Annotated in this window: 59 protein-coding genes and 1 tRNA gene (2 of these 60 cut by a window edge); 45 read left to right on the top strand and 15 right to left on the bottom strand. The window is 54.7% G+C overall.

Features of this window, described 5'->3' with window-relative positions:
• A protein-coding gene (locus tag ASB66_RS19505; protein WP_060718563.1) for a hypothetical protein crosses the window boundary here: on the bottom strand, positions 1–104 show its beginning. It extends 256 nt beyond the left edge of the window; 104 of the gene's 360 nt are visible here — the first part of the coding sequence; its start codon is at positions 102–104; the stop codon falls past the left edge of the window.
• A 64-nt stretch (positions 105–168) separates the two neighbouring features.
• On the opposite strand from ASB66_RS19505, the gene ASB66_RS19500 reads away from it, so the two are divergent.
• The 5 genes from ASB66_RS19500 (at position 169) to ASB66_RS19480 (ending at position 5,179) form a co-directional block, all read left to right on the top strand.
• A complete protein-coding gene (locus ASB66_RS19500) occupies positions 169–1,743 on the top strand; it encodes a recombinase family protein (RefSeq protein ID WP_060718867.1) in 1,575 nt (524 codons plus the stop codon).
• Complete coding sequence (locus tag ASB66_RS19495; protein ID WP_060718564.1) at positions 1,743–2,636, top strand: plasmid partitioning protein RepB C-terminal domain-containing protein; 894 nt, start codon at positions 1,743–1,745, stop codon at positions 2,634–2,636. Before ASB66_RS19500 ends, ASB66_RS19495 begins: the two co-directional genes overlap by 1 nt.
• The gene (locus ASB66_RS19490) at positions 2,633–3,511 is read left to right on the top strand and encodes a plasmid partitioning protein RepB C-terminal domain-containing protein (RefSeq protein ID WP_060718565.1); all 879 of its coding nucleotides are present in this window, start codon (positions 2,633–2,635) and stop codon (positions 3,509–3,511) included. Before ASB66_RS19495 ends, ASB66_RS19490 begins: the two co-directional genes overlap by 4 nt.
• 160 nt (positions 3,512–3,671) lie before the next feature.
• Positions 3,672–4,421 (top strand): helix-turn-helix transcriptional regulator, encoded by a 750-nt coding sequence (locus ASB66_RS19485; RefSeq protein WP_060718566.1) that lies wholly within the window; start codon positions 3,672–3,674, stop codon positions 4,419–4,421.
• Positions 4,422–4,492: 71 nt separating this feature from the next.
• Positions 4,493–5,179: an acyl-homoserine-lactone synthase gene (locus tag ASB66_RS19480; protein WP_081089082.1), complete on the top strand. Its 687-nt coding sequence runs from the start codon at positions 4,493–4,495 to the stop codon at positions 5,177–5,179.
• A 942-nt stretch (positions 5,180–6,121) separates the two neighbouring features.
• Here the strand turns inward: ASB66_RS19480 and ASB66_RS19465 are convergent.
• Positions 6,122–6,652: a PIN domain-containing protein gene (locus tag ASB66_RS19465; protein ID WP_060718569.1), complete on the bottom strand. Its 531-nt coding sequence runs from the start codon at positions 6,650–6,652 to the stop codon at positions 6,122–6,124.
• 376 nt (positions 6,653–7,028) lie between these two features.
• Here ASB66_RS19465 and ASB66_RS26100 point away from each other — a divergent pair, with 376 nt between their 5' ends.
• The 10 genes from ASB66_RS26100 (at position 7,029) to ASB66_RS19410 (ending at position 16,245) form a co-directional block, all read left to right on the top strand.
• Positions 7,029–7,229 carry a hypothetical protein gene (locus ASB66_RS26100; RefSeq protein WP_147274060.1) on the top strand — a complete coding sequence of 67 codons (201 nt, stop codon included), beginning with the start codon at positions 7,029–7,031 and terminating at the stop codon, positions 7,227–7,229.
• A gap of 457 nt (positions 7,230–7,686) precedes the next feature.
• Positions 7,687–8,955 carry a hypothetical protein gene (locus tag ASB66_RS19450; protein ID WP_234613132.1) on the top strand — a complete coding sequence of 423 codons (1,269 nt, stop codon included), beginning with the start codon at positions 7,687–7,689 and terminating at the stop codon, positions 8,953–8,955.
• Between the two features lie 51 nt (positions 8,956–9,006).
• Positions 9,007–9,429 carry a PIN domain-containing protein gene (locus ASB66_RS19445; protein ID WP_060718571.1) on the top strand — a complete coding sequence of 141 codons (423 nt, stop codon included), beginning with the start codon at positions 9,007–9,009 and terminating at the stop codon, positions 9,427–9,429.
• A gap of 16 nt (positions 9,430–9,445) precedes the next feature.
• Positions 9,446–9,823, top strand: coding sequence for a hypothetical protein (locus tag ASB66_RS19440; protein ID WP_156544706.1), 378 nt, complete (start codon positions 9,446–9,448; stop codon positions 9,821–9,823).
• A 597-nt stretch (positions 9,824–10,420) separates the two neighbouring features.
• On the top strand, positions 10,421–11,350 hold the full coding sequence (locus tag ASB66_RS19435; protein ID WP_060718573.1) for a hypothetical protein: 930 nt from the start codon (positions 10,421–10,423) through the stop codon (positions 11,348–11,350).
• A gap of 346 nt (positions 11,351–11,696) precedes the next feature.
• Positions 11,697–12,137, top strand: a complete 441-nt coding sequence (locus ASB66_RS19430) for a plasmid mobilization protein (RefSeq protein ID WP_060718574.1) — start codon at positions 11,697–11,699, stop codon at positions 12,135–12,137.
• On the top strand, positions 12,134–14,851 hold the full coding sequence (locus ASB66_RS19425) for an AAA family ATPase (protein ID WP_060718575.1): 2,718 nt from the start codon (positions 12,134–12,136) through the stop codon (positions 14,849–14,851). Before ASB66_RS19430 ends, ASB66_RS19425 begins: the two co-directional genes overlap by 4 nt.
• A gap of 246 nt (positions 14,852–15,097) precedes the next feature.
• On the top strand, positions 15,098–15,310 hold the full coding sequence (locus ASB66_RS19420; RefSeq protein ID WP_060718576.1) for a hypothetical protein: 213 nt from the start codon (positions 15,098–15,100) through the stop codon (positions 15,308–15,310).
• Complete coding sequence (locus ASB66_RS19415; protein ID WP_060718577.1) at positions 15,303–15,587, top strand: hypothetical protein; 285 nt, start codon at positions 15,303–15,305, stop codon at positions 15,585–15,587. The genes ASB66_RS19420 and ASB66_RS19415 overlap by 8 nt, the downstream gene beginning before the upstream one ends.
• Positions 15,588–15,600: 13 nt before the next feature.
• Positions 15,601–16,245, top strand: coding sequence for a hypothetical protein (locus ASB66_RS19410; protein WP_147274059.1), 645 nt, complete (start codon positions 15,601–15,603; stop codon positions 16,243–16,245).
• Positions 16,246–16,863: 618 nt separating this feature from the next.
• Here the strand turns inward: ASB66_RS19410 and ASB66_RS19405 are convergent.
• Positions 16,864–17,598, bottom strand: a complete 735-nt coding sequence (locus ASB66_RS19405; RefSeq protein ID WP_060718579.1) for a hypothetical protein — start codon at positions 17,596–17,598, stop codon at positions 16,864–16,866.
• A complete protein-coding gene (locus tag ASB66_RS19400) occupies positions 17,598–17,942 on the bottom strand; it encodes a hypothetical protein (protein ID WP_060718580.1) in 345 nt (114 codons plus the stop codon). Before ASB66_RS19400 ends, ASB66_RS19405 begins: the two co-directional genes overlap by 1 nt.
• Before the next feature lie 188 nt (positions 17,943–18,130).
• On the opposite strand from ASB66_RS19400, the gene ASB66_RS19395 reads away from it, so the two are divergent.
• The 3 genes from ASB66_RS19395 (at position 18,131) to ASB66_RS19385 (ending at position 19,236) form a co-directional block, all read left to right on the top strand.
• Positions 18,131–18,691 (top strand): recombinase family protein, encoded by a 561-nt coding sequence (locus tag ASB66_RS19395; protein ID WP_060718581.1) that lies wholly within the window; start codon positions 18,131–18,133, stop codon positions 18,689–18,691.
• A 70-nt stretch (positions 18,692–18,761) separates the two neighbouring features.
• Positions 18,762–18,971: a hypothetical protein gene (locus ASB66_RS19390; RefSeq protein WP_060718582.1), complete on the top strand. Its 210-nt coding sequence runs from the start codon at positions 18,762–18,764 to the stop codon at positions 18,969–18,971.
• On the top strand, positions 18,961–19,236 hold the full coding sequence (locus ASB66_RS19385) for a type II toxin-antitoxin system RelE/ParE family toxin (RefSeq protein WP_060718583.1): 276 nt from the start codon (positions 18,961–18,963) through the stop codon (positions 19,234–19,236). The genes ASB66_RS19390 and ASB66_RS19385 overlap by 11 nt, the downstream gene beginning before the upstream one ends.
• Positions 19,237–20,054: 818 nt before the next feature.
• Here the strand turns inward: ASB66_RS19385 and ASB66_RS19380 are convergent.
• Positions 20,055–20,969, bottom strand: a complete 915-nt coding sequence (locus ASB66_RS19380; protein ID WP_060718584.1) for an ArdC family protein — start codon at positions 20,967–20,969, stop codon at positions 20,055–20,057.
• 565 nt (positions 20,970–21,534) lie between these two features.
• Between ASB66_RS19380 and ASB66_RS19375 the strand changes: the two genes are divergently transcribed.
• From ASB66_RS19375 to ASB66_RS19355, 5 genes are all read left to right on the top strand, one after another.
• Entirely contained in the window at positions 21,535–22,116 is a 582-nt protein-coding gene (locus tag ASB66_RS19375) for a hypothetical protein (RefSeq protein ID WP_060718585.1), read from the top strand.
• Positions 22,109–23,026, top strand: a complete 918-nt coding sequence (locus ASB66_RS19370; RefSeq protein WP_060718586.1) for a Kiwa anti-phage protein KwaB-like domain-containing protein — start codon at positions 22,109–22,111, stop codon at positions 23,024–23,026. The genes ASB66_RS19375 and ASB66_RS19370 overlap by 8 nt, the downstream gene beginning before the upstream one ends.
• 5 nt (positions 23,027–23,031) lie before the next feature.
• Positions 23,032–23,658 carry a hypothetical protein gene (locus ASB66_RS19365; RefSeq protein ID WP_197433248.1) on the top strand — a complete coding sequence of 209 codons (627 nt, stop codon included), beginning with the start codon at positions 23,032–23,034 and terminating at the stop codon, positions 23,656–23,658.
• Positions 23,659–23,729: 71 nt separating this feature from the next.
• A complete protein-coding gene (locus tag ASB66_RS19360; RefSeq protein WP_060718587.1) occupies positions 23,730–27,548 on the top strand; it encodes a hypothetical protein in 3,819 nt (1,272 codons plus the stop codon).
• Between the two features lie 92 nt (positions 27,549–27,640).
• Positions 27,641–30,907, top strand: coding sequence for an NERD domain-containing protein (locus ASB66_RS19355; RefSeq protein WP_158544227.1), 3,267 nt, complete (start codon positions 27,641–27,643; stop codon positions 30,905–30,907).
• A gap of 204 nt (positions 30,908–31,111) precedes the next feature.
• On the opposite strand, the gene ASB66_RS19350 is transcribed toward ASB66_RS19355, so the two are convergent.
• From ASB66_RS19350 to ASB66_RS19340, 3 genes are read right to left on the bottom strand one after another with little or no spacing between them, the layout of a single operon-like run.
• Positions 31,112–31,927, bottom strand: coding sequence for an ankyrin repeat domain-containing protein (locus tag ASB66_RS19350; protein ID WP_060718589.1), 816 nt, complete (start codon positions 31,925–31,927; stop codon positions 31,112–31,114).
• A complete protein-coding gene (locus tag ASB66_RS19345; protein WP_147274058.1) occupies positions 31,924–32,958 on the bottom strand; it encodes a hypothetical protein in 1,035 nt (344 codons plus the stop codon). The genes ASB66_RS19350 and ASB66_RS19345 overlap by 4 nt, the downstream gene beginning before the upstream one ends.
• A gap of 31 nt (positions 32,959–32,989) precedes the next feature.
• Entirely contained in the window at positions 32,990–33,415 is a 426-nt protein-coding gene (locus tag ASB66_RS19340; RefSeq protein WP_060718591.1) for a hypothetical protein, read from the bottom strand.
• Between the two features lie 167 nt (positions 33,416–33,582).
• Here ASB66_RS19340 and ASB66_RS19335 point away from each other — a divergent pair, with 167 nt between their 5' ends.
• The 7 genes from ASB66_RS19335 (at position 33,583) to ASB66_RS19305 (ending at position 38,219) form a co-directional block, all read left to right on the top strand.
• Complete coding sequence (locus tag ASB66_RS19335; protein ID WP_060718592.1) at positions 33,583–34,044, top strand: hypothetical protein; 462 nt, start codon at positions 33,583–33,585, stop codon at positions 34,042–34,044.
• A 131-nt stretch (positions 34,045–34,175) separates the two neighbouring features.
• Complete coding sequence (locus ASB66_RS19330; protein WP_060718593.1) at positions 34,176–34,538, top strand: hypothetical protein; 363 nt, start codon at positions 34,176–34,178, stop codon at positions 34,536–34,538.
• Entirely contained in the window at positions 34,538–35,515 is a 978-nt protein-coding gene (locus ASB66_RS19325; RefSeq protein ID WP_060718594.1) for a hypothetical protein, read from the top strand. Before ASB66_RS19330 ends, ASB66_RS19325 begins: the two co-directional genes overlap by 1 nt.
• Positions 35,516–35,532: 17 nt before the next feature.
• Positions 35,533–36,222 carry a hypothetical protein gene (locus ASB66_RS19320; RefSeq protein WP_060718595.1) on the top strand — a complete coding sequence of 230 codons (690 nt, stop codon included), beginning with the start codon at positions 35,533–35,535 and terminating at the stop codon, positions 36,220–36,222.
• A gap of 13 nt (positions 36,223–36,235) precedes the next feature.
• Positions 36,236–36,544, top strand: a complete 309-nt coding sequence (locus ASB66_RS19315) for a hypothetical protein (RefSeq protein ID WP_060718596.1) — start codon at positions 36,236–36,238, stop codon at positions 36,542–36,544.
• A gap of 32 nt (positions 36,545–36,576) precedes the next feature.
• Positions 36,577–37,974 carry a type IV secretory system conjugative DNA transfer family protein gene (locus ASB66_RS19310; RefSeq protein WP_060718597.1) on the top strand — a complete coding sequence of 466 codons (1,398 nt, stop codon included), beginning with the start codon at positions 36,577–36,579 and terminating at the stop codon, positions 37,972–37,974.
• Positions 37,974–38,219, top strand: coding sequence for a hypothetical protein (locus ASB66_RS19305; protein ID WP_147274057.1), 246 nt, complete (start codon positions 37,974–37,976; stop codon positions 38,217–38,219). Before ASB66_RS19310 ends, ASB66_RS19305 begins: the two co-directional genes overlap by 1 nt.
• Here the strand turns inward: ASB66_RS19305 and ASB66_RS19300 are convergent.
• Entirely contained in the window at positions 38,213–38,479 is a 267-nt protein-coding gene (locus tag ASB66_RS19300) for a hypothetical protein (protein WP_060718599.1), read from the bottom strand. The genes ASB66_RS19305 and ASB66_RS19300 overlap by 7 nt on opposite strands.
• Positions 38,480–38,541: 62 nt before the next feature.
• Between ASB66_RS19300 and ASB66_RS19295 the strand changes: the two genes are divergently transcribed.
• From ASB66_RS19295 to ASB66_RS27155, 4 genes are all read left to right on the top strand, one after another.
• Positions 38,542–39,042, top strand: a complete 501-nt coding sequence (locus tag ASB66_RS19295) for a hypothetical protein (RefSeq protein ID WP_060718600.1) — start codon at positions 38,542–38,544, stop codon at positions 39,040–39,042.
• A 15-nt stretch (positions 39,043–39,057) separates the two neighbouring features.
• Positions 39,058–39,675, top strand: coding sequence for a hypothetical protein (locus tag ASB66_RS19290; RefSeq protein WP_060718601.1), 618 nt, complete (start codon positions 39,058–39,060; stop codon positions 39,673–39,675).
• A 110-nt stretch (positions 39,676–39,785) separates the two neighbouring features.
• On the top strand, positions 39,786–40,052 hold the full coding sequence (locus tag ASB66_RS19285; protein WP_060718602.1) for a hypothetical protein: 267 nt from the start codon (positions 39,786–39,788) through the stop codon (positions 40,050–40,052).
• The gene (locus ASB66_RS27155; RefSeq protein ID WP_081089100.1) at positions 40,049–41,608 is read left to right on the top strand and encodes a recombinase family protein; all 1,560 of its coding nucleotides are present in this window, start codon (positions 40,049–40,051) and stop codon (positions 41,606–41,608) included. The genes ASB66_RS19285 and ASB66_RS27155 overlap by 4 nt, the downstream gene beginning before the upstream one ends.
• Here ASB66_RS27155 and ASB66_RS19275 read toward each other — a convergent pair.
• Positions 41,563–41,647, bottom strand: a tRNA-Leu gene (locus ASB66_RS19275). The two genes, ASB66_RS27155 and ASB66_RS19275, sit on opposite strands and share 46 nt — an antisense overlap.
• A 238-nt stretch (positions 41,648–41,885) precedes the next feature.
• Here ASB66_RS19275 and ASB66_RS19270 point away from each other — a divergent pair.
• Together ASB66_RS19270 and ASB66_RS19265 are read left to right on the top strand one after the other, a co-directional pair.
• A complete protein-coding gene (locus tag ASB66_RS19270; RefSeq protein ID WP_060718603.1) occupies positions 41,886–42,476 on the top strand; it encodes a YqaA family protein in 591 nt (196 codons plus the stop codon).
• A gap of 23 nt (positions 42,477–42,499) precedes the next feature.
• Positions 42,500–43,012, top strand: a complete 513-nt coding sequence (locus ASB66_RS19265; protein ID WP_060718604.1) for a disulfide bond formation protein B — start codon at positions 42,500–42,502, stop codon at positions 43,010–43,012.
• A gap of 3 nt (positions 43,013–43,015) precedes the next feature.
• Here the strand turns inward: ASB66_RS19265 and ASB66_RS19260 are convergent, their stop codons facing one another.
• Complete coding sequence (locus ASB66_RS19260; RefSeq protein ID WP_015917300.1) at positions 43,016–43,573, bottom strand: HNH endonuclease; 558 nt, start codon at positions 43,571–43,573, stop codon at positions 43,016–43,018.
• Positions 43,574–43,671: 98 nt separating this feature from the next.
• Positions 43,672–44,316, bottom strand: coding sequence for a DNA-3-methyladenine glycosylase family protein (locus ASB66_RS19255; RefSeq protein ID WP_060718870.1), 645 nt, complete (start codon positions 44,314–44,316; stop codon positions 43,672–43,674).
• A gap of 47 nt (positions 44,317–44,363) precedes the next feature.
• On the opposite strand from ASB66_RS19255, the gene gluQRS reads away from it, so the two are divergent.
• Positions 44,364–45,266: a tRNA glutamyl-Q(34) synthetase GluQRS gene (gene gluQRS, locus ASB66_RS19250; RefSeq protein ID WP_060718605.1), complete on the top strand. Its 903-nt coding sequence runs from the start codon at positions 44,364–44,366 to the stop codon at positions 45,264–45,266.
• Here the strand turns inward: gluQRS and ASB66_RS19245 are convergent.
• The gene (locus ASB66_RS19245) at positions 45,225–46,121 is read right to left on the bottom strand and encodes a YihY/virulence factor BrkB family protein (protein ID WP_060718606.1); all 897 of its coding nucleotides are present in this window, start codon (positions 46,119–46,121) and stop codon (positions 45,225–45,227) included. The two genes, gluQRS and ASB66_RS19245, sit on opposite strands and share 42 nt — an antisense overlap.
• A 109-nt stretch (positions 46,122–46,230) precedes the next feature.
• Between ASB66_RS19245 and ASB66_RS19240 the strand changes: the two genes are divergently transcribed.
• The 5 genes from ASB66_RS19240 to ASB66_RS19220 all read left to right on the top strand — a co-directional run bounded on the left by ASB66_RS19240 (position 46,231) and on the right by ASB66_RS19220 (position 50,105).
• Positions 46,231–47,064, top strand: coding sequence for an SDR family oxidoreductase (locus ASB66_RS19240; RefSeq protein WP_060718607.1), 834 nt, complete (start codon positions 46,231–46,233; stop codon positions 47,062–47,064).
• Positions 47,065–47,100: 36 nt separating this feature from the next.
• Positions 47,101–47,298, top strand: a complete 198-nt coding sequence (locus tag ASB66_RS19235) for a twin transmembrane helix small protein (RefSeq protein ID WP_015917305.1) — start codon at positions 47,101–47,103, stop codon at positions 47,296–47,298.
• A gap of 124 nt (positions 47,299–47,422) precedes the next feature.
• Complete coding sequence (locus ASB66_RS19230) at positions 47,423–48,001, top strand: cob(I)yrinic acid a,c-diamide adenosyltransferase (protein ID WP_060718608.1); 579 nt, start codon at positions 47,423–47,425, stop codon at positions 47,999–48,001.
• Positions 48,002–48,401: 400 nt separating this feature from the next.
• Entirely contained in the window at positions 48,402–49,151 is a 750-nt protein-coding gene (locus tag ASB66_RS19225) for an electron transfer flavoprotein subunit beta/FixA family protein (RefSeq protein WP_060718609.1), read from the top strand.
• 24 nt (positions 49,152–49,175) lie between these two features.
• The gene (locus tag ASB66_RS19220; RefSeq protein WP_060718610.1) at positions 49,176–50,105 is read left to right on the top strand and encodes an electron transfer flavoprotein subunit alpha/FixB family protein; all 930 of its coding nucleotides are present in this window, start codon (positions 49,176–49,178) and stop codon (positions 50,103–50,105) included.
• A 92-nt stretch (positions 50,106–50,197) separates the two neighbouring features.
• Here ASB66_RS19220 and ASB66_RS19215 read toward each other — a convergent pair whose 3' ends face one another.
• A complete protein-coding gene (locus tag ASB66_RS19215) occupies positions 50,198–52,645 on the bottom strand; it encodes a methyl-accepting chemotaxis protein (protein ID WP_060718611.1) in 2,448 nt (815 codons plus the stop codon).
• Between the two features lie 428 nt (positions 52,646–53,073).
• Between ASB66_RS19215 and ASB66_RS19210 the strand changes: the two genes are divergently transcribed.
• Complete coding sequence (locus ASB66_RS19210; protein WP_060718612.1) at positions 53,074–53,946, top strand: 3-hydroxybutyryl-CoA dehydrogenase; 873 nt, start codon at positions 53,074–53,076, stop codon at positions 53,944–53,946.
• Positions 53,947–53,986: 40 nt separating this feature from the next.
• Here ASB66_RS19210 and tlpA read toward each other — a convergent pair whose 3' ends face one another.
• Positions 53,987–54,649 carry a thiol:disulfide interchange protein TlpA gene (gene tlpA / locus ASB66_RS19205; RefSeq protein WP_060718613.1) on the bottom strand — a complete coding sequence of 221 codons (663 nt, stop codon included), beginning with the start codon at positions 54,647–54,649 and terminating at the stop codon, positions 53,987–53,989.
• A gap of 24 nt (positions 54,650–54,673) precedes the next feature.
• Here tlpA and argH point away from each other — a divergent pair, with 24 nt between their 5' ends.
• Both argH and lptM read left to right on the top strand, forming a co-directional pair.
• A complete protein-coding gene (gene argH / locus ASB66_RS19200; RefSeq protein ID WP_060718614.1) occupies positions 54,674–56,077 on the top strand; it encodes an argininosuccinate lyase in 1,404 nt (467 codons plus the stop codon).
• A 94-nt stretch (positions 56,078–56,171) separates the two neighbouring features.
• A protein-coding gene (lptM, locus tag ASB66_RS19195) for an LPS translocon maturation chaperone LptM (protein WP_060718615.1) crosses the window boundary here: on the top strand, positions 56,172–56,250 show its start. It continues 113 nt past the right edge of the window; 79 of the gene's 192 nt are visible here — the first part of the coding sequence; the start codon lies at positions 56,172–56,174; the stop codon falls past the right edge of the window.

The following is a 56,250-nucleotide window of genomic DNA, read 5'->3' as shown; positions in this document are numbered from 1 at the left end:
CTCTTTCCCAGTTCGCCTTTCAAAGCGGTAGCGATGCAGGCGGCGTACATCCGCTGCATTTTAGCATGGGCTCGGTGCACCGGGGTGCCTGTAATCGGAACCATGTTGCACCTCCTTTCGAGATATAACGGTCACCAACGTGGCCAAAGGATGAACTGTTGATGCATGATGGTTATCGATTGGAACAAAAGCGGCGGAGAAAATAGCCCACCGGGCCGACCTAAAATTCCGGTCGCAACATATGTTCGGATGTCAACCGAACATCAGAAATATTCGACTGACAACCAGATCACTTCCATCCGCCGGTACGCCGAGAAAAACGGCTACGAGATTGTTCGCCAGTATGCGGACGAAGGAAAAAGTGGTCTTCGGCTAGTCGGGAGAGATGCAATTCAGCAGTTGCTGTCAGATGTCGACGAAGGGCGCGCCCCTTTTCAAGCTATTCTTGTCTATGACGTGAGCCGCTGGGGCAGATTTCAGGACCCAGATGAAGCCGCTGAAGTAGAGCTACGTTGCAAACGCAAAGGCATCCACGTCCATTATTGCGCCGAGCAGTTCGAAAACGACGGAAGCATCGGCTCATCAATTATAAAGACCGTAAAACGAGCTATGGCTGGCGAGTACAGCCGTGAACTATCGGTCAAGGTGTTTAACGGTCAGGCGAACTTGATCCGCCTCGGGTATCGCCAGGGAGGAGCCCCCGGCTTCGGTCTTCGTCGTCAACTCATCGATCAACATGGAAACCCCAAAGGGGAACTCTCAAGAGGCGAGCATAAAAGTATCGCTACTGACCGCGTGGTTCTCGTCCCTGGGCCGCAGCCGGAAATTTTGATTGTTCAGCAAATATACCAACTCTTTGTAACAGAGCGACGAACCGAGACAGAAATTGCTTCGTACCTCAACAGTCAGGGCATTCTGACCGATCTCAGACGACCATGGACGAGAGGAACAGTGCATCAGATTCTGATCAATGAGAAATACATAGGAAATAATGTTTGGGGTCGTACTTCTTTCAAGCTCAAACAAAATCATGTTAGAAATGATGAACGCGACTGGGTGCGATCTGATGGGGCTTTTCCTGGCATCGTCTCTCACGAACTATTTCAGCGAGCGCGATCCATCATCGCAGTCAGGGACGAGCGGCTCTCTGACGAAGTGATGCTTGCGAAGCTCGCAGACATCTTCGCTAAGCAGGGATATCTCTCTGGATTAATTATTGACGAGGCAGAGGAGTGTCCGTCGAGTAGCTCCTATTCCTCTCGTTTTGGAAGCCTTTTAAGGGCGTATGCTCTTGTCGGCTTCGTTCCAGATCACGATTATCGGTATCTAGAAATCAACCGCGCTTTGCGCCGGATGCACCCAACGTTCATTTCACAAATCATGGACGGAATTCGTGCCGTCGGAGGTGCCGTCAGGCAATCAGCTGAAAACGATCTTCTCACCATCAACGATGAGTTTAATGCATCTGTCGTGGTTTCACGGTGCATCGAGACGCAGGCAGGTGGACTTCGGTGGAAGGTTCGACTGGATACTGCTCTAACACCTGACATTACGGTCGTAGTGCGGATGGCTCAAGGAAATTCCGCCCCGCTAGACTACTACCTTCTTCCCTTGCTGGACATGCACGATGCAGTGCTGCGGCTATGCGAATTCAACGAACTTTCATTCGACGCTTATCGCGTCAAATCCTTGACTAGCTTTTATGGCCTAGCCGCTAGAAGGTCATTGTCGGAGATGAGGTAATGGTTGCTATTCCCGCACAGAAGGTTGAAATGATCCCCATCAGCCGGATCACCGTTGTAAATCCACGCCTTAGAAACAAGAAGCAGTTCAAAGAAATCATCGATAATATCGGGCAGATTGGACTTAAACGCCCGATCACCGTTACCCGCCGTATGGAGGCCAGCGGGCCATATTACGACCTCGTTTGCGGCCAGGGTCGCCTTGAAGCGTTTAAGGCCTTAGGACAAGAAACGGTCCCTGCACTGGTGGTGAGCGCAAACGCCGAAGATTGCCTGATTGCAAGCTTGGTGGAAAATTGCGCCAGACGCCAACATCGGTCCGTCGATCTCCTCCGAGATATAGGAGAGATGAAAAAGCGAGGCCATACCGTCGCCAAGATAGCCCTGATGACTGATTTATCGACCGAGTACGTCTACGCCGTCATTCGGCTCTTGGAGCAAGGAGAAGAGAGATTGTTGCGGGCGGTAGAGGTCGGGCAAATTCCCTTCAGCGTCGCCCTTGATATTGCCGAGGCGGAAGATCACGACATTCAAGCCGCTTTGCAATCCGCATACGAACGGAAGCTGCTTCGAGGCAAGAAACTGATGACCGCCAAGCGACTGGTGGAGCAGAGACGCCAGCAAGGTAAAGGTTTGAGGATTAATGGCATTACAAAGCCAAGACCGATGTCATCGGAACGGCTTCTTCAAACGTTTCAAGACGACGTCGATAGAAAACGTATCCTGATCCGCAGGGCTGAAGCGGCGAAGGCAAGGCTGACTTTCGTAACTCAGGCCATTGATAAATTGCTGCGCGACGACCGTTTCTCAGCGTTGCTCCTTGAAGAAGGCCTGACGTCGCTTCCTGACGAGCTGGCATCCAGGCTCAACAGTAAGACAGGAGGGAAACGATGAATTCCAGCGCGGTACGCCTTTCTTTTGAAGACACTAGCCTTCGTATTCCCATCGTCGAGATACAGCCGCTAAAGCAACTCAGCCCATCGATACTCAAATCAGTGAAATATGCGAAGATAGCGGCCTCTATTGCGGAAATTGGAATCATTGAGCCTCCAATCGTGATCCGTGATCGACGTAATCCAGACAAGTTTCACTTGCTGGATGGGCATATTCGAATTGAGGTTCTTTCAAAACGCGGTGAAAAAGAGGTTGTGTGCCTGGTAGCTACAGAAGATGAAGCTTACACATACAATCGACGAATAAGCCGTCTGGCAACGATTCAAGAACATAAGATGATCTTGAATGCCATAGAGAAAGGTGTGCCTGAAGAACGGCTGGCTCGCGCCCTGAATGTCAATATCAACAGTATTCGTCATAAACGAAACCTTCTTGAGGGCATGTGTCCCGAAGCAGTTGATCTGCTCAAAGAAAAACATGTGCCTCTCAATACAATTGCCGAGTTGAAGAAAATGAAGCCGATGCGCCAAATCGAGGCTTCTCAGTTGATGATTGCCATGAACAAATATTCAATCACATATGCTCAGTCTCTTGTTACGGCCACCCCAGATTCCATGCTCATCCGGCCAAAGAAGAAGATACAGGGCTTAAATGAGGAACAGATTGCCCGTTTGGAGCAGGAGGCGGCATCTCTTGAACGAGAATTCAAGGCAATCGAGAGCGACTATGGAAAGGATCACCTCGACCTAGTTCTTTCGATTGGTTATTTGTCACGAGTAATGAGCAACGCTCGCGTTGTGCGATTTCTTGCTCAATTTTATCCTGACATTCTTTCGGAATTCCAGAAACTTACGGAGCTTCGCAAAGCCGCGTAAGCTGAATTTTCCCTACCGCTTCAAGATCAAATTTTAGCAAAAATACAAAACCCTCAAATTTGCTGTGGATACTATAAAATATCTTGACTATATCGTATAGGTTGTGGCCGGTTGATTAAATTGGCCAATTGGCCGCCGGTATAATCGCGAGGGTTTTTTTATGAATTTTAACGGCAACGCGCAGGCCGCCAATCTCATGTTTGATTTTATTACTTCAATAAATCATTCAAACAATCATAGTGAACTAATGTCTAAAATAAATAGTGTTGCAACCGCATTTGGATTTGAAAATTTCGCTATTTCAGGTATTCCTCTTCCAAACGAGAACATCGATCCATATGTCCTTTTGAATGGTTGGCCTGAAGAGTGGTTCGACCGGTACGTAGTGGAGAAATATGTCCACGTCGATCCTGTCATATACAGAGCAAAAACTTCTGACGATGCCTTCATTTGGTCAGAAGTGCTTGAAAGCCGCCCCCTCAACCCAAAAGCCAGGAGGCTCATGAACGAAGCCTCCGAATTTCGGATGCGCGATGGATTTTGCGTGCCATTGCATTTGACCGGAGGGTTTCAAGCTCTTGTGACGTTTGCTGGTAGCGGGAAAATCGACTTATCCCCGGAGCTGCGCGGCGTCTTACAGATTATCGCAATATATGCCCATAATCGAATTCGGCTATTATTGCCCACCAGAAAATCACATAAAACATCATCGATAACGAACGTCACCCTACACGAACGCGACGTAATTCAATGGTGCGCTGAAGGCAAAACAAACTGGGAGATCGGTGTAATCCTCGGACGTTCTGAAAAGACCGTCCAACATGAGCTTCACAACGCACAGCGTAAGCTGAACTGCGTAAACCGCGCCCAACTCGTTGCCGAAGCAATTCGTGTTGGAATTATCCGTTAAAAATAGGCAGTTCTGCCTATCGTCAGGCCTTCTAACTTCTGGAATTGTGGCTGACATAACAGGGGGCCACGATGCTGAGATATTTTTCTGGGGTACAAATTCAATTCGAAGATTTAGCCGAAGATGTATGGCGTTTTCGACATAAGCATTTCGTCGAGCGATTTGGATGGAACGCATTGAGAAGACCTGACGGCATGGAGCGCGATCAGTTTGATCACGATGACGCCGTTCATCTTGTGCTTTGCAAAAACGAAGAGGTCGTTGGGTACAGCCGACTGCTGCCAACGATGAAGCCTCATTTGCTGTCACACGTATATCCTGAGATCGCTTCTGGGAACCCCTATCCTGTCGGAGAGTCCGTGTACGAGTGGACACGATGCGTGGCAGAGCAAAATGTTACGATAGACGGAATTTCTGCGTCCAATATCCTTCTCACAGGAGTATTGGAGTTTTGCCTGGCGTCCGGAATAGAAGCGCTGATCGTTGAGACCCATCCAAAGCTAATGCATTTGCTGATTTCTACCGGATGGAACGTTCAGCCATTGGCCGCTCCGTCAGTATACGCCGAAAGCCTAGTCGTCCCAATTTGTGCGACGCCTCTTGTTTCCGCGCTGCGCACGCATCATCAGTTATACGGCATCGAAGGCAGTCTACTTGACCGCAGTCCCCAGAGGACAAGCGAAACCGGCGATTTGTCTCGCCGCTATCCGCTTCAGTCTATCGGTTCAGTAAAAGAAAGCATTCTCTCTTATGCGTGATTTAGATGAGCAAAAAACTACTATAATAGAGGTTGCAAGTGAAATTAATTATCTAATATCTCTGATCTCCGAGGACCGGAGCGACACTAATTTCACTTTTATCCTGTATTTGCTTTCGATGGTGAAGGAGGAAGCATACATAATGCTTCATTCAAAGACTATTGAGCTTCAGCATTAGACTATATGGACCATGGCGGGCTTGCACGAGATCAAATTTGTTAGTCACTCAACCACAGCTGGCTCGTCTTGCCCAGCGTGGCCGCGTTTCTCGGCCTCATGGCATAATGGCTCCCGATGGGCTCCGTAAAATGTTTGTGGTTGAAACGGTCCGCTCATTGAATAGGGCCGTTCACTGCCTCCAAAATGCCAATGGTCGACCTAGTATCCACCTGGCCTTGCCGTGGCGCTTCTGTTGCCGCATCTGTTGCCAGCGGCATCGTATTGCCAGTTGTATTGGCAGTTGCCACGGTACCCTCGTGAAGGGGGAGCATATGCGCCACCGCAATTATTGTTCGCACACACGGCGACCGCTGTCCCGATAAGCGCTACCGCGACTATTGCGGTGGCGGCGGCATCCTGCTTCTGAACGATCTCAGGGCAGTCATACGCCTGGACACTTCGTCGGCTGAGTTCCATCAGGATATCCTGTTGGAACCGGGGATTTTGGCTCTGCAAGTAGGTCCGGCAAAGTGTGGGTTTATCGATTGATTTCGGATTGGCTTTAAACGCTTCTTGGGAAGTCGTGCACGCCGACAACGCGCAAGACAACAACAGGACCCCAAGGGTCCGCGATCTAAAAACAGTCAATGTTACCCCCTGTATGCCCCGCACATAAACAAGCACGGATGCAATTAGGAGTCGAGAGTATTCGGAATATTCCCCTCAGCGATTATCGCGACGAGCAGAGAAATATTACCAAATGTAAGCGGACGTTTTATGCGCTTACCTTGGCGAGCAAGCTCCGGTGGGCGGTGCTTCCGATTGTTTAAGAACGGATTGTGCGTACCATCTGTTCTCCAGGGGATTAAAGACCCCAGGCAGCTGATAACAGCTATCGATGAGTAGGAAGTCTCTCACATTGAACGTCGCGATAGGTATCTGGCTGACGATGGATGCCGCTGCGATATGGAGGTCTTGACCGTTTCTTGGCTTCTTGGCCTCAGGTCTTGCGATCATCAGATTTTTAAGCCGAGGCTCAGCAGCCAGTATGCCCCAAACTTCTGCTACGTTCTTGCATGTTTCGATGATTGGCAGCCCTGCAGACAAAAGGGCTTGATACCAAGCCGTTAATCTGACGGCCTTTGCCGGGGCACGAGCGCAAAGTTCAGTTATCCCTAACTGAAACTCCATGAGAGCCGCCACAGGGATGGAAAGATTAGGCGCGGTTTCAATAAATTGAACCACGGATGGATTCGGCCTGCTCCTGCTAGTCTCGCTCAACACGCAGGTGTCGAGCAAAAATCCATTCGTCATCGGCTTCCACTCGGTGGCAACTGATCACGGAAACTGAGGGAATATGTTTAACAAAGTGTAACCGGCCATCAAGATCGCGGCGTTAACCGGCGACAAACGCCTCACAGAACTTAACCAAAGCCTAACAAAAAACTAACTGGGACGCGACTAAACGGCAGAATCTGCCTATCTCGACCCATGATTGAAGAGCCCTTTTCATCGCCTCAAAATAGGTATATTTAAGAATGAAGTAACTTCGAATAATCTAATTCGAAGGTCGCATTAATAGCGGCAGGTGGAGGTCTAACTGATATCAGATGCTGAGCTGCTTGAACTTCACCTTGAAGGTTTTCCAAAAGGAAATAATCTTAAATGACCGGTCACTAGGATAGCGGTGTTGACAGAAATTAATTCGACGAAAATCCTTACGATCAAAGATGGTGATGAGGAGCTTAAACGCTTCTTTGAAATGGTCCGAACTGCCGGGAAAATTATCGTTCGAAATGGCGACGACCATTTTGTCGTTGAACTTCGTCCGCAGAAAATCTCGGACCAAGCTCGGGAAATCCTTAAAGGTGGCGGTCCTCTGGGAGACTAGGCCTTACGTTCAACATCTCTCAATCTGTTCCAGCAAATCGACCATCAAGCGGTATTTGGTCGGAGGCGTTCGCCAGCCTTTTCACATATGGCTTCCGACAATGTCGGCTTACAGGTCAATCTCGACGACTGTGAGTGCCGCGTCTGATAGCATCTGCTTCGCCAAAGCTGTGCTCGACACACATATGCTTGGAGGCAATGGAAACACTCCCACGAGAGGAAAGCCTAACGGGGCGTGAACTGAAGATCGGTTACAAAGCCCCAGGATGAGCGGTCGCTTATCGGCTAGCGTCGCGATTTTTGAAATAAATATAAATAGAATATATTAAAATTATTAATATCTAGATTAGAAACTGCTGTAAATTATATTGTGAATAACTCGACCATCATGCACATTTCCAATGCGTTTCCGCTAATATACTACTGATGTATGGGTTAGAGTTGGGAGACATGGATCAATGCGCGGTCGTCGAAGTGGAACAGTGGAGCATCTCTTCAACAAGGGTGATTGGTTCACGACCCAAGAGCAATGGAAAAAGCAACTCTCGGAATCCATTGAGCGGATGAATGGCGATGAATTGCTCAATACGTCGACCACTGACCTTGCGAGATACTACGCCAACGATATGACCTTCGAGGTGCCGAAGATTTACCCTGACAATATTGTTGTCGATCAGCGTGAGACGCAGGTCGACATTAGCCGAGACCATAACAGGTATATACGTGATCGGTCCCAGGCATTCTACATCGCGGGTACAGCGGTCGATGTGGAAATTCCGTTCACCGGCAATAAGATCGGCTTTGATAGCCAGCCTTCGACCCGAAATTTTAACAATCCCATGGCTGCCGTCGGCGAGGGGGTCGTTTCATTTTCGATCACGGGGATCGATTTAACTGCAGAACGGGTGAGGCAGGAAATCGACCGCGTCGTCAGCTCTATCAACGAGCATCTCGGATGGCTAGCGAACGATGCGAAATCTTACAACACGAGCCTGGAAGGCCTCGCAACACAGGCGATTGAGCGCCGCAAAGAGAAACTTCTCAAGGACAAGTCGCTCGTCGCAGGCCTGGGATTTAAGATGAAGGAGCGCCCCGGCGCGGGTCAGACGTTCGCCGCATCGTCAGTGCGCCGCGTCATCCGGCCAAACGTCCCCAAGCCCGTGGCTTCTCGTGAACCGTTCAAACCAGAGCCTATCCTCACCGGTGACGACTACGACCATATTCTCTCGGTCCTGGAGAATATGGTCGGGGTTATGGAGCAAAGCCCGGGTGCATTTCGTGAAATAGATGAGGAGAGTTTACGGACCCATTTCCTGGTTCAGCTCAATGGCCAATACGCTGGCGACGCGACGGCAGAAACCTTTAATTACGAGGGCAAGTCCGACATCCTGATCAAGGTTGACGGAAGGAACATCTTTGTTGCTGAGTGCAAGTTCTGGACTGGCGAAAAGGGATATCTCTCAACCTTGGACCAGGTCCTTTCCTATTTGAGTTGGCGGGACACGAAGGCAGCCGTTCTTGTGTTCAACCGGAACAAAGATTTCAGCGGGGTTCTTGCTAAGATCGAGGAATCTACGCCAAGCCACCCAAACTTTAAGAAAATGACCAGAAGGCGCTCGGAGACCAGTTGGACCTATCTGTTCGGTCACAGGGATGATGCGAATAGGGAGATCACGATTACAGTTCAGGCGTATAACGTTCCCGAAAGGATTAAGCCCCGTCTGTAAATACCTTTTGGCCCCAATTGCTAAGATTGTCGGTATCGTCTGAGAGAGAGAATGTACTGGAACACCGGATACGCTGGTTCATCAACAATCACATACATGTTCGTGGATGCAGCATCGCTGACGGGCTACACGAGGAACCTGTCACGCCGTTTTTTTCTTGAACAGCACTTCGAGTTCGACCTTAAAAACATGGCCATCGGATACAATCGCCTATTCTACTACGACGCCCTGCCAATCAGGGAGCGCGACGAGGCCGAATCCGTCTACCTGGAGCGAACTAAAGACCAACGTACCCTGCTGGAGCGGGCGGCCGCTGTTGATGGTGTTCATGTTTATGAGGGCGATGCTCATCGCCGGAAAAACAAGGGCCAGGGTAGATTGGAGCAGAAGAAAGTGGATGTCATGATCGCAGTCGACATGCTGACCCACACCTTCCGGCACAATATGCAACCAGGCATCACTACTTACCGGTGATAATGACTTCAAACCTTTGATCGACGCACTGGTTCGAGAGGGGATGCCGGTCACGCTTTGGTTCCCCCCAGGCGAAACGAATCCGGAGCTTGTGAATGCTGCTGACAGCCGTCGACCGCTGGACTTGCAGATTCTTTATAATTGGATGACCGATGAAAGTAGGGCTCGGTTTCGCATTCCGCTGCTGCAGAACAAACACCCTTCTGAGGAAGAGGGTGATCTTCTCAACGAGTGGCAGCAGGACAAGGTACGTTTTCAACTCCGCCAAAATGGTGAAACCTACATCGTCTTGCGAGATGGTGACGAACTTAACCGGCTTCACATCACGCACAAGAACTTTGAGCTGCTGACTTTCCAATGCAAGTCGATGGGATACAACATTCCCCAGTTGTAGAGCAGATTAGCGTGCTAACAAACGCATGCTGGTCGGAAGCTCACCGTGCGTCCAGCAACATTAATTGGAAGTTGGCCAAAACTATCGGATCGGGTGGCACACAGCAGCGTTCACAGCGACAAACCAAAGGGCCATAGTCACTGGGGCTCTCAAAGGTTTGGGTTTGGGAAGTAAGGTGTCTGCCGACCTAAACGTTGGACATGATTTCGTTCGGGGCCAGCGATAACGGCACTTTTGACCACGGGCAGGTGCTATAGGGACAAACCTAACGGACCGCACCAAAAAAGACAACCGATCCGGGAGCTGAAGCAGTGTCGACCGATGCTGCCGGTAGGAATTGAAGCCATGACCTCGCCCAAACCATGGTCACCGCCAAAGGTTTGGTGGGTATCGATATGCTCCAGTTCGCTCCAATTTCTCACCAAGCGAGCCCGCATGATAAGCAGCAGCTATCACTCATTCCGTTGCAGCATCGGCGTGCAACTTTCTAGTTACACGCTCCTTGCCTCCGTGGGGCACCTGATACGCAGAACGTCACGCGAGTTTGTCGCTTGCAGTGATCGGCGAAACCTTTGGAAAAAAGCCAGAGGACACCCAATGGACTACCTACCACACCCCGTACGCATCCTTTTCATCTCGGCAGCGGGATACGAACGCTCCGCTCAAACAAAAGCTGCCATTGAGAAAAACATCCAATTGTCCGATCCCAAGCTGGCCCGCCAGCGCAGCGTTATGGCTCGCTGGGTCCAGACCGCTGAGGTGTCGGGCGCAACCGACGAACAAATCGCGGACATGAAGGGCCGGATAAATGTCTTTGAAATGATAGCAGAGCCCGTTTTATACGGCGACGAGTGCTCAATCTTCGACGTATCGGCTTTGCTCCCGAAGCTAGCTAAGAACGACATCTCGGCGTTCAGCCTGCGCAATCTGGTGCTTCCTGGTGATGAAACAATCTACATTCATTTTGGTCGCGAAGAAGCGCTCATCGTAAATCACGATCAGGACCTCTATTTCGAGGGTGCTTACGTCACACAGGTTTACGATGAGATCGACGACGACGAAGTCAGCACATTCCGAATTGCGCTCGTACTCAGTGATCCAGAATTTGGAGCGCTCGCCTTCGACCGGCCAATCGGCCAAACGCTTAAGCGAAATTCGGACTTCGTTCGGTTCGAGGTCAAGCCCACCAACAGCGTGCGACAAGGTTTCGCCAGCCTGGCACAAAACGGCTTGGCGGAAGAAAGTCAGGTTTTGACTGCGCCTTTGAAGGTTTACCGCGCCGCTTACGATCTCCTAGTCAGATCGATGATTTACCTCGGCCAAGAGGGACGGGACTTGGAGCTGGGTTACTTCGACGGGGCTCCGGAAAGGCAGTTGCGGAAGGCGTTGAACGGCGACGACGATGCCGCAAGCTACCTTTTGGAAAACGGCTTTCCTGCCGTTCAGTTTGTCGGTCGCAACATCGGGCCGCTTCTGGACCTTTCCGAGCCTGATTGGGGGGCTGAATCAGTTGGCTTTACGATTTAGACGATTTTGCAGTTTCAAGTCACGAATGCGGCCGGGGAAAGTTGTTACGGGGCATCCGCCCCCTAAGACCGGCTCCAGGGAAATTCGTTAGGGGCCGCACCAACTCTCTAGGATTTCAATACACCAAAGATATTGATGGTGCAGTTGACGGGACCAACCTAGAAACCGCACCAGTCTTTTCGGTCTTGGAAGAACTAGAGAATTGGGCGAGCCAACTCAAGGCTTCCCCGGAAATTACTGACAGGCTTCGAGAGTTCGAGGCTGCGGTGCGGGGCGACGAACCCGCAAAACCCGCCAGTTTAGCCTCTTGCAACCGTAGAGGCCCGCACCGGTCAGGGCCGTCCCAATGAGCGGCGGTAAGCGCGACGATAAAGCGGCCAAGCCGCTAAAGGCGGAGTTTTCGCAATCCGTGCGTCCGGCAACTTCGCCCCGCCGAAAGACTATTCCGGTCACTATCCGGCTGACTGAGGCTGAACGCGCCCAACTGGAAGAGATGGCTGACGCCATGACGCTCAGCACCTATATCCGGGCCTGTCTGTTCGCAAAGGAGGAGAAACGCCGCAAGCGCCGTCCAGGCTCGGCGGTCGCCGACAAAAAGGCGATAGCCGAAGCGCTTGCCCTGCTTGGGCAGTCGCGAATGGCGAGCAACCTCAACCAACTGGCCCACCAGGCCAATATCGGTGCTTTGGTCATCGAGGATCGCGAACGGGCGAAGATCGAAGAGGCTTATGGCTACATCCTGTCACTGCGCACACTGCTGATGGCCGCGTTGGGGCAAGAACGATGATCCTCGAAGGCAATGAGCGGGGATTTGGAGCCGAATTGGCGCGGCACCTCTTGAACACGCGCGACAATGATCATGTGACTGTTCATGCCGTCGAAGGCTTTATTGCTGATGATCTGGCGGGAGCCTTCGCGGAAAGCGAGGCAATCGCGCAAGGGACACAGTGCCGAAAATACCTGTTTTCCGTTTCCCTAAACCCGCCGCCGGGCGCGAAGGTTACGGTGGAAGAATTCGAGGACGCCATTGGCCGGATCGAAGCGAAGCTCGGCCTTGCCGGTCAGCCGCGTGCGATCATTTTCCATGAGAAACATGGTCGCCGCCATGCCCACTGTGTCTGGTCGCGCATCGATCCCGCCCACATGCGGGCGATCAACATGGCGCATAGCAAGCGCAAACTTATGGACATCTCGATCACCCTCTATCGTGATCATGGCTGGTCGATGCCCGAAGGGTTTCTGGATCATGCCCGGCGTGATCCGCTCAACTATTCCCGTGCTGAGGCTGGACAGGCAAAACGAGCGGCACACGATCCGGCTGCCATCAAAGCCCTGTTCAAGAAATGCTGGGAGCAATCCGATTCACGCGCGGGCTTCGCGGCAGCGCTTTGGACTGAGGGATATTGCCTCGCGCATGGCGACCAACGCGGTTTCGTGGCGGTCGATGCCGATGGCAAGATTTGGTCCTTATCCCGCTGGTGCGGGGTCAAGCCCAAGGACTTGCGTGCCCGGCTCGGCGAACCCAATGATTTGCCCTCGGTGGAAGATGCGGTAAAGCTGTTCGAAGGGCTGCCCCTGGCGGACCCGAAAACCAAGGTCATCCCCACCAGCCGCGAGTTCGCGGAAAGTCTCCAGCGCCTGGTCGAAAGCCAGCGGCAAGAACGGGATGCACTCATTGCGGCTCAGGAGCGCCGCCTTGTTGCTGAAACTCTTGCCCGCAAAGCGCGGATGCCGCGCGGCCTCAGAGCCGCCTGGGCACGATTGAATGGCAGCTATGAACGGTTACTGGGCGAGTTGGCGCGTGAGGCTGCCGCTTGTGCTACGCGCGACCGCGCCGAGCGGCAGGAATTGATCGACCGACATCTGGCCGATCGCCGGTTGCTGGAGAGCCGTAAAAACGCGCTCGATCTTTCCAAGGCACTGGATGAGATTTTCCTGGAGGCCGTGCGGCCCGACAGACGGCAAAGGCTCCTCCTGCCGAACGACGCCGCACCGTTCACGCGGGCGCAACTGGCTGAGAAGCCCGACCTTATCCTGATGCATCTGTCACACAAGAAGGCATCCTTCCGCGATCTCGACATCAAGCGAGCGCTAACGGAATTCATCGACGATCCCCTGCTGTTGCGTTCTGCGATCGACACGGCATTGGTCTCGCCGGAACTGGTCCGATTGGAGAACGGTGATTTCACCACCCGCGACTACCGCGACACCGGGCAGAAGCTGGAAACCGATGCGAAAGCGATGGCGGCATCCGGCGGCTTTGCTGTCGGCGCACATCACATCGAACAATCCATGCAGGAACAGGACAAGCGATTGCAGGATCGCTTTGGCGCTCTTCTGAGCGACGAACAACGCACGGCGCTACGGCAGATTCTCGGCGACGATAAGTTTTCCTGCGTGGTCGGCCTTGCCGGATCAGGCAAGAGCGTGATGCTGGAAACCGCGCACAATGCCTGGACGCGCCAAGGCATACGAGTGCATGGGGCCGCACTGTCAGGCAAGGCGGCGGAAGGATTGCGCAACGCATCTGGTATTGAAAGCCGCACGCTGGCTTCGCTGGAAACCAGTTGGAAAAATGGATACGAGCCAATTGCCAAGGGTGATGTTCTGGTGATCGATGAAGCCGGGATGGTCGGCACGCGGCAGATGATGCGCATCACGACCAAGCTGCGGAAAGTTGGCGCCAAGCTGGTGCTGATCGGCGACCCCGGACAATTACAGCCAATCGAGGCCGGGGCACCCTTCCGCGATCTGATAGAGAGTCATGGTGCCGCAAGGCTCGAACAGATACATCGGCAAAAAGAGGCGTGGCAGAGACATGCCTCCCGCGATCTTGCCGAAGGACGAATTCAGGAAGCGCTCAAAGCCTATGATGCCGATGCCTGCGTCCATCGAAGCGCGGGCCAAGAAGCCGCACTTACCGCGTTGCTGGAGGACTATATCAAGGATCGGGAAATGGGTGGCCCGTCGTCAACACAACTGGCCTTTGCGCATCGGCGCAAGGATGTGTTTGCGCTCAATCAGGCAATACGGCGTGCCTTGCGTCTGTCAGCCGACATGGAACGGGACACGATCTTTGCCACCGAAACCGGTCCTCGTGCCTTCGCTCCGGGAGATCGCATCGTGTTCACCCGCAACGATAAAGAACTCGACGTCAAGAACGGCATGCTTGGTACGGTGGAAACGGCGGATGCCAACCACATCGCCGTGCGCCTCGATGGTGATACCACGCGCCGCGTCACGATCGACCCTGACCGCTATCGCCATTTCGATCACGGCTATGCTGTGACCATTCACAAGTCACAAGGTGCGACAGTTGACCACTCTTACGTCCTTGCATCACGCAGCATGGATGAACCATTGACCTACGTCGCCATGACACGGCATCGGGACACCTTGCGCCTCTATCTCAACCAGGAAGACCAACCGGACTGGTCAACGTTAGCGAATACCGAGCCGCGCCCCCGGATCATCCGGGCGCGCAGGTTTGAGCAATCTTAACGAGGAAAACGCCTCCATCTAACGCCGATGATATGTTGCCAGGTTGACCCCATGCTCACTTGAACGATCGTAAATCTTGAAACCAAATCGAGTGTTGTGACTAGATTGTTTGCAGATTTTGTGCCGTGCGTACTGAATACAAATAATTCCGCCGACAGATATTTACGACAACTGGGTGACGCACGTATATAGTGTGTGATGAGGAAAAAATGCTCTCATACCAAATGGGGGTACGGAGGGAAATGAATGAAGCTTGAAGAAGTTGTCGAAATGATCGAGGAAGTGAAGAAGAAACTGAACTTCGACAAGCGCGTTTCCCAAAATTCGCTTCTGGCCAAAGCCATTGAGAGAGATGAGATAAAAAGAATTCAGCGGAAGAATCTTGAAAATAGATTCCGCAACAGAGGAAATCCTGAAGTTATCAGGCGCATTGTGGAAAGTGGTATTCTCGATGAGTGATACAATTCGCTACGAGTATCCGAAGAAATCGGTGAGTCGGCGGCGTTCAATTTTCAGGCGACGTACTGAGAAAGACGTGACTCAGTTACTGGAGATTGTTTTGCCCCGCCTCGCACAGCAAAAGGTTGATCGGGAAAAGATTAAGGGATTGGCCCGTTCTATTTCTCGCGAAATCGAACAAGTCGTCACCGACCGTGAAGATAACTTTTTTGCGGCAAGTCGGGAGCAGCCTTTCTCTGACGCAGAATTAGTTTCGAAGATTGTGGCTACACTTTAAAAGACGAAACATCATGGGAATACCGTTCTGGGTTCGTCGTCGTTATTTGCGGTACCTGCCGAGTTGGTCCCAACTTCGGCGTACTCGCACAACCGGCGTCCCATTTGCTGTTTCTGCAATGGTAATCGTCGTGCCATTGTATCAGACTGTGGCTCGCTTTGTTGAGAGATACACGGCTGTTGAACTCCCAACGCCCACAAATATGCTCTTACTTTATATTGCAGGATTGTGTTTTTTAATCGCGAATATAATTTTCGATCTTAGAACGCCTCGGATTGTGCGGGAGTATCCCAACCGGCATGCGTTCGTTGGGGCGTGCGTTGCTGATGCGTTTTTGAAAATTCAATATCTTGCGGAGCACAATCGCGCCTCAAGCGGATATGCGAAGGCTATTGCAAGCAACATTGAATGGACTCAGGAGCAGAATAAAGAAAAAATCAGAATAAAGATTGAAAACTTATTCGAAAGTGCAAATGCGGATTTTTGGATTACAGAACTTGAAAAGCACTGGAACACCAGAAACCACGTCGGAAGGGATAGTTGTCGAAACACGCGCGCTGTTATATGGCTACTTTATATCGTAGCCTCAACAATACTTTTCGGCTTAACCTTCTTGGATGCGCCTATTAGGGTTGCGTGGGCCCAGTTCGGGACCTGAGTTTGCGCGTGTGCGCAGTAGCCTGGATTTCCATCACCACCTCATCGGCGTAAACTTCCGCGATGATCTTATCGACAAGATCATGTCGAGACGGGTGAGAAACATCTAGAATTTCTTTAACGGCGCTACGCAATTCAGCCGCGAGCGTCCCTTTATCTAAATCTGCCACACATCTCTCTCGCGTTAAGGGTCCTTCCACACCGACAAGCGCACCGGCATACCGCTGAAATAAAATACTACGGTAGCGCGAAAACCCGCAAGAATATTCTTGCCATGGTTAATGCACCATTTATGCCTGATTTGGCTTCAGGAATGCAACCAAAAATCCCTTTGCAAGCAATCTTATCCAGCCATAATCATTCAATAGTGCCACAGAAGACACTTCAACGCCGCGTCGACTATAAACAATTGGTAGAATTTATCGGCACGCTGCTCTTAGTGCGGACAGTTATTTCAAGCCAACCATAATATCTCTGTGCAATTTGGCATAATAGACAGAATCATAGCTCACCCCAATTGCCGGTTGAGATGAACAAAAACCCCATTTTTTGGTTGTCGTCATCAAGCTTGCAGGAGTGACGCCTTGAGTACTCTGCCTAGTCAACTCGACAACGGGGCCTAAAGCGCTGGCATGTCCAGCTTTCCGACGGGGCGGAAGGTTGTTTCCGGTTTCGGTGTGGCTGGCAGCTCGGCATCCTGTCTCGGACCGTCTCTATCCATCTTCGCCCTAACGGCATCTGGGGCCTCTTCGGCCAGTTTTGCTTTGAGCTCTTCGAGGCGCTCGCGGCTCATGCCGCCATCCTCTTTGGCATTCTGCGTCTCTGCGCGAATGTCGTCTTGCAGTTTCTGGAACTCAAGAATGTCCTCGCGCTGCTTCACCAAGTCGGATTCGCGCTCAAATGGGTTCTGATATTTCTCCCAATCGGGGCGCCAATCCTCGATCATGTCGGGATCAAAGTCTTTCACCTCGACGCCGCGTTCATCGAATACGCGCGTGCCGTCTTCTGTCTTGAAAACGCGGCGACCGTCAGGAAGCACATAGGCTTGATCAAGCAGAACCTTCAGTTCCTCACGAACTGCGGTTAATCGCTCTTCATTGTCCATCAGAGCTTCAACGGTTGCAGCATCGTAAGCATCGAGTTCCACTTCGAATGCGGCAATCTCTGTTTCCGTTGCCATGACGACGGCCACCATATCGAGCATTGCCTCTTCTTCGGCATTGTGTTCCCGTTCGGCCTTCTTATCCTTTTCGTCTTTTTGCTTAATTTGATCGAGACGCAGTTCGTCATCACGCCGCCACTCGGCACGTTTGGCAAATTCCTCGCGATATGAGCGAAGCGGCGTCATTTCCATCAGGCCCCGCACTCCTTCTCCGCCATAGCCGCCATCACAGCGCCTGCCGTATAGTCAGGAAATTTCTTGAAAGTTTCGAGTATTTCTTCCGTGCGGCTTTTGGTTTCATAAAACCAGGTGTAGATACATTTCATGCCCTTGGTGTCGTCGGCGTCTTTCTTGTAACGGGCATAGGCCAGTCCCTCGACAATGCCTGATATAAAGGGATAGCGGTCGGCTTCCGCCATTTTCGTGACAACGATGCCAGCCGTGAATTCAGCCGCCTGGGTCTTCACCGGAAGCGCCGCAAGAGGCAGCGCAACGGCTGCATTTGCAATGTATTTCAGATAGTTACCGTTCAACATTGACGACGGAATTTGTTGAAATTTTCATAACGGCTTAACTTATGGTAGTATATAGTACAAAGCATAGGTAATTCGGGGTTTTTGAGTATAGAGCCAATATAGCCAGGGACGAAAAACAGGGTTCACGAAAAGGGTCAATTCTGTGGCCGAAGCCGGGTCACGATGAATTTTTTAAGGCATTGAATTTAATGAAAAAGATTGGATATCTGCGCGTTTCGACCGGCGAACAATGCCCCGACCGCCAGATTGATGGGCTAAAAGACCTGTGCGACGAATATGTTGTCGAAACACTGTCGGCAGTCAGCCGGAAACGCCCGATCTACGAACAGACGATCCGTTCGCTGGAGGCCGGGGATATGCTGGTTATTTGGGACTTGGACCGTGCCTTCCGCTCGGCCAAAGATGCGCTGAACGAACTCGACGCGCTCAACAAGCGCGGGGTCGCCTTCACCATTGCCAGCCTCAACATTGATACGACGACGCCGGAAGGCTATTTCATCTACACTATCATGAGTGGCCTTGCTGAATTCGAGCAACGGATGCTCTCACGCCGGACCAAACAGGGGCTGGCTGCGGCGCGAAGGCGCGGCGTGCGGTTGGGCCGTCCGCCCAAGTTGACGCCTGCCCAATTGTCGGACGCCCGTCGCCGGATCGCCACCGGGGCGGCCAAACCGGCCCAGATCGCTGCCGAACATGGCATAGCACCATGGTCGCTGACGCGGGCGATCAACCGTTCATTACGCGGTTGATCGTTTTCAGAGCGGCGCTGGTGCCGCCAATTTTCTGGCAATTCCAGACGTCTTCGCCTATACTAATCTCATGAACATGCTCGAAACCATCAGCATCGACGTCTATCCGTGGGCTGCTCCGACCAAGGAACAGCGCGCTTGGTTCGATGCGCTTTCGCCGAACGACAAGCGCAAAGCCATCCAGGCTGCCATTGACGAGGGCTTTAATAGCCCCGTCAGTGAAAAATCGATCGACGACATTATTCGGGAAGCCCGCGCCGAATCCACGCATGCGTCATAGGATTACGCAGCGCGCCGAACGCGACCTGAAGGATATTTATCGCTATACCGTCGAAACTTTCGGCCACGCACAGGCCGAAAAATACCTGCGCGAACTCGACGCCGTTTTTGAGATATTGGGCGACTATCCCAACATGGGACGGATTTATGAGGGCCGCACGCACCAGTTCGTGCACGGTAAACACATCATCCTCTACCGGGTCGGCTCGAACGAGATCGTCATCGGCCGAATTTTCCACGGCGCACAAAGACACGCATCCGATTGATTGGCTAATGGGTGGACAGGTAACCCGCTATCAGTTCTCCCGCCGCTTGGTGCCGAGTCAGACGACGCTTGAAGCTGAAATCTCCCGCACATAAGTTACCATCCCGGACGCCAGATATCGGCATGATCACTCCGTCAACGGCTATTCTGTCCTCCACGGTGCTTCGACTAAATCGCGTGACTGCCGCTGCGCGTCTCGGTGGGAATAAGGTCAGGATTTTGTCTCGAATAGGCAGTTCTGAGCTAAGCTACCAACCAATTATCTGGTAGAATCTGGGACTGAAATTTTAGAAACAAGAAGCGGGAAGATGGAACCGATACGCGTAAAAAACTTTATCCATAGCAACCGCAGGATAATCGGATTTTGTATGCGAGTATTGAAGATGAACGGTCGGCAAATTGCAGAAATGCTCGACCCCGACGGTGAAGAGAGACGCGACCTGATAGCGACCCTCGTTGAGCGGATATCAATCCGATACAGCTAACCGTGATTTCTTATCTGCCACTCGATCAAATCCTTGGCCTTTTCGAAAGTGAGGCATACCGATCTTTATCCGGCGAGGGAAAGCCTTAACCCGACGCCGCGTTTGAGATATTGGGCGATTATCCCGGCATGGGGCGGATTCATGAGGACCGCCCCACCAGTTCGTTCATGGCAAGCATATCATCCTTTGCAGAGGCGGCTCTGATGACCGCCGTGAAAAACTATCTCCGGCTAGGCGGAGATAGCAGCCTCGTTTCAAATTCGACGAGGAAGGAGCGAGATGGTTGCGCGTCCTGGATCGGTGGACGGTTTTCGCGTGTCATCGCTCCGCCTCCTTATGCCGCTTCTGATTGCTGCGCGTCCTCCTGCACCGTATTCTTGCTGAACGCATGCAGGAAATCGGCAGCGCGTTGCGCGTGGGCGGCGGCGGTGAAGATTGCTCGCTTATCGCCTTTCAGGACGGTCAGCCAGTTGCCGATATAGGCGGCATGGTCCTCCCGGACTTCCGGCGTGATACCGAGATCAGCGCAAAGAAATGCCGCCCCCAGTTCGGCCACCAGCTCTTCGCGGGCATAGCCTTCATCACCCATGCGTTTGCGCCCAAAATCACGGTCAAGGCGGCTCTTGTGTTTGGTCCAGTGGGTTCCCTCATGCGCCAGCGTGGCATAATAGCTCTCAGCGTCCTGGAAGGTTTCAAAAGGTGGCATCTGGATGCGGTCTGCGCCTTCGGAATAGAAGGCCCGGTTTCCACCATGACTGATTTCCGCGCCGGTGGCGGCGAAGAAGGCATCTGCTGCCGCAATGCGCTGAACGGGATCAAGCACACTATGCGCTACCTGAGTATATTGCTCCGGTAGTCCCTCGATCTGCTCGACGTTGAAGACGGTGTACCCCTTCATATAGGGAATATCGCGCTCAACCTCTTCGCCGCTCTTCTCATCTGTTTCGGTTTTGTGCAGCGTATTGGCATACACGACAAGGCTGCCGCTTTCGCCTTTCCGGACATGCCCGCCAAGCTCTTGCGCCTGTTTGAACGTCATCCAGATCGGCGCCGAATATCCTTTGTCCACAGCCTCCGACCAGAGCATAATGGTATTGATGCCGCGATAGGCGATGCCGTTGGCCCGCAAAGGCCTGATGATCCGCCCCGCCGCGTGTTCAGCGTTCCATGGTTGCATCCAAGGGCGCACGCCCCGTTCCAGATCGGCAATGATGCGGGTGGTGATTTTCTCGTAAATGTCCTGTTTCATGGCGAAGCCTCGCTTGTCTTAAGGGTTGAACCTGCGAAGCTCTTTTCTTCAAAGCCGCGCATGAACCCTTGGCCAGCGCCGAGCGTCCAATCTAAAAGCCCGCGTCAGCGGGTTGGACGATCGATCGAAAGGAAGGGTGCCAAAGCCTCACCGCCCCAGTGGGCGGATTTGTCTCGACAACACGGGAGGTCAGACCACCGCAGCGGCTGGCCGAATGGAGCGGGCCGGAGGGACTGAGGCTATTGGAGCAAGCCCTGACGTCGATGTAAGCTGGAAAACAGGGTTCACGCGCGCCATCAGCGCGCCAAACAAACGATATGGCGGATGAGGATCAGACGCCGCCGCTCAATCCCTGACAGGGATCGTCACCCGGATGGGCCGAAACCGCGCATGCGGGTTCGGTGGAGGCCGCAACCTTGGCGCGGACGGAATAGAGCCCGGCGCGGACGTCAGGACGCGGGCGGTTGTAAGACTTCCATTGTTGTCGGTAACCACCATAGATTCAGGTAATAAAGTTGCGTCAATCAAGAATTGCATTATATTTCAATGCAAGGGGGAATTATCTATGAGTGTGGGGGTAAATGAAGGGCTTGGCCTGGTTCGCTTTATCTTGGTTTGGTCAAGCCTGAGCCCTGTTTTTCTGCTTTGGGCCATTCGGGGAGTTGAGGCGGTCGAGGATGTTATTTGGGTTCCGATCTGCCTGATACTTTTCTTGCTCCCTACCCTGATTCTCTACTGGTATTTCAGACGGGCAAGAAAGAACGAGAACGTCAAAACAATTAGCGTTTGCACATCAAAGGATCAACGAGAGCATCTGTTAACCTATCTTTTCGCGATGCTGATACCTTTGTTCGATGCAAATCTCGGAGGGCTTCGCGAGATCGTTGCGATATCAATCGCCTTCCTCTTCATCATGTTTCTATTCTGGCACATGCGACTTCATTACATGAATTTGATCTTCGCAATATGGGGCTATCGGATATTCACAGTCGAGGCAAAGCTGGGAACAACAGAAAAAGACCGGCATGCAGATCGGTTGATTACTTATGCGATCATATCGCGTCGACATTATTTGCCCGAAGGTGAAGCATTGACTGGTTATCGACTGGGAGGAAACGTATTGGTGGATAGGGCAATAGATGATTGATCAGGAATTCGATGCGGCTGCTATAGCCTCTGTAAATTTCGGAGTGCGTCTTCGCAGCAACGGAAATATGCATTTTGTGCCAACCGACGGCCCCACCAAGGACGCATTGAAGGAAATTTTTCGCGATACCATCGCGATCTTCAATAGTATTCCAACCGGCTGGGAGCTGCATGATATTTCCGAAGACTATGGAAATCCGCGCCGCATTTATGCGGCGCGCGCGGGCGAATTCATGGCTGAATTGTCGTCGGTATTCGATGCGGGAGCGCTGGCGGATCTAACCAACCTCCATGACCATGCTCACGATGTTGAATTTTATTTTTGCGAGTTCACCGACGCCCAGCAAAGGCGCGCCGTAGCGATCAAGAAAGGGACGCGACTGAAAGGGACACTTAGTGCGCGCAACCGGCTCATGCGGCTCGTTGACGATACGCTTGTCTTGATCGAAGAGGAAGTATTACGCCTGGATCAGGAATTCGATGTCATCGTCACAGATCCGCATGTTTTCATCCTGAATGTGCGCGCTGTGGAACAGATCGCCAAGATCGTGGAGCATGTGGCGGCGACCGCCGCCGTTAAGGTGCAGGCGATTCATGATGCAATTCCATTTCTCGACCTTTCGCGGATTAGGGACAAGATCAGCCGACATCCGCGAATGGCAAGAAACGCTGCGTCTATCGCCGCACATCCGAATCTAGCAAAGTTTCAGCGGCCATTCATTGAAACAATGGCAGCTAAGCACGGCATTAAGTTCCAGGAACTTGAGGACGGACGCCTTCAGTGCCGTGTCACAGATGAAGCCAAGCTACTCGAACTGCTCGATGCAAGGCGTTATCATCTCGATTTGGCGGGCGATGGTGGAGATCCATTCAGAGCTTCCGGACGACAGAAAGTATCAGCGTCGGGGTGAATATTGTGACTTATACACAATCCGTCAGCCGAAATATTTTACCTCTCTCAATCGCTGATACGTTGCCCAGCGCATTCAGCGAGTGGCATTTCACCGGCGCCACCGAGGACTACGGAGAGGCTATTGAGACGTGTAAGCTCTGCGAGCAAGACGGACTGCGATATCACTTCGAGATCCAGAACCAATTCACACACAGCACGTTAATGGTTGGTTCGCACTGCATCCTGCAATTCGACGTCGGGGTTTATGAAGGCGGCCGACGCCTCACTGTGGATGAAGCACGCAAGTTCCTTCAAAAACTGACCAAGAAAATGCGTTTAGAGTCTTGCATTCGAGCTCTCGAAAATCTGGCTCTGGCGGAAAACAACAGCATCCTCGTTAGCGCGCTTGCATATTATCGAACTAATAAAAAGCTCACGCCGAAGCAGGCCTTTGTTGTGTTCTGGCGATTGCGGTCCAACCATATTGATCACGATCCCAGCTTCTTCGTCATAACACTCAAAAAGGACCGATACGTCGACGACTTGAGAAATATGCCAACGGAACGCGTTCACTACTTCTGGAAGGCGTTGTCATCTGGCCAACGCCGTAAGGCTATGGAATTGGGGCATATGGCCCCACCGCACAGCTGAGAAACAGCAAGTGCTGTGGAGAAGGGGCCGTGAATTCTTTGCACAATTGCTCAGGCATGCAAATCTAGGACATGACAGAAGAACTACTCTCTAAAGCTTGGAAGAAGTCGCGCAGTGGTGCCTGGGCTCATCGCGGGTTTCATTATCAGCACCTTGTTATCACCTTGATAGCATTACGACAGTGGGCCGGGCAGGCTCCCAGCGGCTTTGTCGTGCCAGAGGGGCTTGAGGACTGTGTGATCGAACTACCGACTGGACCTATTCGGGTTCAAGTCAAATCGCGCAACGAAGGTTCGTTTGGAGAGAGCGAAGTTCGGGGGATATTGGCCGCAATGGCTGACAAAGCTGCATCGGCTGCCCAAACCGACGTGCGGTTTGTCGTTGCACTCGAACAATGTCGTCAAGGCATATCCGAGAGATCACTAGAGTCGCTGTTCGAAGCGGATTGGCCCGACGTTGTTGTCTGTAAATCTCCTCAAACCGAAGTTATCAGCGTACTCTCGGGCAAACTGTCTATAGCTGAAATCCTCGTGGAAGGTATAGCAAGCGACATCTACAGAATGGTTGCGGACGCTGCCGCATACAATGCCAATGTTTCCTTCGAAAACAGGCGCCGCCTCTCAACGACGGAAATTGAAAAACGTATCAACGAACTGCTCCTAGCCCAGGACCCATCTGCGATCGAAGGTGTGCTGCTCTCCGGCACTCTTAAAAGCGTCGATTTTACGACACCTCTCAAGGAGCCGGGATTCTACCTCGGGACCAAAGTGCAGCCAGGTCACATCGTGGCCGGGCTAGTTGTGCCGCGCCCCTCTGAAACGAACAGCATCGTAAAGGCGTTGCGCACCCGTCGTCATGTGGTTCTCTCAGCGCCCTCCGGCGCCGGAAAGTCCGCGCTGCTCTGGCTTGCGGCTAGTGCACTCGCAGGCGAAGTTCGCTGGCTGCAGGTCACTTCGTCGGCCACCGTCAACGATGTTGCGGCGTTAATGCGCTTTGTCCATTCACGCCGTCCTTCGGATCAGAATCCAATTGGATTGGTATTCGATGATTTAGACCCGAGCAACGCTGACTTGTGGAATGTCCTTTCCCAGGATTTGAGGGCTGTTCCAGGCGTCTATCTCTTTGCATCGGCACGGCGCGAAAACATCGAACTCCTTACGGCTCGATCTGAAATCGGCATCGTTGATGTGAAACTGGACGGGCAGTTGGCCGAAACGGTCTGGACGAAACTGCAAGCGGACGCGAAAACCAGCTGGGTGCACTGGCGCGAAGCGTTCGAGCAATCGAACGGCCTGATGCTGGAATATGTTCACATTCTCACGCAAGGCCATCGTCTCAGCGAAGTGGTCACAGATCAGATTCGTCTGCGGGAACGTGAAGGCCGGGAAGATGAACTTTCCATCATTAGATGCACGTCCGCAATCTTCTCCCGAAACGGAGAGATTGAGGTAGCGAGGCTGGTGGATTGCCTGGGCATCCCTGCAACGACGGTTGGCCGGGCCCTGCGGCGTTTGATGGACGAGCATCTTGTCCGCGAAAGCCGTCCTGGAATTCTCGGCGGCCTGCACGCACTCCGCTCGGCTGCCCTTCTTCAGGCTTCGCACGACGAAGCCGTTTATCTGTCGTCGGATTCACTTTGGACAGGTCTCGGAGCCGCATCAATCGAGACGGTGCCGCAGATTGTCCGCTCTCTCTTCAGCGATCTGGACGATGCGGGGGTGACGGAGGCCCTGAAACAAATTGCGCAAACGCTCCATCAATCGAATGATTTCGAATATTGGTCGGCAACCCTGCATGGGCTCGGACTGGCTAGTCTCGAAGAGCATGCCCGGACATTCATAGCTGTCTTGGAAGAGCACGGCGTTTCGAAGGCCAATTGGTCCATTGCGGCGATGTTTTCAGATCCTAAACTCGACATCCCAAAACTATCTGAAAACGAAAATTGGGACCGTTTTCAAAAAGCTATTCTGGCTTTTCGTGCGGCCCGGAAACGCGACCTGAGAGGAGAATGCCTTGATTTGTTACCGACGGGAGTCGGGATTCCGCCCTGCACGGGCCTCCGGGACGCCGCAAAGCTGTTTGCGTCTGTGGCTCCCCTCAATGGCGGCACCCCGATAAAAATAACGATGACACCGGAGATTTCCGGGGATGGCGAGCCGGACATCAAGGAACTGTCCGCAATGTTGGCTGCCGCTCATCATATCGATCCCCATCTGGCAGCTTCATTAGTGGCGTCATTCGGTGGTGAGGATGCACTTTTGGCTGCATTCCATCGTCAAACTCCTTGGGCAACCGAGCCGGCTTTTGAAGCTGGCAAGCATGGCAGGACGGTCAGATCAAACTGGTTTCTGCTCGCCGAAGATTTTCAGACCGAGCCGCATAAGACGGTCTGCGATATTTGCGACACCTTGATCGCTTTAACGCCCAGTTCCGAGGCGGCGGCATCGGATGCAGTCAATGCTGAAGGGGCGCCCATTCGCGTCGGTGCCTATGCGACCTGGTCAAAGAATATGCCGAGAGAGAACATTCCCGCTCCCTCGCGCGTATCCTGGAATAGGGCCTTTAATCAGATCGTCACGGCAAGATCATCGGCAGGGACGTTGACCAGCTATGCCGGTGAAATGGCAGATCTTGTGGCTAGGACGGAGAAGACTTTTCGCACCTTTTCCGAAACATGGATCAAGGGAAAACAAGTCAAGGACACCCAGGTCCTAGCAGAGGAAGTGAATGACATACTCGGCCGTGTCAACGACCTTGCTTATGCTGGACCCAAGGAATTGTCACCTCCCGGATCGACCGCGGAATCGATAAGCGATACCCTTGGCGCATTGTTGACCGGCATTCTGGGCAATCTGATGGGCCGGATGAATAAGGTTACGGCGGAATCTGGTGTGAAAGCCACTGCAGCTTTTGCCACAGACCTCGCCGAGCAAGCCCGCTCGCATGCAAACTCTGCGATCTGGCGTACAGTACCAAATCCTCCAATGGATCAATTGCGATCCTTGGCGCGGCGTCTCGCCGATGTAGCATCGATTTTGCGGGAGTTCGGGGAGGACAGCTCTCCGGTCGCCGTTCAGACGGCTATAAAAGTAGCCGGTAGAGCTGATCTCGGAAAGGCGGTTCAGACAACCGCTCGGCGTTCACGCACTGCGGCAGAACAGCGTATGACCGAGGTATTGGGCGGGCTGGAATCGGCATTGCGGCAGTCGGGTATCCACGTTCAATGCATCACAAGACCATTTGATAAATACTCGGCGTTCTGGCCAGCGAAAGAGGTGGCCATACTTGTTAGCGTGGAAAATTTTGACGAGTACAACTCTGGTTTTGAGGCGGTGGTAGCTCTCGGTCGCGAATATCTCAAAAGGGATTGGATGTTCAGGATCGTGCCGAAAATCAATGGCAAAATTATCGCGCCACTCGCGATGAATCCGACCTCTGAATTGACCCTTCCTGACCTTCAATTCGAAGAGGAATGGTGTGGGCATATAAATATGCCTTTCGTATCGACCGTTCTTGTACAGAATTTCGAGAAGTTGTTTGCAGCCTGCCTGCAAGCTTCCGGGATATTCCTGGCGCGAGGCGTGGTCGCGCTTCATCCTGAGGAGGACGAGGTTCTCTCTCAGATCATCGACTCGTTCCAACGCCAGCGCCAAGCTCTAGACGAGGCGGCCAGAGGTGGTGCAGAGCACAGATTGCTCGCGCTAGAATACGCCGATCAGCTTTGGTCTCGTCTCGTAGGAGAATTTGACGATCTGAAAGCTGGGTTGACTATCGCCGAACCGCTTTGCATGAGCCCGCATAAGGCCCTCGCTGGAAAAATCGATCAGACGGCCGCGGAGGTCGCATTCGTGAAGTTCCAGATATTGGAAGGCGAAGCTCACGCTTCATAGCAAAAAGCTACAGCTTGGGATGTCCGTCCAGGCTAAGCCATTTCAAATCGTCGATGATGCGGGGGAGCAACAACTTTGCTAGACTAAATTGCATGAGTCACCAGATCGACGAATTTTTGGACGTTTTTATAGGTGAGCCAATCGCGCACCGCTCGGAAGTAAATCTTCTCAGAGCTTTGAGTAGATTTTCCGCCGAACACGAACAGCAACTTCTGGTGTTAGCCAATTTTGAGCTTTCTGGCCGTCAATTTGACTTCGTTGTAATCACCGCTAACCGCGTTGTTGTCACTGAGGTGAAGTCAAGTGTCTTTGCTGTACGCGGCGGTATCAATGGTGTGTGGGAGTACGCGAAGGCCGATGGCAGTTGGACGAACGTCACCAACGGCTACCAGCAGGTTCTTCGGCAGAAGAATATTCTTCGCGATGCAATGGGGAGTGGATCGTGGAACTTTTATCCGGAAGCGTATGTTGTTTTCAGCGGCGATCTTCCTGAGGGTTCCGAGCTTACATCTGGAGACTTCAAGGCGCATGTTGGCAGTCTGGCAGACTTTCTTACGGCTCTTTCGCGGGAGGACAGCAATCCCTGGTCCCTTGAGGAGTGGAGGCAATGGGCTGCGCGTCAACGCCTGAGGCGAGTACCGTTGAACGAAGCATTTGATAATGCACCGGTTGAACTCATGGGGCGGTATCGAGAGGCTCTCATTAGAGACTATCAGCCGCAGGCGGATGGCTGGATCGCTGCCAGCGATCAGGAACGTGATGCAATTAGGTCGGCACTCGGTGGGGGAAGTACTGGAGCCTTCATCACAGGTCCTTCGGGATGCGGCAAATCCCTGATGGCGAAGGCGGCTGCGGTACATCTCTCGCGAGATGGTACGGTAGTGCTGTTCGTACAGGCAAAAGATGTTTCGGGATCGCTTGCTGATGCCCTTAAAACCGAAATTGCTCTTGTGGCGGATATTCCCTTAGTGTCGTTGCTCAAAGCCATCCGGCAGACGTCCGTGCGTGTGTGCATATTTCTTGACGGCATAAACGAGCTGCCCGGCCCCATCTTGGAAAGGACGCTCCGGGGATTGAAAATCCTTGCCAGGAGATACGGAGCCCAACTGGTCGTCACCAGTCAGGGCAGACGGCCTACCATCCTCGAAGGACTGGTATCGATCGAGGTGCGTGAGCCGGATGATGATCTGAAGAATAAGATCGCGTCATCCCCGTCGACTCATCTGTCTGCTGACGCGAAGAAGGTTCTCGCAGCGGTGCGGAGCGGTCTTGAAGCGAGAATGGTGGCCGAACTTCAAGGAGAGCTAGGTCCCGACGCCACGAGAAGCAGCCTAATTGATCAGATCATTCGGAAACGCTTGGGAGCAAAAGCAAGAAGCTGCTATGCTGCCTTGCGATCGTTGGCCCTGCAGCTCTTCGGTCAGTTTTCCTATTCGGTGACCGAGACGACCTTCGACAATGCAATGATCGCGAACGGTCTCGACGATGAACAGTGTGATCTCCTGCTTTCATCCGGCCTGCTTGATCGTCGTGCGGGGCGCATCTCTTTCTTCCATGAGATGTTTTTATTCGGGTGCGCAGCGCAGGCCTACGCACAACTTGCACGCTCAGAAACAGGCGCAGTGTCGCAAACGCTGAATACCGCTTTTGCTGAAGCTTTAGCACCGGACGTCCTGGCGTCACTCGACGACGAAACGACAACCTGTGAAATCCTCGGCTGTTTAACGAACCCTGATGTTCTAGCAAAATCCGCTATGGGCGAATCCGGTCCAATAGCCAGATCGGCATCCCGAAAGATTTTAACCCGAGCCGCTTCCCGGATACTCTCCGACATCGAGAGCCTGCGCCTAGTGTTTCGTGTGAGTGAGGACAAGGACAAGGTCAATGTCGAATGGGAGGAGCTGCCCGATTATACCAAGGAGGAGATCGCACAATTCTGCGGTTTGGGTGTCGCGGCGAAGTATGGCGTTATGGTCGAGGACTACCTGAAATTATGCCGCGCAATGGACGCTCGGCTCCTGTCAGAGCGAAAACGGTTAGACGATGAGGCCCGACGGCACAATGTCGGCCTCCGAAGTTTAAGTTTCGGACTTGCGTATCTCGGCCTGTATTCCGGTTGGAAATCGAGTTTCCGGTTGATGGTTGGAGCTGCCCAATCGTTTTTGGAAGACGTTGAACAAAGCGATGTAATGCGTACCAAGCATTTGATCGAGCTAACCTCAGGCGAATTGCACTTTGCGGTTGAGCATAGGCATTTCTTGTACGCCGGACATGAATCATCGTTCTGTGAGCAACTGGCGGAGGTGATTAGCACGAGGTTCCGGCGCGAACCATATCACGTACAGCTTGCCATTCTGCACGCCGCCGGTTTTGTACGCCGTGCCTCAGAATCTGCGCTTGCCACTCTAACCGAAGCGCTACGGCAACTTGAGCCGAACGATTTTCATTTGTTTATCAGTACCAGCATTATTGAGGCGCTGAAGCTTTTGGGTGCTCTCGACGAGGATGCAGAGGAAGCAAGAGAGGGAATAAAAGACCAGTTGCGCCAAGCGCTCGGCGGTGAGGATGAAGAACATACTTTTCAGCAGGCGTTGTCGGTCTACATCGCTCAGTTCGATCACCCGTTCGATGGCATATACTGCGAGGAGATCAATGCACTCTCGGACATCGAAAAGAAGCGGCTGGTAACCCGCGCTTTTCAAGCAGAGAGCGTTCGCCATTCGATGTCTCTCAAATGGCTTGCGACCGCAGTTTCAGACGAGGATGACCCTTCGGACGTGACGCTGTTTGCTCGCTATGCGCATTATCCCGAAATCAATCCGCACTGGCAGGACGAAATCGCGGTTTTCGTTCTCGCGACGAGATTCCTGGCGCGACATGGGATCGAATTGCCAGAGACACCCACGGATGACGACCGCCAGCGATGTTTCATGCGCTTACGTGACATCGTAATTTACGCCGAAGTTCGCTCGCAGGCAGCGTCAGATACCGCCGCGGCTGCTTGGGACGCACTACTGCTTATGCCTTCTGCGATCGCTATCAGTTGCTTGCATGATGTAATTCGGGAGGGGCTTGAGCAGCGTTCACCGATGTCTGAGCCACGTCGCTACGGTCCCGTGGACATTTCCCAACTCTTTCCGGATGAACTCCTGAAAACGGCACGACATTTCTTGTCTCAGGGCACTCCTGCACTCGACGGTCACGGTCAGAAAGATGAACGCGCCATCTCTTGGGCAGTCAGCCTCATAGGGGAACTAGGGGACAGGAGTGACCTGGGAACGCTACGAAGCGTTCTAAATCAGCCGGATTTTTCACGATCTGCAACCGGCGCTATTCGTCGGATCGAAATACGCTGTTAGCCGATTCCATCGAGCTGCTGCCCATTAGAATCGGCACGCTGGGCCATGGAATGGCGCATTGCTTATGGTTTCGAAGTCGGGGATGCAACGGGGGCAAAAGCCCCCTTGCCATGCTGGTGTCGGACGACACACAGCTTGCCTTGCCTTGCCTTGCCTTGCCTTACCCTGTCTCTCTCTTAAAAGAAGCAAGAACAAGAAATAGCATCATTCCGTAGGGCTTCGCTCCTTCCTTTTGCCGTTCCGCCCCCCTGCTTGGCGAAGCATTTCGGAAATAGTCACATTTTCGTTTCTCTCGGCTTGATCCAGCGCGGTCCAGCCATACTTCGTGCATTTGTTAACGTCGGCGCCCCATTCTAACAATAGGGCGACAACCTGGGCACTGCCAATCTCGCAAGCAAACATCAATGGCGTCCAGCCGCCGTCCGTCAATCCCTGATTGACGTTTGCACCTCGCTCCAGAAGTAGCGCGACTATATTTTTTCGGCCGTTGCGGCACGCCGAGATCAATGCTGTGCGACCATAGTCGATCGTGCATTGATTAATGTCTGCGCCTCGATCTAACAACATCGCGGCTGCGGCCTCTTTCCCATTCAAACAGGCCGCCATCAGTGCTGTCCAGCCGTTTGGTGGCGCGCCTTGATTGACATCACCGCCATTGTCTAGGTGATATGCAATTGTAGCCGTTGAGCCGACACCACCTGCTGAAACAAGGTCAAGGACATTTTCGGCTTCGATAGCTTCAGTTTGATCATGGGCGGCAAAATCTTGTTGCCGCACAATCGACTTCTGCATTTCATCGAGGATTGTGTTTTCAATTTTCGCACCAACGAAGTTGAAATCATCAATTATAGAGCCCGTAAAATCAAATCCAGATAGATCGCAGTTTTCGAAATTGAAACCGCGCAAGTCCATATGGCGAAAATCATTCGCCGGATCGAGTCCCGATAACCTGACCAGTTCAAGAAAGTCGTCAGTGTCTGAATCGACCACAGACTTGACCATTTGACCAAGCGACGTCATCGAAAGGCACGCTCTACAGCGCAAACATCGTATTTCAGTTTGTGCAGCGATATATGCCCCGTTTCGTCGGGTTCGGGGAGGACCGCTTTTGCAAGCATTCTCTTGATAATCTCTGCTTTCATTCGTGATGAGAGATTCATATCTTCCGGAAAAATAGCGTTTGTCGATATGACGCTTGCACCAAGTTCGGCCTCAAATTTAGCGGCCCGTTGATTTGGATGGAAACAGAACAAGGTGTCGCTATTATACTGCCCTTCAAGGCCCGCATCGTCCTCGTTGGATAAAGTCACATAAGGAGCCGTACTGGTTCCCGCCTGACTAAACTTTGCATTCCTGCAAGCTGCCGACCACTGTGAAGGTTCAAGGTATCTGACATCCGAAGCGGGTGACTGATCAGCGCATTCGATGACGATGTCCACCGAACGAAATCTGAGCTCAATGCCGGTTTCGACTTCATATGCAGGCATTATATGGACGGAAGCAATTAGCGCCAGCGGTTCATGCGTGTTAGCCGATTGAGTGGCCTCAATAGCTAAAGATGCAAGGCGCAAGTTGGCCGGTTTGTTGGGTTGGCAAGAAAGCTCCCAGCTATGGATTGATGACTTCCAAGTGTCATCAATTTTCTCGACCGGCGCGTATTGAGGCTGAAAAACAGATATCGTTTTCACAGCTTCATAGGTTTTTCCCCTCGGGTCCTTCTTGAAAATTATCGCATCGACGGCATGAGCGAATGAGAGATCATAGGTGAGAGAGTGCAGGTAATAATATCGAGCAATAGCGCGTTCGGTGTCTCCCGCACCTCGGGACAACTCAGTCAAGTCGTTTTTCACGCTCCAATTTATAACTGTCGCAGATTTCCCGATGACTTTTTCGATCAAACTCTGCCAGCCTTTTTCCGGCTCGGCGCGTTTGAAGTACTGATAAATTGCTCTCTTGAATTTTTTCTGTTCTCCGACCGGCAGCTTTTTGTAAAGACGCTGCATCTCGTCCAAAAACTTGGAGAAACTAACATTCGGGGTTGGCGGCACCATATCTACGGACCCTAAAACGAAATGAGGCCTGCTACAATCCCAAGTTAGGCTCATTCTGTACAGGGCTTTTCCTAAAGCTTTTTTTGCTTATCCGCGTGCCCATATCCCAGAACTCCACACGGGTAATCTGGCCGGTGTCCGGATCTCGATCTATCACAGCGGGCTCGCCTCCTGCGCGATGAACCTCTCCCTCGAAACACCATACCTCGTGGCACACGATACCGCTTTCTGGATTTATCTCGATGCGGCTGGGGCCGCTCTCTCGATGGGTGATATTCCGTCTCGACCACTCCATCTCACACACTCGGCCAAGGTCGTCATATGCAACACGGGTTGGCAGATCATCGTTTCGATCCAACTCACCTTGTGCGTTGAACCAGGCTTCACCGAGAATCCTCTTTGTCGCCGCATCCCGAGTGTATTTGACCCGGTATTCTTCTTTGTAAACGTCATCCATTTGGTAAGTATCTACTTACGATATGGAAAAGTCCAACATGTTGTATTTTTCCTATTATTATCATACAGTTAGACTGATTTATTTTCCAACTCGTTTTCCATTCCAACTCCATAACATTCCCAAATCGTGGCTGCTTTTCTTGGCTTTCAAACCAAGAGGAGCAGATCATGAATCGTCGTTCAAATCCGATTTCCCGCTGCAATTGCGATCACCGTGCACCGTCGATGCAGGAAATCCGTTCCGTTGAATTCAATCACGTCCAGGCGGAACGGCTCGATGCCTTGGGGATGAGCAGCGCCTCCATTACGGACCTGATATGGATCGAGCTTTTCAAGCACCGGACCGGCAAGCTGATCGATCCCGACGGCAAGAGGATCGCATTCGACACCCACGATCCTGCAGCGGTTCGTCGTTATGATTCAGCGGTCGGTGACGAGCGCCGTCATTTCGTGAAGCGCTACAGAACGCGAGCGGCCCACGGCTTCAGGAACAGGTTGCAGGAACGCCTCGTCTATCCAGCCACGATGATATTTCTGGCTCTGGAGGTGCGCCACTGCCGGCTATCCGGTCGGTGCGCTTCCTCTGGTCTACCGAAGCGACACGTCGATCCCATCCACTTTGACGACTGACGTGCATAGACCGTCGCCCAACGGTGACGGTCCTCCTATCGGTGCGGATGAAAAATCCGCCCGTCCTTCGCCCACCGCGACGCCCCCCATCCACCAGACTGCAATCACGTTCAACCTCGAAAGGAGACGCCATGTTCTGGCTCCTCAAGAAACTGCTGCCCAAACGCAAGCCGACCGATCGAGACGCCGTCAATCTGTCGCGTCTTCCAAAACCTTTTAATGCCGAGCCTGAATGGAAGCGTGTGTTTCTGGACTCGTTGAGGCGCAACAATCTCGCTCCGTCGGCAGAAGTCATTTCGCACTCATCTGACCTGTTCGACGACTATCTCCATGAGCCGGGCCGCGAGCGGGGCCGCGTGATGGCAGAATATCACGCGGATATTTTCACCGACGTCGCTCTGCTCCGGGGTTTGGTGCCGCACCTGATCGAACAGACGATCAATCGCAGCCCATACGCATTTTCCAACATTATCAATCACAAGGAGTTGCGCTGATGGTTGCCTACAATGCACCCAACGGTCTCGCGCCTTTAACGATGATGCTGTCCGCTCTCTCTCATGAGATCCGGATGATTTCTCACCGCCGCCGCGTAGCGGCATTCAATCTCGCGCTGTTCGGCATGATGTTCACCGGGCTGGTGGCGGGCGAGACAATGTTCGCGGCCATGATGTTCAGCATCATACAAATCGAAATCCTTGGCGTTCAGTTTTCTGGCGCAGCTTTTGCGATGCTGGTGCCGACGGTAATCGGCGCGGCGCACGTCCGCATGCACCATGAAGGCGACCATTTTACCAAGTGGTGGCTGAGGAAGCTCTCAGGCATCGGAATTCTGGTATTCGCCCTCGGGGTATCTCTGATGATCGGCTATTCCGCCTGGCTGGCAGCCGAGGATGTCTTATCGGCGGTCACGACAGCCCCGACAGGAACATTGGGCGGCCAGCAAGTCGATGCCAGTGGCGGCGGCACATCCGACGTGGCTGGTTGGGTCGGTATCATCCCGAACAGCATGCTCTTTTTGGGCCTCTCGTTCGGCATGATAATTACGATAAATTTCGCCAGCTTTTGCCTAGGCAGAGCGTTGGAGGCCTTCAGCGTGCTCACGCTGACGCCAGCGATCGGCAGGGAGGTGACAGACCTCATCGAAGCGCTGATGCGAAAGATTTCGGCGCTTCGGAAACTTATCGATGCTGATGCCGCCGCCCGTCGCAAGCTTCCCTACGACATCAAGATGAAATTCGCCCGCGAAGCCGCCCACGCGGGATACGAGGTCGTGCAAATTAAGGTGGCCGCAGCACGCCGCAAGTTCCGCCATAAGAACGATCCACTGGCCGAACTGATGCCTGATCCCGAAGCCGAAACAATCTCCTCCAGCTTCAAGACCGAAGAAGACTTCACCCGCCACCTCACCGATCAGGCTGATGAAATACGCGTTCACAACCTGCTGCGTGTTCTCACCGGAATTCACTCCTAAACCTAAGAGGAAAAGCCATGACCCGCATTCTGACTGCATTTTGCTTCATTTTCGTCTTCCTGACGGCTATCCCTGCCATGGCGCAGGAAATGCTACGCACCATCTTCGGCCTGGACGTTTCCGGCTCTTCGACATTCTTGGTGGATCAGACCTCCGCCGATGCTGCGGGCGCATTCGTGGAGAATTATATCTCCGTCCTCAAGCCCCCGCATACCCTCACGATGACCTCGGTGGGCGATGCGGGTCTGGCGCGCCGCACCATCGATATCCGTGCCACCGTGACCCAGAACCGGGCATCGAGCGCCAAAAAGCTCGCACCGCAGTTCGGAGGCTATTTCCGCGCCTTACCGGGCCTCGTCGACGCGGGAAAGATCGCTCCGCAGAATACGACATCGCTGATCGCCTTCTTCCAGTCGCTGGAGCCGGTTTGCGCGGCGGGCAATACGACTGTGGTGGTATTTAGCGACAGCCTGGAATCGAGTGCCGCTGTCGATGGCCGTGCCTTAGCTGCGGGCAAGATAGGTCTGCCGAAGCCAGAGGGGGCATTTCTCAAAGGTTGCCATGTGAAGCTTCTCGGCGTGGGCCAAGTCAAGAGCGCACTCGACGGCGACGGGATCGCCGCGCGTCTCATCCCACAATGGCGCACCTACCTGACGGAGGCCGGTGCAAATCCGGTGACCATCATCGGCAGCGGCTTCTCGTTCTGAAGGAGACACCGGCATGATCAACAAGGAACCAAGCCTGCGCACGATCATCGATATCAACGGGCGTTTTATTGCGGCTATGCTGGCGCTCTTCTACGGATGGCTGTGCTGGCAGTGGGCATCTCCTGAGTGGTGGGGCCTCGGCCCCATCGCCATCCTTTGCTTCATCGGCGGAGGAACGCACATGATCGCGACGATCTTCAAGGTCGTCGCGATCATCAGGCGCCGCAGCGCTGTTCGGACGTTCGAGCGACAGGGCGGCAAGGCCCGCGCCGATCATATGGCAGGCGAGCGCGACCTCAAGGACCGGGGGATGATCCGATGATCTGGGCCTTCGGTCGCAGGAAAAGAAAACTCATGCCTGGCAACGCGCTCGACCCGATGGGCCATCGGCTTATCGGCCTTACAATGGAAAGCGGCGCCCCGATCTGGGCGCCGAAGGGACATAGCCTGCTGCTGTCGGCCAATGGCGGCGGCAAGACGACTTGCGGCGCGATGCCATGGCTTTTCTCCTTCGCGGCCTCTGAGCCTCACAAGGCCGTTTTGGTGCTCGATTCCAAGAATGGAGAAATCGCTGCGCAGGCTGCCGACGCGCTGGCGCGACTTGGTCGGAAGGTCGCGATCCTCGACGATATGGGCGTCCTGCCGCACGATTGTCCGTATCGTGTCTCACTCAATCCTTTCGGCTCGGCGGTCGCCGCCGCGCAGCGAAACCCCGAAGCTCTGATCTACGCTATCGACAACATATTGCACGCCCTCATTCCAGAACCGGCGGAGCCCGACGACCGAAATCTTTATTTCCGTGACTGGCCGCGCAACATTAATGAGTTCGGTGTGAGAGTGCCGCTCGCCCGAAAACCCGAAGTCGCCATTCCGGGGGCTTTATGGACACTTTTGAGCGATCCCGTTAAACTGCGGAAGTTCGCTGCGATCGAAGCCGCCGAAGGCGATCCGGCCCTGAAAGCACTGGCCAATAATATTCTGGGCATGGTCGGTCACGAGCATTGGCCCCAGCATCTGGAACGGGCACAGCGCTCGGTGCGGCTGTTCAGCGCCGGTTCGCATCTCTACAATGCCGGTGCTGAAGCGACCACGACGCATGCCGATCTGATCAGCCAAGGCGCTGTCATCTTCCTTGTCGGTCCGCAAGCTTATATCAACAAGCTCGGCCCCTATTATGCCCTCCATATCATGGGTTTCATCGATGCGCTCTATGGCGGAGCCGGAGCGCTGCGTATCATCGCTGACGAGTTCACCAATGCGCCGTTGAAGAGCCTGGTGGAATCCCTCACGACCCTCAGAGCCTTTGGCTGTGAGGTCCACATGATCGGGCAGAGCCGTTCAGAAATCGAGCGCAAGTTCGGGAGGCTTGCGGTTCAGACGATCGAAGAAAATGCCATCGTCAAGCAATGGTTCGGCTTCAGTTCATTCGATGAAGCAGAGCGTGTTTCCAAAGCGATCGGCGAGGAACATGCCGTCACCAGCAGCCTCGGTGCCGACACTGAAAGCCTGCGCCTGCAAACCAACCTGCAACTGGGCAGGCAGCGCTGGCGTTCTGCGGCGGGTCTCATGGCAATGCCAGCCGACGAGCAGCTTTGCCACATCAAGGGAGTTGGGTTCTTCTTCAGTAAAAAGATTGGCCAGCAAAACACCGCGCCGTATTGTTCTCTGCTGGCACCAAATCCGCTCGAAGGCCGCCCGCTTGCTCCCGATCCCAAGATTACACTCACCACACCAACCGACGGAGCCGTGTGATGAGACTTATCGCCATGTTTTTCTGGCTTGCGCTGCCGCTGACAGCCTACGCGGCTTATGTCGCGTATGGCCTTCCGCATATGATCTGGAGCTATGACTTTCACGATAATGGTGACCGGTACAATCCGCTGGCGCAACGCATATATATCGACTGCACGTTCTGGGGTCCCTACGGGCGCTTCACGATTCCCGCCGACGCGGGACGCTGCGGCTGGGTCGAATTCTTCAAGCCGACGGGTCAGTGAACGGACTTCAAATATTGAGCGACCGTTGGCTCGATGATCCGGTGCTTCAGACCGAACGCTGTCCGAAACTCCATCTTGGCCAAGATTTTCAGCCCATGAAGGACCAGAGCGGCATCCACTTTTCCGCCCGCGATCAGCCCATCGTAGTGATCCCGATCAAGTAGAACAAAACCGTAGGGAGTGACTGCCTCCCAAAAAGCGATGTAGTCGAGTGGCTTAAGCCACTCCTCGACATCCTGAATGTACCGAAATCCCACCATGGTCCCATTCTGCCGGATCACGGTCCCCGATTGCAAATTTTGGTCACGGTAGGGAGCGCAATATGCCCGATACGATTACCCAGCAATTGAATGAGGTGTTCCAGAAGGCGTCGCTGTCATTTGCACTCAAGACTCTCACCTCCATCGATGATTTTGAGACACTATCCAAGATCACACAGAATGCTGCGCAAAAGCTGGAAGATCTGAACGATCGTTTTGATGAGGAATATAAATCTCGCGTCGAAACCGAACGCCAGCGGCTTTATCGCGAGGGGATTCAAACCAAGCTCGATCACCCGGCGCCACCTGGCGCTCCCTCAACCGACAACGACACCATAACTTGGCAAGCACATCGGAACGTGCGGCTTGCGCATGACGCCGATTTGCGAGGTGTCGCCGACGAGGAACAGCGCCAGATCGAAGACCTATTAGCGCGCGCCCACGAGCGCAATCAGACACAAGGCTCGGGTGCCGAGGCATTTCTTCGTGCACGCGATCAGCGCACCGGCGACGAACGACGTTCCGGCCAGGATCGCCGCATCCCGAAACAAAGCCAGGATTGAGAAAGGAAACTCGTCATGATCGACAAAACCGACACGGTAGACGATCGCAGAACGCAAGCTCGGCAAAGCTCAACCGGACAAAGCCTGACCGAAAGCCAGTTCGATGAAACCTGGGCTATCTCCGGCATTGTTGCGCGCGAAATCCACAAATCCGGCAGCTTCCGCGAAAAGCTTTCCGACTACGCGCATGCCTTCGCCCGCAACGAACGCTTCGATACGCTGAAAGCTGAAACAATCATCCGCGACATTTTCCGCGAGCGCTATGGCGAGACCATGAACCAGATGCGCGAAGGCCTGATGAACCGCAACACCGAAATCGAGCAAACCATCTCCAGCAAAGCCCTCGATCAAGCACACTTCGTCATTGCACTGATCAGTACGGAGCCGACCATGCCCTTCTACCAGGCTTATGATCGCGGCGCCGTCGATATGGCTATCGGGCATGGCATTACGGAAAAAGACGCCAAGGACATGATGAAGACGGCCTTTGCCTCCCATGAAGGCCGCGAACTCTATGACGCGGGCAAGGAAGCCGAAGAACTCTACCACAAGCCGACACTGCAACAACGCGACGGAGAGCAACGCAAACCGGAAAGCCAACCTCATCGCCGAAAGACCTGGTCTCGCTCATAGCCAGATTATTCTTGACGAACGTAGGAATTAAAGCCTAATGTTCTTTCTTTGTTCTCAACCATAGCGGGCGGGACGAAGCAAAAGGAGATAACGGCAGAAAGGAATTCGATATGAACGTGACCGACACAGAAACCCATTTCAAACCCTCTGTACCGGCCTTGCGCTTCGATTGGACCGAGTGGCTGCCTTATCTCGAAGATCAGGATATTCCGGACGACCAGAAGCGCGTGTTGATCGAGACCCTTTGGTCGATCATCGTCGCCTTCGTCGATCTTGGCTGGCAGATCAATTCCAGCCAAGAAATTTCTGGCAGCGGACTCGATCTGAAGTCTATCCTCAACGCTATGGATACTGAAAATGGCGAGGAGGCCGCATGAACGAAAGACCAAAAGCCATCATATATTGCCGGGTCTCGGCAAAATCTCAACAGGACGATGGGTCAGGTTTAGACAGTCAGGAACTGCGGTGTCGTCAACACGCCGCTGCTAAAGGTCATCAGGTCATCGCTGTCTTCCCGGATACGATTACTGGCGGCGGCGACTTCATGAAGCGGCCCGGCATGGTCGCGCTGCTCAGCTTTCTCGATGCGCAGCCGAACGAGCGTTTTGTCGTTATCTTCGACGATCTGAAGAGGTTTGCGAGGGACACACGATTCCATCTCGACCTACGCGAGGCGTTCCGGAAACGGGGCGCGCAAATCGAATGCCTGAACTTCAAGTTCGATGAGACACCGGAAGGCGAGTTCATCGAAACCATCATGGCCGCCCAAGGTGCTCTTGAGCGCAAGCAGAATGGCCGTCAGGTGGCACAGAAGATGAAAGCGCGCATGCAGTCCGGTTATTGGACGCACAGCGCGCCCATCGGCTATAAATACCAGGCTGTGAGGGGCCGGGGAAAGATGCTCGTGCTCGACGAACCTTTGGCGACGATCGTCCGTGATGCCTTCGAAGGTTATGCCATGGGCCGCTTTCAAACGCAGGCGGAAGTCAGGCGGTTTTTTGAAAGCTTCCCTGAATTCCCCCGCAACCGAAAGGGTGTCATCACCCAGCAGCGCGTTGTCGATATCCTGACGCAGCCGCTCTACACCGGTTACATTTGCAGCGAGACATACGATATCAGCTGGCTTAAGGGCCATCACGATCCGCTGATCACCGTTGAGACCTTCGAAAAGGTACAAGCGCGGCGCGACGGCGTTGCCTATGCACCATCGCGCAAGAATGTCGGGGACGATTTTGCCTTGCGTGGCATGGCCGAATGCGCTGATTGCGGCGTGCCGTTGCGCTCTTCCTGGAGCAAGGGACGTGGCAAGTCGTATGCATACTACCTCTGCCAAACCAAAACCTGTGAGAGCTATGGTAAGTCGATACCGCGCGACAAACTTGAGGAGGACATCGGCGCTGTAATCCGTACGCTGCAGCCGACACAGAATCTCTTTACAATCGCAAAGGCCATGTTCGCCTTAGCATGGGATCAGCGTAGCTCTCAGGCTGCGGAGATCATTCGCTCCGGGCAGCGCCAAATCGACTCAGTGGAAAAGCAGATAGAGACATTGCTGTCGCGCGTCATGGAAGCATCCAACGCGACTGTTATCCGCAGCTATGAGAACAAGATCACCGAGCTTGAACGCAGCAAGATCGTTTTTGCCGGACAATTGGCAAATCAGGCCAAGCCGAAAGGGAAATTCGAGGATCAGCTAGAACCAGCCCTCACATTCCTCGCAAACCCTTGGAAACTATGGCAGACCGGCCATATCGGGGTTCGGCGGACGGTCCTGAAATTAGCGTTCCAGGACCGTATCCGATACTGCCGAAAACAGGGTCCTAGAACCCCTAAAATCGCTTTGCCATTCAAAGCGATAGATGCACTAACTGACTATGCAGTTAGGAATGGTGCCCCTTGCCGGAATCGAACCAGCACTCCTCTCGGAACCTGATTTTGAGTCAGGCGCGTCTACCAATTCCGCCAAAGGGGCACGTAGAGTAGAAGGACGAACTACACGGAGAAAGGGGGGGCGGTCAACCGGGTTTTTTACAAATTTCCGGTTTCACGCAAAAGTTAGGCATCCGGGCAATATCACTGTTTTCGCCGCATTTACAGCCCAAGGGCTTTGCGCTTAAAGACTTGACGGAACGGCAGATATTCGGTCTTTCGTCATCTTGAATGCTGCGCCGCAACGGCAAAGACACTCTGCATCGAGCCAAGGAGCGATCATGCTGCGACGCCTTTACGACTGGACCATGTCGCTTGCCGCCCGAAAATCGGCGGAAGCCTGGCTTGGGGCAATCTCCTTTGTGGAAAGCTCGATCTTTCTTGTGCCCGCCGACGTGCTGTTCCTGCCCATGGCGCTGGCCAAGCCGGAAAAGGTCTGGCGCTATGCCACCATTGCGACCGTCACCTCGGTTCTGGGGGGTATAGCCGGTTGGTTTCTCGGCTACTATGCCTATGAAAGCATTGCCCGGCCAATCCTTGAGTTTTACGGCAAGGCCGATGCTTTCGACCAGTTGCGCCTGTCGGTTGATTACGAGACGGTGGTGCTGCTGCTGATCACTTCCGGCCTGGCCCATCTGCCGCCGATCAAGGTAGTAACCATCCTGTCGGGCGTCGCCCATGTGGATATCTGGTTGTTCATCATGACGGCCATCGTCGCGCGTGGCGGACGTTTCTTCCTCTTGGCATGGCTGCTGCGTCGCTATGGCGAACCGATCCGCCATTTCATTGAAAAACGCCTCGGCATGATCGCCGCTATCGGCGCTGTTGTGCTGATCGCCCTGTTCGTCGCCTATCGCCTCCTTGTCCATTGAAAGATGAGGATTGGAGAACCATCATGACCACGCTTTCTTCCACCCGACCCGGTCTTGCCCCTGCCCTCCTGTTGACCCTTGGCATGGCGGGGGTCGTCGGCTCGGCTTTGGCCTTTGAATATCTCGGCGGCTATATTCCCTGCGAGCTTTGCCTGTTGCAGCGCAAGCCCTATTATATCGGCGCTGCAATCGGAGTGGTGACGGTTATCGCCGCCGCTCTCAACCTGCCCGCCAAAGTCACGAAAAGCCTGATCCTGCTTCTCGGCCTGATCATGATCGTCAGCGCTGGCCTTGGCGTTTACCATGCCGGCGTTGAATGGCATTTCTGGGAGGGCCCAAGCGCCTGCTCGGCCACCAGCGGCGCGGGCTTCAACAGCAGCGGCGACATCCTTGCGCAGCTCAACAGCTTCAAGGGGCCATCCTGCACGGAAGCAGCGCTGAGGATTTTCGGCGTGTCGCTGGCCGGCTGGAATGTCCTGACAAGCCTTGTTCTCGCCGCCATCGCTTTCTGGGGCGCACAGCGAATGAAGGCGTAAAGTTTACGGCTGAAGCTCGGAATCCCAATAGAGATAGTCCACCCAGCTTTCATGCAGATAATTGGGTGGAAACGACCGGCCATTGTTGTGCAGGTCCTGCACGCTTGGCTGATAGGGCTTTTGGGCCGGGAACATATTGGCCTGTTTCGGCAATTTCGATCCCTTGCGCAGATTACACGGCGAGCAGGCCGCCACGACATTCTGCCAGGTGGTTTCGCCACCATGGGCGCGGGGAATGACGTGGTCGAAGGTCAGGTCGTCAGGCGAGCCGCAATATTGGCACTGAAATTTGTCGCGCAGAAACACGTTGAAGCGTGTGAAGGCAGGGTTGCGTGTCGGCTGCACATAGGTTTTCAGGCTGACCACGCTGGGAAGCCGCATGGAAAAGCTGGGTGAACAGACCGAATGATCGTATTCGGCGATGATATTCACACGGTCAAGGAAAACCGCCTTGATCGCGTCCTGCCAGGACCACAACGACAAGGGATAATAACTCAGTGGCCTATAATCAGCGTTGAGCACAAGCGCTGGCAAGGACTGGGGCGAAACTGCAATCGTCAAGGCGTTCTCCTGATCGATTCGGCATCTGCTCCTTCTATATTAGGCTTGCTGTTACAGGATTGTGAAGCCCAATAAATAAGCAGTGAACTGATTCTCCATCAGACCGGCACCGGCGCCGCTTCGCGTCGTAAACGTGCCGCATAAAAGGCCCAGAACAACCGTGCCGCAATGGCGCGGTATGGCCGCCAGGCCAGTGCAATCCGGGTGGTTTCGCGGATGTCCGGGCGCGCGGCAAGGCTAAGACCATCCCCAACAGCCGCCCGCAACGCCACATCACCCGCCGGAAACACATCTGCGTGACCGCCACAAAACATCAGATAAACTTCCGATGTCCACAGCCCAATGCCACGCAGCCGGGTCAACTCCGCAATGCCTGTCTCCACCGGCTGATCGAGGATGACCAAGAGGTCAATGTCTCCAGCCTGGGTGGCAGAGGCCAGACCGCTCAGGCAGGCATGCTTGGCGCGCGAGAGACCGAGCGAAAGCACTGCGTCACCCAGCGCCAGATAGGCGGCGGGTTCGGGTGTTCCCATCGCCCCACAAAGCCGCCGCCAGATGGCGTCGGCACTGGCGCGCGAAACCATTTGCGAGACGATGATGAAGGCCAGCCCTTCAAAACCCGGTTCCGTCAACCGGAGCGGCAAAGGTCCGGCTTCGCGGGCAATGGCATGCAGCCGGGGATCGATATCCAGCAAGGCCTCAAGGCCGGTGGCAAGATCCGCTTGGTTGCGAATTCGCATCATCTCGGCCATCTCTTTTCCTCCCGCTATAAATCATGCCAAAACAAACCATGTCCGATCACCACCATCGTGTACCTGTTTCGCAAAAACCAGTCTTGCGTTTTGCGCCGAGCCCAAATGGCTATCTTCATCTCGGCCATGCCCTTTCGGCACTGATCAATGCGGATATGGCTGGGGCCGCCGGTGGCTGGCTGCTGTTGCGGATCGAGGATATCGATATCGACCGCTGCACACCCGAATTCGAGGCGTCGATCTACGAGGATCTGGCCTGGCTTGGCGTGACATGGGAACATCAGGTGCGCCGCCAATCCGAGCATATCGACACCTATCGTTCTGCCTTGGCAAAGCTTCAGGCCATGGATCTGGTCTATCCAGCCTTTCTCAGCCGCGCCGAGATCAAGCGGCAGGCGCAGACGGCAGAGGCGCAAGGCAAGGTCTGGCCCCGCGACCCTGATGGTGCCTGGCATTATCCGGCAGGCGAACGGCAGATGGACCGGCAACTGGCGCAGCAACGGATCGACGGGGGCGAGCGCCACAGCCTGCGTCTGGACACCGGCAAAGCCCTCTCCATGGTTGGCGGCAACCTGCATTGGGAGGAAAGGCAAGGCGACACGGTACAGCAGATCGTCGCCGACCCGACTCTGTGGGGCGATGTCATTCTCTGGCGCTGGGATGCGCCGTCCAGCTATCATCTGTCGGTGGTGGTCGATGACGCGCTCCAGGGCGTAACCCATGTGGTGCGCGGCGAGGATCTCTACCAGGCCACCGCCGTCCACCGCCTGTTGCAAAGCCTACTTGGTCTACCGGCACCGGCCTATACGCACCATCGGCTCATCACAGGCGAGGATGGTCGCAAACTATCGAAAAGCCTGCAATCGGCAGGGCTCCGGCATTTGCGCGCAGAGGGCCTGTCACCCCTCGACATCCGTCGGCTGTTGGGGATTGCGATCTGACATTCGCCGTGATCGCGTGCGCGGCCTGGAAAACTTCATCAGCGCCGCGTTAAATTCCGCGCCGATCAGGAACAGCACACCCAGCATATAGAGAAATATGATCACCACCATAACCGAGGCCAGACCGGCATAGGTGGCGGCGTAATTGGCAAAGGTGGCGAGATAGGCGGCAAAGGCCAGCGCACCCAGCAGCCAGAGCAACAGTGTCAGGCAGATGCCGGGCAGAACGTCGATCAGCCGACGCCGGTCCGCCGGTAGCCACAGATGCGAAATCGTCAAGCCGACGGCCAGCAAGATCAATGTGCCAAGCACGCTCCAATTCGACACCAGCGCCAGGAAATCCTTCAAAAGCGGAAATTGCCGCTCAGCAAAGCGCAGCGCGATCGGCACGGCGATCAGCAGCACGCTGATCACAGCAAAGGCAGCAACCCCCATGATGACGAAGCCAAGGCTGATAAGCCGGGTAATATACCAGGGCCGGGTTTCGGTGACACGGTAGGCGCGGTTCAGTGCGGTGCGCAGCGCCTCCACTCCGTTGGAAGCGAAATAGGCCGCCGCCAGCACGGAAATCGTCAACAGCCCGCCGCGTGGAATGGTCAGCACCTGCACCACCTGCTCGGAAATCGGCTTGGCGATTTCCTCTGGCCAGGTATCGAAAATGAAATGAATGGCTGTTGGTGCAAAGGTATTGGCACCGAGAAGACCGGCAAGCGCCGTGCCGAAAATCAGGAAGGGAAATACGGCCAGCAGGATCGATAGCGCCACATGGCTCGCCATCGCCCAACCATCGTCCTCGGTGAAATGCCAGACCGCATCGAAGGCCACCTTGTAAAGCCTGCCCAGATAGGACCGCATTCCGTCTCCCGTTCATTCTTCACTGACTGCTTCTCAAGCGGCCTGCCACAATTGCCTATATCTGTCGAATATGGGAGACCCTATCGTATTTGTAAGAGGAAAACCTCATATGGTCGCACAGAAAAGCATTATCGTTACCGGCTGCTCCTCCGGTATTGGAGCCTACTGCGCCCGCGCCCTGAAGCAAGATGGCTGGCGGGTGTTTGCCACCGTGCGCAAGGTGGAAGACCTGAAATCCCTTGAGGATGACGGCCTTGAAGCGTTGCTGATGGATTACCGCGACACGGCAAGCATCGCGACCCTCGCGGAAACCGTGTTGTCGCGAACCGGCGGACGGCTGGACGCCCTGTTCAACAATGGCGCCTATGGCCAGGCAGGTGCTGTCGAAGACCTGCCGACGGAGGCACTTCGTGAACAGTTCGAAACCAATGTGTTCGGCTGGCACGACCTGACGCGGCGGATCGTGCCAGTGATGCGCGCGCAGGGGTCGGGCCGGATCGTGCAATGCTCGTCTATTCTCGGCCTCATCCCCTATCGCTGGCGCGGCGCTTATACGGCATCCAAATATGCCCTGGAGGGCCTGTCGCTCACCCTGCGCATGGAGCTGGACGGCAGCGGCGTCATGGTCAGCCTGATCGAGCCGGGTCCGATAGAAAGCCGTTTCACCGCCAATTGCCTTGAGGCCATCAAACGCAATATCGATGTGGAAAATTCAGTACATGCCACAGATTACCAGCGGCAATTGGCGCGCCTTGACGGCACCGGGCCGAAAAACCGTCACAAGCTTGGACCGGATGCCGTGTATAAAGTGCTGCAACACGCCTTGACCGCGAAGCGTCCACGGCCACATTATCTGGTCACGAAGCCGGCGAAACAGGGCGTCGCACTCAAACGGCTGATGCCGTCCGATCTCTTCTATCGGCTGATGCGGGCGCTGGATTGATCGGTAGGCATTCATCATCAAGGTTAGCGGCGCATCATGTCTTCATTCACCACCATTCTGGCCATTATCGTCATGGGGCTTGTCGCGCTGGTCCTGGTGCGCGGGTTGTTCAACATGATGAAGGGCGGCGACGCCAACCGCTCCAACAAGCTGATGCAGATGCGTGTGCTGCTGCAAGCCATTGCCGTTGTGCTGATCATGCTGACCTTGTGGATTACCGGCGGCGGTCGCTAGCGTCTTCCGCTTTTCCTAACAGTCTATCCAATAATCACCGCTGGCCAGCAGCAATTCTTGAGCAGGCTATAAGGCAAACTCTAATATTGCGGGTACCACCCGCTTTCTCAAGACGAATGGTTCCATGGTAAAACTCAATAAAATCTACACCCGTACCGGCGATGACGGCACCACGGCGCTGGTCTGCGGTCCGCGCCGCTTCAAGCACGACCTGCGCGTCGATGCCTATGGCACGATCGATGAGGCCAACAGCGCCATCGGCGTCGCCCGCCTGCACACGGCAGCCGATGAGGTGTTGGATGCCATGCTGTTTCGCATCCAGAACGACCTGTTCGATCTTGGTGCCGATCTTGCCACGCCCGATACCGGCGAAAAACTGGAATGGGAGCCCCTGCGCGTTGTCCAGAGTCAGGTGGACAGGATCGAGCAGGAAATCGATGCGCTGAACGCCCATCTCGAACCGCTGAAATCCTTTGTCTTGCCCGCAGGCTCACCAGCCTCCGCCAATCTGCATCTGGCCCGCACCATTGCAAGGCGCGCCGAGCGGATCATGGTCGATCTGATGCAGATCCCCGGCGAGGCCGTCTCGGCACCGGCGCTGAAATATGTCAACCGGCTGTCGGATTTCCTGTTCGTCGCCGCCCGCTATGCCAATGAGGTCGGCAAGGCCGATGTCCTCTGGGTGCCGGGGAAAAACCGGTAGCGAGAGCATCGCGCAGAAAACCGGTCTTGGTTGAACGAAAGGCAATATTTGACGTGAACGTAAAAGTTAGGTAATTCTGGCCTCGGCGCATCAGTCTGCGGGAGGAGTATCGCAAGAATGAACGGCACCGTTGTCATGGAGGAAAAAATGCGTATCCATGTCGCCAATTGACAGTCTCCGACGTGCAAAATGCCGCAGTCTGGCGTTTGCCTGGAAACGGATCACGGATGTTTCGACTGGCAGATAAACTGGGCTATCGCATTGAGGAGAGCGTGAAAACGCGGCTGCATTATTCCCTAAATCGCCGCTGATCTACGGAATAATGCAGGAAACAAGCAGTGGCGGCACCGCATGTCATCATGCGCAAGGCCCACAAGAACGTGAAGCAAGGAAGGACCCCATGAAGATTCTCGTGCCCGTCAAGCGCGTCGTCGATTATAACGTCAAGATCCGCGTCAAGCCGGATGGCTCCGGCGTCGAGCTTGCCAATGTGAAGATGTCGATGAACCCGTTCGACGAAATTTCCGTTGAGGAAGCGCTGCGCCTGAAAGAAGCGGGCAAGGCAGAGGAAGTGGTCGTGGTCTCCATCGGCCCGGCCAAGGCCGAAGAAACCCTGCGCACGGCGCTGGCCATGGGTGCAGACCGGGCCATTCTGGTGGAAACCGAGGATGCCGTCGAGCCGCTCGCCGTCGCCAAGATTCTGAAAGGCATCGTCGAAGCAGAGGCCCCGGGCCTGGTGATCGTCGGCAAGCAGGCAATTGATGATGACAGCAACCAGACGGGCCAGATGCTCGCAGCCCTCTTGGGCTGGGCGCAGGCCACCTTTGCCTCCAAGCTGGAAATCGGCGACGGTTCGGCCAATGTCACCCGCGAAGTCGATGGCGGCTTGCAAACCATTGCCGTCAAACTGCCAGCCGTGGTCACCACCGACCTGCGCCTCAACGAGCCGCGCTATGCCTCGCTGCCCAATATCATGAAGGCCAAGAAGAAGCCGCTCGACAAGAAGACGCCTGCCGATTTCGGTATCGATACCACACCACGTCTCAAGGTGCTGAAGACCGAGGAGCCGGGTGGCCGCAAGGCGGGCATCAAGGTCAAGTCAGTGGCCGAACTGGTCGAAAAGCTTAAGAACGAAGCCGGCGTGCTTTGATTTCGGATTGGGAGATATAGAAAAATGGCCATTCTTCTTCTGGCAGATCACGATAACGCAACCATTTCCGAACAGACCTCCAAGACCCTGACGGCAGCAGCCAAGATTGGCGGCGAAATCCATGTTCTCGTCGCTGGTGCGGGTGCCAATCCCGCCGCAGACGCCGCCGCCAAACTGTCCGGCGTCTCGAAAGTGCTGCTGGCCGACAGCGCCGAGCTTGGCAATCAGCTGGCCGAACCGCTGGCAGCCCTGATCGTGTCGCTGGCACCCGCCTACGATACGATCATCACCGCCGCCACCTCGGTCGGCAAGAATGTCGCGCCGCGGGTCGCCGCCCTGCTTGATGTGGCGCAGATCTCGGAAATCGTCGAAGTGATCTCTGCCGACACCTTCAAGCGGCCCATCTATGCTGGCAATGCCATCCAGACGGTACAGTCGAGCGATGCCAAGAAGGTTATCACCGTGCGCACCGCCTCCTTCGCTGCCGCCGCTGCCGATGGATCGGCTGCGGTCGAGGCCGTAGCTGCGGTCGCCGATCCCGGCCTGTCCAGCTTCGTCTCGGATGCGCTGTCGTCGTCGGAGCGCCCGGAGCTGACCTCCGCCAAGATCATCATCTCGGGCGGGCGCGCGCTCGGCTCCTCGGAGAAGTTCAAGGAGGTCATCCTGCCGCTGGCCGACAAGCTGGGGGCCGCTGTCGGCGCTTCACGCGCAGCCGTCGATGCAGGCTATGCGCCGAACGACTGGCAGGTTGGCCAGACCGGCAAAGTTGTCGCACCACAGCTCTACATCGCCTGCGGCATTTCCGGTGCCATCCAGCATCTGGCCGGCATGAAGGACAGCAAGGTGATCGTCGCCATCAACAAGGACGAGGAAGCCCCGATCTTCCAGGTCGCAGACTACGGCCTCGTCGCAGACCTGTTTGAGGCCCTGCCGGAGTTTGAAAAGGCGCTTTGATCGCGCCTCTATCACAACAATTCAGACACAGAAAAGGCCGCATCACTGCGGCCTTTTTGCTTTTCAGGGACTATTTGGACAGTGGAGAGTGATCAGAACTCTTCCCAATTATTGCCACCGCTTGGGGCGGGCGAGCCAGTGCCGGTCTTCAACCCAGCCGCCAGCTTACCCATCAAGGCGCGGGCAGGCGAAGCGGCAGGACGGCTGCTGACCGGATCGGCTGGCCTGACGGCTTGGCGGGCATTGGGGGCAGACGGTCGCTGCGAAGATGCAGGACGATAGGAAGAGGCTGCCGGGTTGGGAACGATCTCACCATCCATGACCCTGAACTGCGACACCAGATTGGACAATGCTTCAGCATCGCTGGTCAGACGCGACATATCGGAATTGGTCCGGTCTGCCATCTGGGAATTCTGCTGGGTGGTTTCCTCCATCTGACGGATCGCCGTGGAAATTTCCCGCACGCTTTCTGATTGTTCGCCGACCGCCGTGGCGATAAACGAGATTTCCTCGTTGATATGTACGACCTGACCGGCAATATCGCCCAGCGCGTCACCGGTATTGCGCACCAACCCGACACCACTTTTCACCGCATCGCCGGACTTGCTGATCAGTTCCTTGATTTCCTTGGCGGCACCGGCGGAACGCTGCGCCAATTCACGCACTTCCTGGGCCACGACCGCAAAGCCCTTGCCTGCTTCACCCGCACGGGCCGCTTCCACGCCAGCGTTCAAGGCCAGAAGATTGGTCTGGAAGGCGATCTCATCGATGACATTGATGATCTGCGAAATGGCCTGCGATGCTTCTTCGATCCGCCCCATGGCATCGATCGCAGAGCCAACAATCGCTCCTGAGCGTTCGGTCGAGGTCTTGGCATCCGCCACCATGCGCCTCGCATTTTCGGCGCGCTCGGTAGATGTGCGGATGGCCTCCATGATCTGGTTGATCACGGCGGATGTCTGCTCAATCGCCGCGGCCTGCTGCTCTGAGCGGCGCGACAGGTCATGTGTTGCCGCGACCATTCCGGTCGCGGTGCCGTTGATCGAGCCGGTGCTGCCGGACAGCTGGCGCACTGTCGAGGCCAACCGCCGGATCGAATCGTTGAAATCGGTGCGCAGCCGGTCAAGGCCTTCCATGAACGGCGTTTCAATAGTGGTCGTCAGGTCGCCAGCGGCAAGCCGTTGCAGACCGGCGCCGAGAATATCAACCGCCTGCTGAAGCCGGGCGGTTTCCTCGTTGCGGGCAGCTTCGCGGGCCAGTCGCTCGGCCTCCGATGTCTGCCGATCCTGTTCGGCGGCAGATTGCAACCGCCCCTTCTCGATGGCCGCATCGCGGAAGATCGCCACGGACCGCACCATATCGCCAATTTCATCGGCCCGGTTCTCACCAACCAGCGTCACGCCTGTATCGCCATCGGCCAGCCGTTTCATGCTGTCGACCAATTGGTTGATCGGTCCAGTCAGCGAACGGGAAAACAGAACCGCGCCGGTAATCGCCAGAACCAGCAGACCGGCGGCGATCAACAGGACGATATCACGCAAATGCGCGACATTGGCCAGCGCCTCATTCTCGCTCATCAGCGCGACGACAGCCCAGTTATGACCGGCAAAGGACAAGGGAATGGCCGCCGCATAGCTCACCATATTGCGATAGCCATCGATCTGACCGCTCGCCTTGGCACCCTTCAAGACATCGGCCAGCATCGGTGCAGCAACCTTGGTGACAAGAGAATCCTTTTCACCTGTTAGCGCGGAATCATTGACCATCATGCTATTGGAATCGAGGAGAATGGTCTCACCCGTATCGCCAAGCCCTGTCCGGTTGGAAAACATTGCCGTCAGTCGTTCCGAGGGAATGGCGACGACCAGCACACCCATCTTGATATCGCCCATGAACAGCGGCGTCGAAAGAAACGCCACCGACTGACGCGACGGACCATAGAGGGTGAAATCGGACAGCGCATAGAATTGCCGGTCGTCGCTCTTGGCGACCTGGGCATAGGCCTGGGCCAAAGGTCCATCTTTCAGCGCTGCATCGCCGACATTGCCTGCATATTCATCGTTTTTCTGCACCGAATAGACAATATTGCCCTTCGGATCGATCAGGAACACATCCGCATAGCCGTATTGCTGCAAAGCCATGCGCATAAGAGGATGAAACTTGGCATGGTTGCTGTCGTAGGTATCGATACGGGCCGACTCCAACTGCAATCGCTGCCCGGCCGGATTGGGATTCTGAGTGATGTAGCGATCAACGAGGGCATCGCGTGGCTTTTCGCCCAGATAGCGCCAGTCCGCCTTGAACTTGTAAAGAGCCTCACCCGTCGTGGCAACGCTGGAAAAAGCCCGCAGATTGGTGACCAGATTTTCGAAATAAAGCCTGGCCTCGTTGCGTCGACCGTCGGCCGTCGCCTCCAGCTTCTGCATCACTTCTTTTTTGACCAGGGTGGAGCTTTGAATCAACGTGGCCCAACTGGCTGCTCCGATCGACAAAATCGTGATCAAACAGACAAACAATGGCAACTTACGCGCAATGCGCATGCGATTTCTCCCCCTAGGGCATCGATCCAAACGGTGGCGTCTGCCAAGTTCAAAAAATCGATGCAAAAACAAAATGTCAGTGCGCTCTCGTTATCCTTATGGCTTTGACCGCAAAAGCCACGCTACCCTTCTGCAAGCTTAGCGGTTGCGGCTTAAAATAACCCTAAAGCGCTGGGGATAGCGCTAGCTGCTCCGCCAACAGGAGCGGGACAATCCCGGGGCTGAGGGCCAGGCGGCGGCAGGAATAAAACAACGGACTGCGATCAGGACTGGAAAACGGCGATACATGGCTTTATCACTGTCGGCCAGGACGCGCCGGATGAGCCATAGAGACAATCCGTGCGCGCCACGGCTTGCAAGGCTTAAGGCCCGGCAGCGACATGGGAAGCGGGCGCTACTGACGCCCGAAGGCAGGGATGGGAGACGTGATGATCAAGAATGTTGGAATTGTCGGCGCGGGACAGATGGGCTGCGGCATTGCCTATGTATCGGCGCTCTCCGGCTACGATGTCACGCTTTATGACCTGAGCAAGGAGCGGATCGAAGCCGGGCTTGCCACCATCAACGGCAACATGGCGCGCCAGGTTGCCAATGGTAAGATGGAGGATAGCGAACGCAAGGCGGCGCTGGCCCGCATTTCCGGCGTCACCGACGTACAGGATCTTGCCCAGGTGGACTTGGTGATCGAGGCCGCCACCGAGGATGAAAGCGTCAAGCGCAAGATTTTCGGCCAGATCTGCCCGGTGCTGAAGCCGGAAGCGCTTCTCGCCACCAATACCTCCTCGCTGTCCATCACCCGGCTTGCGGCATCTACCGATCGCCCGGAACGCTTCATGGGCATCCATTTCATGAACCCGGTGCCGGTGATGAAGCTGGTGGAGTTGGTGCGCGGCATCGCCACCGGTGAAAAAACTTTCGAGACCGCCAAGGACTTCGTGCGGTCGCTGGACAAGACGATTACCGTCGCCGAGGATTTTCCCGCCTTCATCGTCAACCGCATCCTGCTGCCGATGATCAACGAGGCGATCTACACGCTCTATGAAGGCGTCGGCTCGGTCGAAGCCATCGATACGGCGATGAAGCTCGGCGCCAATCATCCGATGGGGCCTTTGCAGCTCGCCGATTTCATCGGTCTCGATACCTGCCTGTCAATCATGCAGGTTCTGCATGACGGCCTGGCCGACAGCAAATACCGCCCCTGCCCGCTGCTGGTCAAATATGTCGAGGCCGGTTGGCTCGGCCGCAAATCCGGCCGAGGCTTCTATGATTACCGCGGCGAAATCCCGATTCCGACACGGTAAAGGTTCGGGCTGGCTAAAGCCGGATCGATAAAAGACGAGATCAAAGTGTCTTGAGCCCGTCGATCAGGGTTTTGGCATCCTCGCTATCCCAAACGGCGGGGCCATTCATGGAGCCGAGCAGGCAACCCTTGCCATCAAGCACAAGCGTCACCGGCAGGCCGAAAGCCAGGCCCTGTTTTTTCAGCGCATTGAAGACGCCCATGGAACTGTCGCGGTAAAAGCCGAGATGATCGATGCCGTTGTCACTGAGAAAGGCTTTCGGCTTTTCGTCGCTACCGCTGTCGATATTGATCGCCACAACCTCGAATGTATCGCCACCCTTGGCCTGTTGCAGGCGATTGAGGGCGGGCATTTCCTCCCGGCAGGGAAGGCACCAGGTCGCCCAGAGATTGACCAGCAGCGGCTTGCCCTTAAAATCCTGGAGGCTCTTGTCGGCGCCGCTGGCATCCTTGAAGGTAAGGCCGGTAATCGGGCGCGGCGGATTGGCCGCCACCACGGCGGCAACCTGGCCCTTGATCAACGGGTCAAGCGTCTTGATCGCCTGTGCCGCCGTCTCACACCCTTGGGCGGCTGCGATTTCAGAGCCATTGCCAGACCCCGTCTCCTTCACGTATACCGCAACCGCGCCGGCCAACACACCGGCAATCGCCGCAAACGCAATCAGCTTGGCGGAAGGAAGTCCCAGCGGTCTTTTTTTCGTCATCGACGTCTCCAGGATCTATTGAGCATGGCCGAGGACACCAAAGACACGACATCCTCCAACCAGATGTGGGGCGGCCGTTTTGCCTCCGGCCCTGCGGCCATCATGGAGGAGATAAACGCCTCGATCGGTTTCGACAAGAAGCTCTATGCCCAGGATATCCGCGGCTCGATTGCCCACGCCACCATGTTGGCGCATCAAGGCATTATTTCCGGCGAAGACAAAGACAAGATCGTCACCGGGTTGAACACGATTTTGTCAGAGATCGAAGCTGGACAATTCACCTTCTCCCGCAAGCTTGAAGACATTCACATGAATATCGAGGCACGGCTGGCCGACCTGATCGGTCCCGCCGCCGGTCGCCTGCACACCGCCCGCTCACGCAATGACCAGGTAGCGCTGGATTTCCGCCTCTGGGTCAAGGAAGAGCTGCAAAAAGCCGAAAGCCTGCTGACCGACCTGATCGGTGCCTTTCTCGAGCGTGCCGAAGAACATGCCGACACCGTCATGCCCGGCTTTACCCATTTGCAGACGGCCCAGCCAGTCACCTTCGGCCATCACTGCATGGCCTATGTGGAAATGTTCGGCCGGGATCGCCAGCGGGTGCGCCACGCTATCGAACATCTGGATGAAAGCCCAATCGGCGCGGCTGCCCTTGCCGGCACCGGCTATGCCATCGACCGCCACATGACCGCCAAGGCTCTCGGTTTCCGCGAACCAACCCGCAACTCCATCGATACCGTGTCGGACCGCGATTTCGCGTTGGAATTCCTGTCGATTGCCGCCATTTCGGCGGTGCATTTGTCGCGCTTGGCGGAAGAAATCGTCATCTGGTCAACGCCGCAATTCGGCTTTATCCGGCTCTCGGATGCCTTTTCGACCGGCTCCTCGATCATGCCGCAGAAGAAGAACCCGGACGCCGCCGAACTGGTGCGCGCCAAGACGGGCCGGATCAACGGCTCGCTGATTGCGCTCCTGACGATCATGAAGGGCCTGCCGCTCGCCTATTCCAAGGACATGCAGGAAGACAAGGAACAGGTCTTTGACGCTGCGGAAAGCCTGGAACTGGCGCTGGCCGCCATGACCGGGATGATCCGCGACATGACTGTGCGGGCCGACCGGATGAAGGCCGCGGCTGGCTCCGGTTTTTCCACTGCCACCGATCTGGCGGACTGGCTGGTGCGCGAGGCAGGGCTTCCCTTCCGCGACGCCCATCATGTCACGGGCCGGGTAGTGGCCTTGGCGGAGGAAAAAGGCTGCGATCTCTCCGATCTGCCGCTTGAGGATTTGCAAGCCATTCATACCGCCATCACCGCCGATATCTATTCGGTCCTGACGGTGGAAGCTTCGGTCGCCAGCCGCAAAAGCTATGGCGGCACGGCACCGGACGAGGTGCGCAAGCAGATCAAATGGTGGCGTAGCCGCAACTGATCGTCAAACCCGATCGATCCATCACAAAAATCGGGATGCACAGAGCCCGGTTTTTGGCTAGACATAGGCCCACCACCACGTTGGACAGGATATTATGGCTGTTTCCTATCGAAGACTGATGATTTCCGCCGCCCTGCTCGGTGCCGCCAGCATTGTCGTCACCGGCTGCGGCC

Origin of the sequence: Gillisella vitis, from assembly GCF_001541345.2 — a bacterium.
GTDB lineage: Bacteria > Pseudomonadota > Alphaproteobacteria > Rhizobiales > Rhizobiaceae > Allorhizobium > Allorhizobium vitis.
The sequence above is the reverse complement of the archived record's forward strand: the minus strand, read 5'-3'. Positions and strand labels throughout refer to the sequence as shown.

Coding starts and splice junctions, on each gene's coding strand:
- ASB66_RS19500 (WP_060718867.1), top strand. CDS start 169: ATGGTTATCGATTGGAACAAAAGCGGCGGAGAAAATAGCCCACCGGGC.
- ASB66_RS19495 (WP_060718564.1), top strand. CDS start 1,743: ATGGTTGCTATTCCCGCACAGAAGGTTGAAATGATCCCCATCAGCCGG.
- ASB66_RS19490 (WP_060718565.1), top strand. CDS start 2,633: ATGAATTCCAGCGCGGTACGCCTTTCTTTTGAAGACACTAGCCTTCGT.
- ASB66_RS19485 (WP_060718566.1), top strand. CDS start 3,672: ATGAATTTTAACGGCAACGCGCAGGCCGCCAATCTCATGTTTGATTTT.
- ASB66_RS19480 (WP_081089082.1), top strand. CDS start 4,493: ATGCTGAGATATTTTTCTGGGGTACAAATTCAATTCGAAGATTTAGCC.
- ASB66_RS19465 (WP_060718569.1), bottom strand. CDS start 6,652: ATGACGAATGGATTTTTGCTCGACACCTGCGTGTTGAGCGAGACTAGC.
- ASB66_RS19450 (WP_234613132.1), top strand. CDS start 7,687: ATGCGCGGTCGTCGAAGTGGAACAGTGGAGCATCTCTTCAACAAGGGT.
- ASB66_RS19445 (WP_060718571.1), top strand. CDS start 9,007: ATGTACTGGAACACCGGATACGCTGGTTCATCAACAATCACATACATG.
- ASB66_RS19435 (WP_060718573.1), top strand. CDS start 10,421: ATGGACTACCTACCACACCCCGTACGCATCCTTTTCATCTCGGCAGCG.
- ASB66_RS19430 (WP_060718574.1), top strand. CDS start 11,697: ATGAGCGGCGGTAAGCGCGACGATAAAGCGGCCAAGCCGCTAAAGGCG.
- ASB66_RS19425 (WP_060718575.1), top strand. CDS start 12,134: ATGATCCTCGAAGGCAATGAGCGGGGATTTGGAGCCGAATTGGCGCGG.
- ASB66_RS19420 (WP_060718576.1), top strand. CDS start 15,098: ATGAAGCTTGAAGAAGTTGTCGAAATGATCGAGGAAGTGAAGAAGAAA.
- ASB66_RS19415 (WP_060718577.1), top strand. CDS start 15,303: ATGAGTGATACAATTCGCTACGAGTATCCGAAGAAATCGGTGAGTCGG.
- ASB66_RS19410 (WP_147274059.1), top strand. CDS start 15,601: ATGGGAATACCGTTCTGGGTTCGTCGTCGTTATTTGCGGTACCTGCCG.
- ASB66_RS19405 (WP_060718579.1), bottom strand. CDS start 17,598: ATGGAAATGACGCCGCTTCGCTCATATCGCGAGGAATTTGCCAAACGT.
- ASB66_RS19400 (WP_060718580.1), bottom strand. CDS start 17,942: ATGTTGAACGGTAACTATCTGAAATACATTGCAAATGCAGCCGTTGCG.
- ASB66_RS19395 (WP_060718581.1), top strand. CDS start 18,131: ATGAAAAAGATTGGATATCTGCGCGTTTCGACCGGCGAACAATGCCCC.
- ASB66_RS19390 (WP_060718582.1), top strand. CDS start 18,762: ATGAACATGCTCGAAACCATCAGCATCGACGTCTATCCGTGGGCTGCT.
- ASB66_RS19385 (WP_060718583.1), top strand. CDS start 18,961: ATGCGTCATAGGATTACGCAGCGCGCCGAACGCGACCTGAAGGATATT.
- ASB66_RS19380 (WP_060718584.1), bottom strand. CDS start 20,969: ATGAAACAGGACATTTACGAGAAAATCACCACCCGCATCATTGCCGAT.
- ASB66_RS19375 (WP_060718585.1), top strand. CDS start 21,535: ATGAGTGTGGGGGTAAATGAAGGGCTTGGCCTGGTTCGCTTTATCTTG.
- ASB66_RS19370 (WP_060718586.1), top strand. CDS start 22,109: ATGATTGATCAGGAATTCGATGCGGCTGCTATAGCCTCTGTAAATTTC.
- ASB66_RS19360 (WP_060718587.1), top strand. CDS start 23,730: ATGACAGAAGAACTACTCTCTAAAGCTTGGAAGAAGTCGCGCAGTGGT.
- ASB66_RS19355 (WP_158544227.1), top strand. CDS start 27,641: ATGAGTCACCAGATCGACGAATTTTTGGACGTTTTTATAGGTGAGCCA.
- ASB66_RS19350 (WP_060718589.1), bottom strand. CDS start 31,927: ATGACGTCGCTTGGTCAAATGGTCAAGTCTGTGGTCGATTCAGACACT.
- ASB66_RS19345 (WP_147274058.1), bottom strand. CDS start 32,958: ATGGTGCCGCCAACCCCGAATGTTAGTTTCTCCAAGTTTTTGGACGAG.
- ASB66_RS19340 (WP_060718591.1), bottom strand. CDS start 33,415: ATGGATGACGTTTACAAAGAAGAATACCGGGTCAAATACACTCGGGAT.
- ASB66_RS19335 (WP_060718592.1), top strand. CDS start 33,583: ATGAATCGTCGTTCAAATCCGATTTCCCGCTGCAATTGCGATCACCGT.
- ASB66_RS19330 (WP_060718593.1), top strand. CDS start 34,176: ATGTTCTGGCTCCTCAAGAAACTGCTGCCCAAACGCAAGCCGACCGAT.
- ASB66_RS19325 (WP_060718594.1), top strand. CDS start 34,538: ATGGTTGCCTACAATGCACCCAACGGTCTCGCGCCTTTAACGATGATG.
- ASB66_RS19320 (WP_060718595.1), top strand. CDS start 35,533: ATGACCCGCATTCTGACTGCATTTTGCTTCATTTTCGTCTTCCTGACG.
- ASB66_RS19315 (WP_060718596.1), top strand. CDS start 36,236: ATGATCAACAAGGAACCAAGCCTGCGCACGATCATCGATATCAACGGG.
- ASB66_RS19310 (WP_060718597.1), top strand. CDS start 36,577: ATGCCTGGCAACGCGCTCGACCCGATGGGCCATCGGCTTATCGGCCTT.
- ASB66_RS19305 (WP_147274057.1), top strand. CDS start 37,974: ATGAGACTTATCGCCATGTTTTTCTGGCTTGCGCTGCCGCTGACAGCC.
- ASB66_RS19300 (WP_060718599.1), bottom strand. CDS start 38,479: ATGGTGGGATTTCGGTACATTCAGGATGTCGAGGAGTGGCTTAAGCCA.
- ASB66_RS19295 (WP_060718600.1), top strand. CDS start 38,542: ATGCCCGATACGATTACCCAGCAATTGAATGAGGTGTTCCAGAAGGCG.
- ASB66_RS19290 (WP_060718601.1), top strand. CDS start 39,058: ATGATCGACAAAACCGACACGGTAGACGATCGCAGAACGCAAGCTCGG.
- ASB66_RS19285 (WP_060718602.1), top strand. CDS start 39,786: ATGAACGTGACCGACACAGAAACCCATTTCAAACCCTCTGTACCGGCC.
- ASB66_RS27155 (WP_081089100.1), top strand. CDS start 40,049: ATGAACGAAAGACCAAAAGCCATCATATATTGCCGGGTCTCGGCAAAA.
- ASB66_RS19270 (WP_060718603.1), top strand. CDS start 41,886: ATGCTGCGACGCCTTTACGACTGGACCATGTCGCTTGCCGCCCGAAAA.
- ASB66_RS19265 (WP_060718604.1), top strand. CDS start 42,500: ATGACCACGCTTTCTTCCACCCGACCCGGTCTTGCCCCTGCCCTCCTG.
- ASB66_RS19255 (WP_060718870.1), bottom strand. CDS start 44,316: ATGATGCGAATTCGCAACCAAGCGGATCTTGCCACCGGCCTTGAGGCC.
- gluQRS (WP_060718605.1), top strand. CDS start 44,364: ATGTCCGATCACCACCATCGTGTACCTGTTTCGCAAAAACCAGTCTTG.
- ASB66_RS19245 (WP_060718606.1), bottom strand. CDS start 46,121: ATGCGGTCCTATCTGGGCAGGCTTTACAAGGTGGCCTTCGATGCGGTC.
- ASB66_RS19240 (WP_060718607.1), top strand. CDS start 46,231: ATGGTCGCACAGAAAAGCATTATCGTTACCGGCTGCTCCTCCGGTATT.
- ASB66_RS19235 (WP_015917305.1), top strand. CDS start 47,101: ATGTCTTCATTCACCACCATTCTGGCCATTATCGTCATGGGGCTTGTC.
- ASB66_RS19230 (WP_060718608.1), top strand. CDS start 47,423: ATGGTAAAACTCAATAAAATCTACACCCGTACCGGCGATGACGGCACC.
- ASB66_RS19225 (WP_060718609.1), top strand. CDS start 48,402: ATGAAGATTCTCGTGCCCGTCAAGCGCGTCGTCGATTATAACGTCAAG.
- ASB66_RS19220 (WP_060718610.1), top strand. CDS start 49,176: ATGGCCATTCTTCTTCTGGCAGATCACGATAACGCAACCATTTCCGAA.
- ASB66_RS19215 (WP_060718611.1), bottom strand. CDS start 52,645: ATGCGCATTGCGCGTAAGTTGCCATTGTTTGTCTGTTTGATCACGATT.
- ASB66_RS19210 (WP_060718612.1), top strand. CDS start 53,074: ATGATCAAGAATGTTGGAATTGTCGGCGCGGGACAGATGGGCTGCGGC.
- tlpA (WP_060718613.1), bottom strand. CDS start 54,649: ATGACGAAAAAAAGACCGCTGGGACTTCCTTCCGCCAAGCTGATTGCG.
- argH (WP_060718614.1), top strand. CDS start 54,674: ATGGCCGAGGACACCAAAGACACGACATCCTCCAACCAGATGTGGGGC.